This window comes from Pseudoselenomonas ruminantium (assembly GCF_900104055.1).
GTDB lineage: Bacteria > Bacillota > Negativicutes > Selenomonadales > Selenomonadaceae > Selenomonas_A > Selenomonas_A ruminantium_C.
Window position 1 is genome coordinate 1 of sequence record NZ_FNJQ01000011.1, and the last position, 57,165, is coordinate 57,165.

Genomic DNA, 57,165 nt, shown 5'->3' on the forward strand with positions numbered 1-57,165 from the left:
CGTTGCTGGAAACTGAGCTGAACATACGCGCCGCCGGCCTGCCCGGCGCAGGTAACTAAAATAACGCGTACTACTGCTGGCGGGTCATTTAGTGAAGTGGCGAAGAAGTATCCCCACCTCCGCCTCACAAATCTGTAACCAATTGCATTTAATCTCGCACCAACAAACTGCAATTTATATATGTTACAACATTCCTGCGAACCCCAAGAAAGCTAACGACAGCATGCCTGCTAAGATAAAAGCAATGCCAATCCCCTGCAAAGGTTTGGGTACGTTGGCGTAGACCAGCTTTTCCCGCAGGGAGGCCATGAGAATGATGGCGACGGCAAAGCCCAGGCCGGAGCCGATGGCAAAGACAATGCTCTTCAGGAGGCTGTAATTATTCTCTACGTTCAGAAGCGGCACAGCCAGCACGATACAGTTGGTGGCAATCAGCAGCAGGTAGATGCCCCACATATTGTATAGGGCCGGGGCCTGCTTCTTGATAACCAGTTCCAGCAGCTGCACAAAGCTGGCCGTGAGCACGACGAAGACGATGGTGGTCAGGAATGTCAGCCCCAAAGGTTCCAGCACGAAGAAATAGACAATCCAGGCCAGGATGGAACTCATGGTCATGACGGAAGTCACCGCCATGCCCATGCCCACGGATGCACTGAGGTTCTTGGAAATACCGAAGAAAATGCAGAGGCCTAAGAATTTCGTCAGCACGAAGTTATTGACCACGACAGCGCCGATAAATAATGTTAAATACTCTCCCATGAGTTAGGCCTCCTTTCCAGCTTTTAATTCCGCAATGCGGGCTTTTTCTTCCTGCTTGGCATTCCATGTCTTGCAAGCCGCCACGAGATAACCGATCAGGATAAAGGCGCCCGGCGGCAGGATCATCATCAGCATGGGATCGTACCCTTCGCCGAAGACCGGCATGCCTAAGATGGTGCCTGCGCCAATCAGCTCGCGGATAACCGCAATGGTCAGCATGGCCAGCGTAAAGCCGCACCCCATGCCGAAGCCGTCGAGGAAGGACTTGAAGACGCCATTCTTTGACGCGAACACCTCAGCTCTGGCCAGGATGATGGCGAACACGACCACCAGCGCCAGATAGATGCCCATGGCTTTATAGAGCACGGGGAAATAGGCCTGCAATACCAGTTGCGCGACAGTTACGATGGTCGCAATCGATGTGATATACACCGGCACACGCACCTTGGGATTCACCCATTTGCGCACGATGGAAACCACTACATTATTGGTGGTGATAACAAAGGTCACCGTAAGCCCCATGGTCAGGCCATTGATGACAGTGGTCGTTACGGCCAGCGCCGGGCACAGGGACAGGGCCAGAATGAAAATCGGATTTTCGGCAATCAAACCTTTACTGAATATCTGCCAATGTTCCTTCATCACTTAGCACCTCCCTCAGCCTGATAGGCGGCTACCGCCTCCACGGCCTCCCGCACGCCCTTGGTCACAGCGCGCGAGGAAATCGTAGCGCCCGTCATAGCCTGAATGTTTTCCCTGTTGCCCGGATCTTTGGTGACCTCCAGCTTATCGGCACCTTTGCCCGCAAACATCTGCCGAAAGGCAGGTTTCTGGGCGTTATCCCCGAGCCCCGGGGTTTCGTTATGCTCCAAGATGGAAAAATCGATTACCTTGGCATCGGCCGTCACGGCCACGAGCATCTTGATCTTGCCACCATAGCCCTTGCTCTCGCCAGGCACGATATAGGCGATGGCTTTGCCGTCCTTTTCAGCCGCAAACCAGCCCTCATGACCGGCCACTTCCGTGAAGTGTTCCGCTTCGGGCACCAGGGATTTCATGGACTCCTGCTTCATTTCCTCGGCTTTCTGTGCTGCCACAGGCGCCGTCACAAAATACACGGAGCCGATGACGATGCCGGAGATAAAGCAGGCCGCCGCCAGATTGAAGGCAATCTTGAACGTGGAATGTTCGTTATTCGCCATTATTTCGCACCTCCTGCCCCAAAGATCCGCGGTTTGCAGAACCGGTCGATCAGCGGCGTCACCGCATTCATCAGCAGCAGGGAATAGCAAACCCCTTCGGGATAGCCGCCCACCAGACGAATCAGCACGGTTAAGGCACCTGCGCCCACTGCAAAAATCAGCTGGCCCTTAATGGTCATGGGAATGGTCACCATATCCGTTGCCATGAAGAAGGCCCCGAGCATCAGACCGCCAGCCATCACATGGAACATGGGATCGCCGGTAAAGAGACCAGACGGCCCGAAAATCCAGGTCAGCACCGCCACCGTCGCAATCATGGTCACGGGCACCTGCCAGTTCACATAGCCCTTCCAAATCAGGTACAGGCCACCGAGCAACAACAGCAGCGTGCTGGTTTCACCCAGTGAACCGTTTCTTGTGCCAATAAATAAGTTCCAGTACAAGTCCGACTGGCTGCCAAAAGTCGCCACGAGGGCATCATAGCCCTGCATCTTGAGGATATTGAGCGGCGTTGCGCTGGTCATGGCATCCACGCCACCAGCAGCATCCCGCATCTTCGTCCAGGTAGTCATGGCCACCGGCCAGGACACCATCAGCGCCGCGCGCCCAATATGCGCGGGGTTGAAGATATTGAAGCCCAGCCCCCCCATGGACTGCTTGGCCACGATGATTGCGAGTAAAGAGCCAATGGCCACCATATAGGGTGGCAGCAGCGGTGACATGGACATAGCCAGAAGCAAACCTGTGATGCAGGCACTGCCATCAAAAGCCGTAATCGGCTGATGCATGCCCTTCTGCCAGAGGAATTCACCTAAAACTGCAAAGACCACACCGACAAGCATATTGATAAGTGCAGGGATACCAAACCACCAGATGGCAAAGACCGCGGCCGGCAAAAGCGCCGCATTGACCTGCCACATGATATGGCTGATGGTTTCATCGTCACGGATATGAGGCGATACAGACACCGTAAAGAGTTCCGGTTCCTTCTTCATTACTTCCTCACTCATTTGACCGCCTCCTTTTTCGCTTCCGCAGCTTCCTGAGCTTTCTTCTGCGCCTCAGCCGCCGCTTTGGCCTTCATCTGTTCGGCCCGGATCACGCCCTTGGCATTCTTGATATACTGCACGATATTGCGCTTGGCCGGGCACACAAAGGTGCAGCAACCGCATTCTACGCAATTCATCAGGCCGTAATCATCCCGGCAGGCCTCATAAGCCTGACGCTCCGACAAGATGGAAAGCATGCTGGGCACCAGTCCCATCGGACAGGCCTTGACGCATTTGCCGCAACGGATGCAGTTCATCTCCGGACCATGATCCACCTGTTTGGCAGTCAAAGCCAGGATTCCCGAGGAGCCTTTCATCACCGGGACTTCAGCTGTGGCCTGGGCCATGCCCATCATGGGACCACCGGCAATTAATTTCTTCGGCTGCTCCTTAAAGCCACCGCAGTAGTCGATTGCCGCCTGATAGGGCGTGCCAATGCGGATGCGCAGATTTTTCGGCTCGGCTATGGCATCGCCGGTTACCGTCGTAATGCGCTCCGTCAGCGGCAGCCCATGTTCCACAGCATCGGCAATCGCCGCCACCGTGCCCACATTCTGCACCACCGCGCCCACATCCATGGGCAGACCGCCCATGGGTACTTCCCGGCCGGAAATCACTTTGATCAGCATCTTTTCCGCGCCCTGCGGGTACTTGGTCTTGAGCGCCGCCACTTCAATATCCGTTCCCTGCGCAGCCTTCTGCATGGCCTTGACGGCTTCAGGCTTATTGTCCTCGATGCCGATTACCGTACGTTTGACGCCCAAAAGTTTTTGCAGGATTTGGGTGCCTGTGATGATTTTTTCACCCTCTTCGAGCATCAAACGATAGTCGGCCGTCAGATACGGCTCGCATTCGGCGCCGTTCAGAATCAGGATATCCACGGGCTTGGCAGGCTTCAATTTGATATGGGCGGGGAAGGTTGCACCGCCCATGCCCACGATACCAGCAGATTGGATTGCCGCGAGAATCTCCGCATTCTCCATGGTCTGCCAGTTGCGCGTAAGCGGCAGGCCATCGGCCCATTCATCCTTGCCATCGCTGGCGATGACCACGCTCAGGCAGCTGCCCATACCCGAATGGGGCCTGGGCTCGATCTTCACGACCTTGCCGGACACCGGCGCATGGATATCTGCATGCATGAAGGCAGGACTTGTACCAATCAGCTGCCCGCGCTTGACCTCATCGCCGACCTTGACCGTCGGCGCACAGGGGGCGCCGATATGCTGGCCCATAGGAACGACTAATTCCTGGGGCACCGGCATATTTTCAATCGGCTTGTCCTTAGCCAGTTCCTTGCCGTCCTTGGGATGAATACCGCCCAGAAAACTTCCGAACATACAATCACCTCTTGTAACTCTCCTAAAATACCATATGTATCAAGACTGATGCTTGTCCAAAATCTCGACAATCACCGGTTTTAATGCCTGATTTTTCGCCGCCCGCCGGTCAAACTTCTTGATGACCATCAACGCGATAAGGAAGAAAATCAATGCGCCCAAAACATAAGGCAGGCTGCCACTCGCGTCCAATAAGGGTGCTGCAAAATGACCAATCGCTGCCCCCACCGCGCCGAAAATCAGCGGCAGGATAAAGACCACGAAGGCCCCGGTCAGCACATTCTCCTCCCGGAACTCGAAAAGCACCTTGTCTCCGGCCCTGGCTTCCACAGGATTGACTGCTTCCACCACTACCCGCTGAGCACCGCCGCAGGCCCCGCAAGAGCCGCATTCCTCATGGCGGGCAATGCGGACTTTTGCCATGCCATCAACGGTTTCCAAGACAATACCTTGTTCCTGCTTCATTTATATCACCTCCACAAGGTACACAATACATACTATTCGATTTCATACAGTCAAAGTCCTGTTTTTTATTTTTATTATTTTTTTATTATTAAAGTCAATTTTTTATTCAGAACATTAAAAAGCTGCCCTCCCTGAGGGAGAACAGCTACAATTTTATACTTTTTTCAACGCTCTAACGCATCTTCTACGGTCAATTTCTTGATGTCTTCTATATGGTTGATAATCTTTTCATTGACTTCTGCCTTCTTTGCCAGGGTTCCCTCCTGCGTTAAGTTGCCTTGCATTTCCAACGCAGAATCCCTGCCTTTATCCACCAATCTGCCGGTTTCATCCTCGGCTTTCTCAGCTCTGGCCTTGCCCTCTTCTACGGCTTCCTGCACCACATCCGCCGCAGTCGGCTGGCGTTTGCCGTTCTCATCTGCCTGTTTCTGTATCTGCTCGACAGCACGGGTAGTCATGGATGCCTCACTGTCCCGCAGTTCCAATTCCCCATTGCGAATTTTGGCTTTATTCGCAGCAATACCCAAATCCGCCCGCTCTTTCAAAGCCTGCTGTGTCAGGAAATCCTTCAGCTTCCCATCGCGGGTTATATCTGCGGCAGCATTGTAGATTTTCCGATTCAGCTGGTCAATCTGCTTTTGCAGACCGGCAATATCCGCCGCCATATACTTGCCATCATTTTCCTCAATGTTCTTCTCAATACCACGCTTCTTGTCATAAAGGGCATAGAGCTTGTCATCCAAAGTCATGCCCTTATCCTTGAGTTCATCCGCCTGCGCCTGCAAATCTTCCCGTTCCTTGTCCGTCAAGCTGGAATCTTTAGCCAGCCGCTCTTCAATCTCTGCTGCCTGCTTCCTATACTCTGCCTTGTCCCGTTCCTCCTGACTGAGTTTATACAGCTGCTTTTCTGCATCCGTCATAAAATCCGTCTGCGACAGCCGCTTCAAAGGGTCAAGTGCGTCCTCGCTAAGCTTGCGCCCTTCTTTGCTGATATAGACCTCCGCCGCCTTGCCGATAACCGTATCTTCCTTCTCCTTATGCGGGGAAGTATCCTTCTGCATCTTCTGCCAGACGGATTCTATCTGCAATAAACTCTGCTTATCCTCTGCCACATGGGCAATCATTGCCATTTCTTCTCCCTCCCTTGACTAGACACTCTCTAATCATACTATCGGCGAAAGGGTAAAATTCTTAATGGTAACTTGATTATGAACCAACCTTATTTCTGGAACAGCTCCCGTATCTCCTCATCCGTAAGCCGCGACAGGAAGTTTTCTCCGGGCTGGATCATCTGGTCGATCAGGGATTTTTTCTTCTGCTGCAGCTCGTAGATCTTTTCCTCCACCGTGCCCTTGGCCAACAGGCGGATGACCTGCACGTTGTTCTTCTGCCCCAAACGGTAAGCACGATCAGTGGCCTGATCTTCCACTGCGGGATTCCACCAGGGATCGAAGTGGATGACCATATCGGCCCCGGTAAGGTTCAGCCCTGTGCCGCCCGCCTTGAGAGAAATCAGGAACACTGGCGTCATGCCCTCATTGAAAGCCTTGACCAGACGGATGCGCTCTAAAGACGGTGTCGAACCATCCAAATAGTAATAGGAAATCCCCAGCTGCTTGAGCCGCTCGCCGATATGCGCCAGCATAGTCGTGAACTGCGAGAAGATCAGGATGCGGTGGCCCCCCTCGACAGCTTCGCCCACGACTTCTTCGAGCTGGTCGAGCTTGCCCGAACCGCCGGTATAACCTTCCAGGAACATCGCCGGATCACAGGCAATCTGCCGCAGGCGCGTGAGGATGGCCAGTATCTTGATGCGGCTGTCCTCGCCGGAAGCCAGCTGCTGGGCAAATTCCTTCTGACTCTTGAGGAACCAGCCCTGATAGACCTTCTCCTGCTTCGGCGTCATAGAACTGACCATCTTGCGCTCCACCTTATCGGGCAGTTCCGTGAGTACATCCTTTTTCATGCGCCGCAGGATAAATGGCATCACATGGCGCTTCAGATCCTTCAGGCTGCGCTCGTCCTGCTCCCGCACGATTGGCGTTTCATAGCGGTCCTTGAATTTCTTGTGGCTCAGCAGATAGCCCGGCATCAGGAAATCAAAGATGGACCATAATTCTGTCAATGTATTTTCAATCGGTGTACCCGTCAGCGCAAAATAGCCACTGGTCTTGAGCCGCTTGACGGCCCTTGCATTCTGCGTGGTGGGATTCTTGATATGCTGGGCTTCATCCAAGAATGCATAGCGGAAACGCCGCTTTTCGTACATATCGATATCCCGCTTGAGCATATTATAGGTCGTAATCAGAACATCGAAGCTGGCATCAGCCTCTGCCAGCAGCTTTTCCCGCTCCGCCTTTGTTCCGGCTACAGCACAGGCCTTGAGCTCCGGTGCAAAGCGCTCGATTTCATCGAGCCAGTTATACATCAGCGAGGTCGGTGCTACTACCAAAGATGGCGGCTGCTGGTAATCCTGCTTGGCGAGCAGGAAAGTGATGACCTGCAGGGTTTTCCCTAGCCCCATATCATCGGCCAGGATGCCGCCCAGATGGTAATCAGCCAACGAGGATAGCCAGCTGTACCCCGTGACCTGATAGTCGCGCAGTATGCCCTTGAGGCTCTCCGGCACTTCTGCTGTATTATCCTCAGGATGGCGGATATCCCGCACGATAGCTCGGAACTCACGGCTGCGCTCCAAGCGCAAGGATTCATCCGCCCGGGCCAGCTCATCTAAGTACATGGCCTGCGAGATTGGCAGCTCCACCTTCATACCATCCGCTTTCGCCTTGCCAATGCCCGTGTTGTCCACAAAATCGGCAATAGCCTGCATCTGCTGCTCGCCCAGCGTGATAAATGTCTTATCCTTCAGTCGGTGATATTTGCGCTTTTGCCGATAGGAATCGAGGATTTCCATGAGTTCATTGAAATCCAGGTCCTTGGCATTGAAGGTAACTTCCAAAAGATCCGTATCGTTGACACTGACACCGGCCGTGACCTTCGGCATTGGCCGCACGGGCCGGTTGGCAAAGGCATCGGAATAGAACACCTCTACCCAATCCGGCAGGTTCGGTAATTCTTCCACCAGGAAGTCATAGCTTCTTTCCTCATCTTTCTGTACCAGCTGGTCCCGCTTTTTCTGGAAGCCATAGTGTGTAAGCCGCAGCAGGAGCTCCTCCTCACTGCGTTCATCCCGTACGAGCTTGCGCCCGTCCCGCAGGGGCGGTTCCTTTTCCACCAAAGGATTGAAGCTGGCATCTCCATAGGCAAATTTCGGCCGTACGGCAATGCCGTCCCCTTCATAGTCGATATAAAGCTCTGCGGCCAGCGGCTGTACCACATACTGTTCCTGAAACTTCGGTGCGATTTCCACCTCAGCAGCCAGTTCCATCTGCGGCAGGACCTGACCAAAGAAAGCCGCCAGATCCGCCGTATTGATGTCAATGGCAGTGCTGCTGTCAAAAGTGCGCTTCAATGGCCTGAACCCTCGGGCAAATTTGGCATCCGTCTGGTAGATCACGCCCTCTTTGTAAACGATCTGCCCATCCTCACTCAGGCACAGCACCTCACCATCCTTGATGCGCAGCTGTCCATGGCCTTTGTTTTCCCGCAGCTCCATCACCAGCCGGGGATTGCCCTGGCGCGTGGTGACCGTTTCCCAATCCCCGTTTTCAATGCGCATATCAAAGGATGTATCGCCCATGATTGCCAAGAATTCCCTGAGCGACTCATCCGTCAGATTAAACTGCTTCTGATCAAAGAGATAGGAGTGAGTGCCCATATAATAGTAACGATTGGCTGAACCCGCCGCAAACATGCCCTGCTCCAGACGGCTGTACTTTTGGATCAAGGCGTAGATTTTGGCCGATATTTCATCGCCCCAACGCACATTCCCGAGATTGACCTGATTCTTCGTGCCCAGCTGCCAATCATCACCACGTTCCATCGCCTGAAGAAAATTACCGATATTCTTCACCACATAGAGCTTATCCAACCCAAAACGAAATTCCAGCCACAAGCGGTTATTGCCATAATAGGAATCAAAGCCCAACCGGGGCACTAGATGCCCAAACTCTGCCTGAGTCCCGTGCCTCCTCGCCCGATCCTCGTCAGCAGCTTCCCGGAAGGCTTCAAACATCCGCTGCACCGCCATGGACTGCTTCCCGTTTGCTGACCATGCCTCCTTTTTCTCCAGCATGCTGCGCGCGGTTTCAATCCCCATTTCTTCCATCACACCGCGCAATATCTCCTTGGCCGACTGAGACCTTGCAAACCGTGGTGTGATATCCGCCTGCGACTCCTGCTCTTCCTGTATCGCCTTCAGCACCGCCACCACATGCTTGCAGGCCCCCAGATACTGCTCTGCTGCCGGACAATCGCATTCATAGCGTTCCACATTGTCCCCTTTTTGACTCAGCTTTACATGAACATGATAATCCTCTGAGCCATAAACCGTAGCCGCCCACTCCGTAGCCGCAGGGTTCAAAGCCTCCACATCATCTACCCGGTAATCATTATAATAATCAACCCCGCGCCGATACACCGTCTCACTGCTGGCCAGAGATTTTATCGTGATATCTTTTAACATCGCCCGTTCCCTTTCTCTTGGACATTTTCCCCTTGCTGTGCTAAGATAAATCTATTCCTTAATTGTACTATGAACGAAAGGTAAAACCAACCTCTATGGAAAATAAACACAGGAGTCAAATCCTTATCCTGCGCCTCTCTGCCATCGGTGATGTACTCCACGCCACCCCTGTAGCCCGGGAGCTCAAGAAACTGCAGCCCAACGCACATATCACCTGGATGGTCAGCCCGCCGGCAGACAAACTCTTAGCAGAAAATCCCGATATCGACGAAGTACTGGTCTGGGACCGAAGGCCTCTGGACAAAGCCTTTGCCAGTTTTGACCTGCCCACCGCATACCGGGAACTAAAAAAAGCCCGCGCCCTGTTAAAGGCACGGAACTTTGATCTGGTTCTCGATATTCAGGGATTATTCCTGACCGGCCTGCTGGCCAGGCTGTCGGGCGCAAAACGCCGCATTGGCATCCACGAGCGCCACGAAGGCAATCCCTTCTTCATGAGCGAGATGGCGCCCAATATCGAAAGCCCGCATAAGGTGCTGCGCTACCTGAGCGCCCTGATGCCCTTAGGCTTTGACCTGAAGAACTTTACACCGGGACTGACGCTGAACCTGCCGGAAAGCCTCAAAGGCTTTGCCGAAAATTTTTGGCAGGAACATGGCATCGATCCCCAGCGCCCCATCCTGATGGTCACCATCCGCACCACCTGGCCGGACAAGAACTGGGAACCGGAAAACTTCGGCAAGGCTTTGAAAGACCTGCCGGAACATGTGCAGATTGTCTTCTGCGGTGCACCCAGCGATGAAGTCTTCATCAAGGAAGCCCAGTCCCAGATGGACCGCACCAGCATCTCCATTGCCGGGCAGACCAGCCTGCTGGAACTTGCAGCCCTGCTGCAGTCCGCCACGCTGCTGCTCTCCTGCGACACCGGCCCCCTGCATATCGCCGATGCCATCGGCTGCCGGACGCTCTCCCTCTGGGGCCCCACCCAGCCGGATGTATACGGGCCGCTGACCAAAGGCCACGAATTCATCCTCACGCCCCACGAATGCAAACGCTGTCTCAAGACAAAATGCAAGTACAAGACCAACGCCTGCATGAAGGCTATCACGCCGGAGATGACCGCAGAGAAACTCAAAAATATTTTTGACATTAAATAAAACAAAGCCCGGGGACTCATTACCAGTCCCCGGGCGTCTTTTCATATCGATGTAAACCTAATTATTTTGCTTCTTCTGCCGCTTCCCGCATCACGATGGCATTTTCCACCGCTGTGAGATTCGGATCGAAGGCTTTGATGGCTGCGGCCTGCTGCTGTTTGCTTTTGCAGAGCACCAGCTCGATGCGCTCGCCTAAGAGACGCTTCACCTGCCGGAAGGCCTGCCAGAAATCGCGATTCCAGGCCACCATCACATAGGCATAGGCCAAATCGCTATGGGCAGCATTGACCAGCTCTGCCACCGACGGGCTTTCCGCCTCGCTGCCCGTTACCAATATCTGCACCCCCTGCTCCTGTAATTCCTTGGCCTGCACTTTGTTTTCTGCTACGGCCAAAAGAGCTACCTTCATCACGGCATCATGGGCAGATAAGCTATGCGGCTCGCTCATATTCGTGACATGGATACCCTTGAGCGGTCCCCAGCCAATAGCCTGCTCGATGACCTTGCCAGGGTGGTCGGTATGCAGGTGCACATCCACACCAGTTGCCGCCCGCTCTACCAGCGCAAAGGACGAAAATTCCTTGAGATGCGCCTCCAATTCCTTCATATCCACCTGCACGTTCTTCACGGAAAAACGCACACAATACGGACGGACCACATCAAAGCGGGGATCTGGGAGTCCCGCCTGCTGCGCTTCAAGTCCCAGAGAAAGACTTACTGCTGGCGAAACGAAATTGCCATCCAGCCCCTTCAGGCATCCTTGCAGGAAGGCAAACATGATCCGCGCCCCTGCATCTTCTTCCCCAATCTTTGCCAAAGCCCTTTCACCAGCGGCAATAGCCGTCTCCAATATCTCGGAGATGGGCTTGTTAGCCCGCACGGCATGATAAGCACCCTTAGCCACTTCCTTGGCCAGCGTGATGATGGGACGCTCCGGCTGTTCCGGAATCACACGCTGAGCGTAGAGAATACCATACTGGAAGGCCTTGCCAAACTCTGTGGACGTAGCATTGTGCTTGCCCAAGAGTCCCTTGCCCAAACCACGGAACATCTGCGCCAGCACCACGCCGGCACTGCCCCGGGCACCGAAGAGCGCCCCAGAAGCCACCCGGCGAGCCAGACCGCCGATGCTGTCATCTTTGGCATCCTTGAGCGGCATGATGGCCGCCCCCATGGTCCGCAGCACATGCGTGCCGGGCATGCTGCCCGCGCCCTGCATGCGGTTGATCTCCTCATACTCCAGCAAGAATTCACTGTAGGCCCCGGAGACCATGCGCTTAAAATCACTGCCCGTAATAACTTCTCGATTTCCTGTCATAGTATCACACTCGTTTCTATAACTGTTTTCATAAGATTTTCGGCAAAAAACAGGATTATAATGTATATTTCGCGAAATAATAAAAATAACCTTTTAAAATTACGCAAAGTGAGGAGTTTTTTTATGCCAACAATCAAGAAAAACACCACTGATATACAAACTGCAGAAAAAGCCTCTGCGCCAAAAAAAACCACGGCCCGCTCGGCCAAAAAAGCCAAACCGGTGGAAAGTCCCACGGAAGAGCTGCGGCCGGAAGTTGTCGAGGCTATCAATGTTATTAAAACACCGCCTCCCAAAGCTGTCAAGGAGCATGAGCGGATTTTTGCCCTGGACATCGGCACACGCAGCGTCATCGGCATTGTCGCCGAAGAAGGCGATGACGAAAATCTCCATGTCATCGCTACAGACCGATTGGAGCATAAGACCAGGGCCATGCTGGACGGCCAGATTCATGACGTCCCGCAGGTAGCCGCCGTGATTGAAAAGGTCAAGAACTCCCTGATTGAGAAAACCGGCCCCATCAAGACCGCGGCTGTAGCTGCCGCTGGCCGTGCCCTCTACACCATGACCGCCGAAGCGGAGATGGAAGTCAATGGCCTCATAACCGCCGAGCAGCAGCGCAACCTCGATTTTGCCGGTGTGCAGGCCGCACAGGCCGCCCTCGCGGAAAGCCACACGGTGGACGATCCCACCCGCTATTACTGCGTGGGCTACAGCACCATCCGCTATGTGCTGGACGATATCCAGCTCAAGATGCTGATTGGGCAGCGTGGCAAGAAGGCCAAGGCCGTGGTTATCGCCACCTTCCTGCCCCGGCAAGTCATCGACTCCATGCAGTCAGCCCTGCACGCCACGAACCTTGAGATGCGCGCCCTAACCTTGGAGCCAATCGCAGCCATCAACGTGCTGATTCCGCCCACCATGCGCCATCTGAATCTCGTGCTTGTAGATATCGGCGCAGGTACCTCCGACGTGGCCATCACCAAAAACGGCTCGGTCATCGCCTATGGCATGGTGCCGCTGGCCGGTGATGAAGTCACCGAGGCCATCAGTCAGCGTTTCCTATTGGACTTCAATATCGCTGAACGCATCAAACGGCAGGCTTCCGTGGGCGAAGATGTACATTTTACCGATATCCTGGGCGTGGAATACAATCTTTCCGCCGCCGATATCCTCGATCCGGTAATGCCCAATATCGAAAACCTGGCCAACGCCATTGCCAAACAGATCTTCGAACTCAACGGCGATACCCCGCAGGCCGTGATGCTGGTAGGCGGCGGTTCGCTTACGCCAGGACTGTCCCACTTCGTGGCCGATGCGCTGGGCATGCCGGAAAACCGCGTGGCCGTACGCAAACCAGATGCCGTCAACGGTATCGTGGATATTCCCGAGGAACTGCACTATCCGGATGCAGTAACCCCCTTGGGCATCCTGAAGATTGCCTCCCTGAACACCCTGCACTTCCTGTCCGTCTATGTCAACGACGAGGAATACAGCCTGTTCAATTTCCGGGAACTCACGGTGTCCGACGCCCTGCTGAATGCCGGCATCAACATGCGCAAGTACAATGGTCACCCAGGACTCGGCCTGATGGTCAACATCGGTACCGAGAAAAAATTCTTCCCGGGCACTTTGGGCACCTTTGCCAGGATCACGCTGAATGACGAAGAAGCTGACCTCGATACCGTGATTCGCGACGGCGCCCGCATCACGGTTATCCCCGGCGAGAACGGCACAACGCCGACCGTACGGTTAGGCGACCTCGTGACCGCCGGACAGGAATACACCATCTACATCAATGGCCGGGAAAAACATATCCGTCAGAAAGTCACCGTCAACGGCAAGGAAGCGGAAGCCGACCAGCTTTTGGCCGACGGCGATGTGATTGAGAGCCGGGAGTTCAAAAGCCTCGGCGAAGCCTTGCTAGCCGCCGGCTATCCGCCCACTGGGCGCAAGATCCACTACACCCTGAACGGCAAGGAAACCACCTATAGCTGCACACCGGAAATCCTCCTGAACGATATCCCCGCCAGCATCTCCATGCCCATCCACGAGGGTGACCATGTGGAATACATGGCTGATGAAGATCCGAAACTCGGTGACATCCTGAATATCAAGAACTCCGATACCTCCGTGATGATCTATTACGAGGGCAAGGAATTTGCCATTCCCTCCGCCAATGTGGAGCTGATGGTCAACGGCCGTACCGCCAGCCCCGGCACCATCATCGATGACGGCTGCGAGGTGACCTACCACACATCTGAACGCATGACGACTACCGTCAGCGATGCCCTGCTGGCTGTCAACTTCCAGCCTCCCGCTGCTACCAGCCGCGTGAACTTCACCATTCTCGTCAATGGCCAGCCCGTGGACTTCATCGATCCGGTGAAGAACGGCGATACCTTGGAAGTAAAACTGACCAGCCGGGATGTGCCCATTACGCCATCCCTGTCGGCCACAGCAGCCGGAGCCGCCGTACCACCGGAGACCAGCGCTGCTTCCGTCCCCATAACACCGGCACCTGCTTCCATCCGCGGCGTCCCCACCCTTTCCACCATCAATGCTGCCGATGCTGCGCCCATGCGTCACGCCGAACCCAGCAAACATATTCCGGGACTGGCTGAAGCCATTGGCCAGACCAATGCTGCACCAGCTGAAAAACCCGTACGCCGCTCCATCGCCGATTTTATCCGTCGCGACTAAATGACAGCATAACAAAAGCTCTCGCAGGATTCAACTCCTGCGAGAGTTTTTCTATTTCAGCATCAACCAATCATCTTTTTGATATCTTCTTCCACCGTGGAAATGGTGCCGATACCGAAGTTTTCCACCAGTACTTTTGCCACATTCGAAGAGAGGAACGCCGGCAGCGTCGGCCCCAGATGGATGTTCTTCACACCGAGGTGCAGCAGAGCCAGCAGCACGATCACGGCCTTCTGCTCATACCAGGCGATATTGTAGGCAATGGGCAGTTCATTCACATCAGCCAGGCCGAATACTTCCTTGAGCTTCAGCGCAATCAGGGCCAGGCTATAGGAGTCATTGCACTGGCCGGCATCCAGCACGCGGGGGATGCCGCCGATATCGCCCAGATCCAGTTTGATGTACTTGTACTTAGCGCAGCCTGCCGTAAGGATAACCGTATCCTGCGGCAGGGCTTTGGCAAACTCTGCATAGTAATCACGGCTCTTCATGCGGCCATCGCAGCCAGCCATCACCACGAACTTCTTGATGGCACCGCTCTTTACCGCCTCGACTACCTTATCCGCCACAGCGAAGACCTGCTCATGGGCAAAACCACCCACGATCTGTCCCTGCTCGAGTTCCGTCGGTGCTGCGCACTTCTTCGCCAGTTCAATGATGGCCGAAAAATCCTTCGTGCCATCAGCCTTGGCCTCGATATGCTGGCAGCCCGGCACGCCCGTAGCCCCCGTGGTGAACAGGCGTTCCTGGTAGCTGGCCTTCGGCGGTACCACGCAGTTGGTAGTCATGAGAATCGGGCCGTTGAAAGCCTCGAACTCTTCCTTCTGCTTCCACCAGGCATTGCCGTAGTTGCCCACGAAATTCGCATACTTCTTGAACTTCGGATAATAGTGGGCCGGCAGCATTTCACCATGCGTGTAAACATCCACGCCCGTGCCCTGCGTCTGTTCCAGCAGCATTTCCAGGTCCTTGAGATCATGACCGGAAATCAGGATGCCCGGATTATTGCGCACGCCCAAGTCCACCTTAGTGAGCTCCGGATTGCCATAGGTTTCCGTGTTGGCCTTGTCCAGCAGAGCCATGCCATCCACACCCCACTTGCCTGTCTCCAGCGTCAGTGCCGTCAGCTCATCGGCCGTCAGGCTGTCATCCAGCAGTTTTCCGAGTGCCGACTGCAGGAAGGCATCAATGGCCTCATTCTCATACCCCAGGACATTGGCATGCTTCTGATAAGCAGCCAGACCTTTCAGCCCATAGGTAATCAGTTCACGCAGGCTGCGGATATCTTCATTCTCCGTGGCCAGCACGCCAACCTTGGCAGCCTTGGCTGCAAATCCATCTTCCGTATCATGCCACAGAGCTGCATCCGGCAGATTTTCCCGGTCAGCCAGCTGCGCCAGAAGTTCCTGCTTCGTCTGCAAAGTCTGAGCCACGCGGGCAGCAATGGCCTCCTGATCGAAATTGGCATTGGTGATGGTGATGAACAGGTTGATGGTAATCAGGTAATTCACCTCAGGGCTGACCTTTTTCCCTTCTGCCCGCAGACGGGTGGTAACTGCTGACAAGCCCTTGGTCACATAGATCAGCAGATCCTGCATGGCTGCCACTTCCGGCTTCTTGCCGCAGACACCCACCTGGGTGCAGCCTTTGCAGCCAGCAGTTTCCTGACACTGATAGCAAAACATTTTCATTTCCATAATACACTCTCCTCGCATACACGCTTTCGTCATTCACTGACTTCATTATAGCGATAGCGAGGCCTGCCGACTGTAACGCTTGTTACACCTTGCCTCAATAAATAAAAAGGCCGCAAACCGAAGTCTGCGGCAAAATAAACCTGTCTTAAGCAGCGATGTCAACCTTCCCCCCTGGGGCTGGTTTGGGCTTGTAATTGCTGATCTGGGCATTCGCCTGTTGGAAACGGCTATGCCCGAGGTTCGTCTCCGTACCGAACTGAGACACACGCGTCACATCGAGGGCTGCTTTCATGCTGTGCGCCGTGTTTTCCTCACCTTGTTTAGCAACTGCCTTGGCCTGCTGCTGGAACTTACTGGAACCTAATTTGGTTTCATTACCAAAATTCGACACCTCATAGTAGGACTTCGCCTTATCCATGATCTGCGAGGTATTCTTCATACCCACATTATTGGTCTTCTGGTTGTCACGCTGGAAGGCACTCGTGCCGATTTTGGTATTGTTACCAAGGTTGGACGCCTTATAGATAGCCGCTGTTTCCTTTGCAATCTGCGAGGTCTCCCGCTCACCGATGCTGATGACGGTATCGTTATTGCGCTGGAACGGACTGGAACCTATCTTGGTTTCATTGCCGAACTGCGATACTTTGCTATAAGACGCTGCCTGGTCGCTACGCTCTTTAGTCGCTTGCATTCCCACAGAATGAACCTCGCGATTGATTTGCGGGAAACTCGAAAGCGTCGTAGCCCCTACACCCGAGATACCCATAATCGATCCCTCACTTTCCCTGAGACATTCCTTAATCCTTTATATATAGGTATACAGCCCTAATATAATTATAAACAGTTTTTGTCTATGTTGCAAGTGGTTGAACGATATTTATTATTGTTTATTAGTGTACTCGTAGCAGCCGGAATTAAAATAACGCCTGAATCAGGCCTAATGTCCCAAAAAGAATGAACAGACCTGCCGAAATCTTCTGCATGGTGGCCGTAGAGACTTTTTTCTGCAGATAATTACCTGCCACCAGGCCCATGCCATCGGCCAGGATCATGCCCGCGACAACCCCGGCAAAAACCATCAGCCAGCTGCCATAGTCAGCCGCCAAGGCCACTGCCGCGAGCTGTGTCTTATCCCCCATCTCGCCGATAATGAAGGTCAGCGCCACTGTCACCACCGGGCCAAAACGGCTGGTCTGGCATTCTTCTTCCTCATCGCCATCCTCACCCTTCAGCGACCAAAGGCCGAAGCAGATAAAGAGAATCGAGGCTGCAATGGCCATTTTTTCCGCGGGCAGGAAGCTGCCGATAGTTGCACCTAGCAGCACCGCCAAGGCATGTACCACGATGATTCCCAAAGTCATGCCAACAAACACCCGGCGGCTGTCATACCGACCAGCCAGCGCCATCACGAGGAACTGCGTCTTATCCCCCATCTCGGCAAAAAAAATCAACAAAAACGCCGCCCAAAAGGCTTCCATGAAATCCACTCCTAAATTTTTACACAAATGATAGCTCTCATTATAACGCTATTGTTGAGATTTTGTCGATAGGATTTTACAGCATCAATATGCAAAACAGCCTGTATGCGCACAGACTACAAAATACACAGCACAAACACCAATATCCATATTATATCGAGTGTGCTACAATTGAGACAACAATTCTGGCAGTCATCCGGCTGCTTATCTAAACGTGTCACAGGAGGTCTTAATTCATGTATGAACTAATCGGCAGCATTTGTGCTGTCTTCCAGAATCTTGCCGATCTGGTCTGGGGATTCCCCACGAATCTGGAATGGTATGCCCGGCTCCCCATCATCGGAGAATTGCCATTGGTCATCATTCTCTTAGTGGGAACTGGCATTTATTTCACCCTGCAGTTGGGTTTTGTGCAGGTCAAATATTTCCGCTATGGTCTGAACACCCTGATACATAGCCAAAAGACGGAGCAGGGCATCAGCCCTTTGGCCTCATTCCTTCTCTCTACAGCCATGCGCGTAGGCCCCGGAAATATCCTGGGCGTGACGGGCGCAGTTTCCACGGGTGGTCCCGGCGCCTTGTTCTGGATGTGGTTCTCCGCCTTCTTCGGCATGGCCACGGCTTTTGTCGAATCTACGCTCTCGCAGATTTACAAGGATAAGCAAGGGGATGAATATGTCGGCGGCCTGCCCTGCTATGGACGGAAACTTTTGGGTGGTGCTGCCATCATCGGCGGGACTTTGAGTCTGCTGTATATCGTCTATGCCTTGCTCTGCATTCCAGCTCAGGGTTTTAATACCATATCGGCCATGACGGCCATCACGCAGAATATAACAGGCGTGGAGCTGGCCGCTGACAGCACGCTTGTCTGGATTTTCTTCCTGCTGCTGATGGGCGTAACCACGTTCTCCATCTTCGGTGGACTGCGCCGCATTACCAAAATCACCGATGTACTCGTCCCCATCATGGCCGTTATCTATGTGGCCGCCGTTGTGATTATGGTCGCTCTGAACCTTGACCGTCTGCCCTGGTTCTTCTATGTGGTTGTAACCGAAGCCTTCCATCCCGAGCCAATTTTCGACGGTGCTTTGGGTATTGCCCTCTCACAGGGTATCAAACGCGGCCTCATGAGCAACGAGGCCGGACAGGGCACGCTGTCCATGCCCGCTGCAGTCTCCCATGCCAAACATCCCTGCGACCAAGGCATCATTCAGGCCATCGGCGTCTTCCTTGACACCATGGTCATCTGCACGCTGACAGGCTTCGTCCTCATCATGGGACAAGCATGGCTCGGCAATGGCGCTGCGGCTTGGATGGAAATGGGCCGTCTGGAAAAATTCCTGTTCTCCTGTGCACAGCTCTTAGGCGGTGGTGTTGGTTATGGGCTGGCTACGCTGGTTATCAGCATCTGCTTTGGCATCTTCGCCTTTACCTGCCTGCTGGGTTTCCTGTCCTTCTCGGAAATCTGCGCCCGGCAGATTTCCCATAACAAGATGTTCATTGCCTCCGTCCGTCTGGTGAATTTGACGGTACTGGCCTTCGGCATGGTCACCAACATTGCCGGCTTTGACCTCAGCGCACTCTGGAACCTCAGCGACTTTGCCAATATCGTCATGGTCTGCTGCAACCTGCCGTTGCTCTATCTAGGTTTCGGCAAAGTGCAAAAAGCCTTCGCCAATTTCGAAGACCAGAAGGAAGAATTCAATTCTGAAACATTTGGTACGCCCGTGCCAGTTTGGGACGAATGCAGCACAGCATCAACTTTGCACATGATAAAGGATGCCCAGAGTTAATAACGTCATCAAGGTAAGACTCCACCCCACCAACCGAAAAATCATAATCAAGCGATCATAGTTCCCAATGTTGGCATAAAAATTGCTTGGATTACCCGGTTCATAGTACAAGACGGTCTCAGCATATAATTCGCCTTGTTCCGATAAACCGACAGATGATTTCTCCTCATAGTGCTTTCCCTGTACGTCATAAGCATATACCGGAAACCAAAAGTAATCCGTTGCACTACCATAATCATGCGCGACTCTTTCATGCGACCAGCGAACCACCGTCCCCTTTGTCTCTGCCGTACAAACCGCTAATTTCTTTTTTATCTTCCATTTTATACCGACGGCTACCAATATGAATATAACGCCTACGAGCATAATAAACGCTGGCGCTAATAACCACTCAGACATATTTAATCTCCTCACATATGATATACATGGAAACGGCTTGCAGATTTCTCTGCAAGCCGTCTTTTATTGCTTATTTCAGATTCTCTATTTCCGTTCCCGTTGCTCTGAGGCGGGCGATGGCACGCCGCAGGGCCAGCTGAGCACGTTCGATATCGATGTTTCTGGCTTCGTCGCCTCCCTGATGGAAAGCAGCGATACGCTCTTTGGCGCGGTCCATGGCACGCTGAGCACGATTGATGTCGATATCAATGGGCTGTTCAGCGGCGGTGGCCAGCACCGTGATCTTTTCCGGCGTGACTTCCATGAAGCCGCCGGACACAGCGATAAGCTGTTCGTCCCTGTCGGAACCATTGAGGCGCACGCGCATGGCATGGGGCAGAAGGCCCGTCACCAAGGGAGCGTGCTTGGGCAGGATACCGAGCTCGCCGCCCGTGGAACGGACGATCAGCATGCCGATATCTGCAGCATAAACCACTTTATCCGGGGAGACAATCTCTAGCTGAATCGTAGCCATAGATTATCCCTCCTTTTCCAAGGTCTTTGCTTTCTCCACAGCCTCGTCGATGTTGCCTACCATATAGAAGGCAGCTTCCGGCAGGTCATCGTATTTACCTTCGAGAATTTCCTTGAAGCCGCGCACCGTTTCTTTGAGCGGTACGTATTTCCCCGGGGAACCCGTGAATACTTCTGCTACGAAGAACGGCTGGGACAGGAAACGCTGAATCTTACGCGCACGGGATACGGTGAGCTTATCTTCGTCAGACAGTTCTTCCATACCCAGGATGGCGATGATATCCTGCAGTTCCTTGTACTTCTGCAGTACAGCCTGCACGCCGCGGGCCACCTGATAGTGTTCCTCGCCGAGAACTTCGGCGTTGAGGATACGGCTGGTGGAATCCAGCGGGTCAACGGCGGGGTAAATACCCAGCTCGGCAATCTGACGAGAAAGTACCGTCGTTGCATCGAGGTGGGTAAAGGTACCAGCCGGAGCCGGGTCAGTGAGGTCATCGGCGGGCACGTATACGGCCTGTACGGAGGTGATGGAACCTTCCTTGGTGGACGTGATACGTTCCTGCAGTGCACCGATATCGGTGGTCAGCGTCGGCTGATAACCTACGGCCGACGGCATACGGCCGAGCAGTGCGGACACCTCGGAACCTGCCTGGATGAAACGGAAGATGTTATCGATGAAGAGCAGCACGTCCTGATGCTGGACATCACGGAAGTATTCTGCCATGGTGAGGCCCGTCAGACCTACACGCATACGAGCTCCGGGGGGTTCGTTCATCTGACCGTATACGAGAGCGGTCTTGCCGATAACCCCGGATTCCTTCATTTCGCCCCAAAGGTCATTACCTTCACGGGTACGTTCACCTACGCCGGCGAATACGGAGTAACCGCCGTGCTCGGTAGCGATGTTATGGATAAGCTCCATGATCAGTACTGTCTTACCTACGCCGGCACCGCCGAAGAGGCCGATTTTACCGCCGCGGGCGTACGGTGCGATAAGGTCAACGACCTTAATACCCGTTTCGAGTACCTGTGCACTGGTTTCCTGATCTTCAAATTCCGGAGCAGGACGATGAATCGGCCAATACTCAGCGGCCTTGACCGGAGTTGGATCCTTATCCACAGTCTGGCCCAGTACGTTGAAGATACGGCCCAGCGTGCCTTCACCAACGGGAACACTGATCGGAGCGCCGGTATCTTCGGCGTCCATCCCGCGGGTGAGACCATCGGTGGAGCTCATGGCGATGCAGCGGGTTACGCTGTCGCCCAGGTGCTGCATGACTTCGACCACGAGGTCAATGTCTACTTCACCAGCTTTGCCCTTGATGGTGATTGCGTTCAATATTTCCGGCAGTTCGCCCGCCGGGAATTCAATATCTACGACAGGTCCGATAACCTGTACGACTTTACCTTTTGCCAATGGTAAACCTCCTTACGATGCCCTTATTTCAGAGCTTCGGCACCGCCAACGATCTCGGTGATTTCGTTGGTGATACCTGCCTGACGTACCTTGTTGTAGTAGAGGTCCAGTTTGCTGATAAGCTCTTCTGCGTTGTCCGTTGCATTGCTCATGGCGTTCATGCGGGAGCTGAGTTCGCTAGCCGCAGACTGCAGGAGCGCTGCATAGATCGTGGTGTAGAGATACTGCGGCAGCAGGCTCCCCAACACCGTAGCTGCATCCGGTTCATAGATGTACTCGGTATGCGGCCCTTCCGCCTCAGACTCTGCCTCAAAAGGCAGGAGCTTTAAGACCTGGGGTTCACAGTTGATGGCCGAGATGAACTTCGTATAAACCATCTGCACTTCGCGGATCTCGCCGGTCTTGAAACGTTCCACCAGATCATCGGCCAGTTTCTTGGCCAGATCGAAGTTGGGGCGCTCGCTGACGCCGATAACGCTCTTTACTACATCGTAACCACGATTCTTGAAGTAGCTGGCACCCTTGCGGCCGACGATGACCATCGGGGTGTTTGCCTTATCCTCTACCAGTGCTTCCGCTGCCTTGCAGGCGTTGGATGAATAAGCACCGGCAAGGCCCTTGTCACTGGTGACAAGCAAAATGAGCTTTTTGCCGTCCTCATGCTTAGTCAGCAGGGGATGGGAAAAATCATTTCCCGCGGTAGCAGCAATCTGCTGTACCACCTGCACGACCTTTTCTGCATAAGGTTTGTTGGCAAGTGCTGCCTCTTTGGCATGACGGAGACGCGAAGTCGCCACCATGTTCATGGCACTGGTTATCTGCTTGGTACTCTTTACGCTCTTAATGCGATGGCGGATGTCCTGTAAACTAGCCAAAAAGAATCACCTCGCTAACCTTATGCCATTTTGTATGTTACAGTTTCCTTGAATTCTTCGATAGCTTTCTTGAGGTCAGCCTCAATCGCATCATCAAGTTTCTTCTGCTCGGCAATCTTGTCCCCGATATCCGGATGCTGAGCGCGCATGAACTTCAGGAAGTCATTGTGGAACTCAACAACACGTTCTACCGGAATGTCTGCGAGGAAACCGCGGACAGCGGTGAAAATCACCATAACCTGTTCCTGTACGAGGAGCGGGCTATACTGTGCCTGTTTCAGGGTTTCAACCATGCGGGCACCGCGGTCGAGCTGTGCCTTCGTGGCCTTATCGAGGTCAGATGCAAACTGAGCAAATGCTGCCAGTTCGCGATACTGAGCCAGGTCAAGACGCATGGTACCAGCAACCTGCTTCATGGCTTTGATCTGTGCCGAGCCGCCTACGCGGGATACGGACAGACCTACGTTGATAGCCGGACGGATACCGGAGTAGAAGGCATCGGATTCCAGCATGATCTGACCATCGGTAATGGAGATTACGTTGGTCGGAATGTAAGCGGAAACGTCGCCGGCCTGGGTTTCGATGATCGGCAGGGCCGTGATGGAACCACCGCCCAGTTCGTCACTGAGCTTCGCTGCACGTTCGAGCAGACGGGAATGTAAGTAGAATACATCACCAGGATATGCTTCACGTCCGGGCGGTCTGCGGAGCAGCAGGGACATAGCGCGGTACGCAGCTGCATGCTTCGTCAGGTCATCGTATACGCAAAGGCAGGCTTTGCCCTGGTACATGAAGTGTTCGGCCATCGCAACACCGGCATAAGGAGCCAGATACTGCAGCGGCGCACTGTCAGCAGCCGTAGCAGCTACGACGATGGTGTACTTCATGGCACCGGCTTCTTCCAAGGTCTTAACCACACGGGCTACCGTGGAAGCCTTCTGACCGATGGCTACATAAACGCAGATACAATCCTGGCCCTTCTGGTTGAGGATGGTATCAACGGCGATAGCCGTCTTACCGATACCACGGTCACCGATGATGAGTTCGCGCTGGCCGCGGCCGATAGGTACGAGGGCATCGATAGCCTTCAAACCGGTCTGCAGCGGTTCATGTACGGACTTGCGGTCCGCAATGCCCGGTGCGCGGTACTCAACGGGACGGAAGGTGTCGGCTTTGATGTCGCCCTTGCCATCGATCGGACGGCCGATAGCGTCAACAACGCGGCCGATCATGGCTTCGCCTACCGGCACCTGCATGATCTTGCCCGTGCGCTTAACCTGCGCACCTTCTTTGATCTGGGTTTCGCCGCCTAAGATAACGGCACCCACGTTGTCCTGTTCAAGGTTCAGGACCAAACCATATATATCATTACCAAAATCCAACAGCTCACCAGCCATGGCTTTTTCGAGACCATGGATATGGGCGATACCATCACCGATTTCGATAACCGTACCAACTTCATCGACGTTCAAGTCTACTTCGTAGTTCTTGATTTGGTCTTTGATGATGGCCGTTATTTCTTCCGGATTCATTTTCATAACTTCGCTGTCACCCCAGTTTCATCACTTGCTCGTCAGTAATTCTTTTTGCAGCGCCTGGAGGCGTCCGGCCACACTGCCGTCGATACGGCGGTCGCCGATCTTGACTACCACGCCGCCCAAAAGGGCCGGATTCTCGTGGAGTCTGAGTTCCACCTTTTTCCCGGTAACCTGCTGCAGTTTCTGAGCGATCTTTTCCTGCTGTGCCTTGGTTGCGGGCTGAGCCGTCGTCACATCGGCAATCACGATGCCGCGGGCGGCATTGGCCATTTCCCGATACTGTTCGGCAATCACGGGCAGCAAGGCAAAGCGGCGTTTATCCACCAAAAGGAACAGGAAATTGTAGATGTTCGGAGAAAGCTCCCCTTCATACATCTTCCTCACCAGTTCTTTTTTCGCCTTGCGCTCCACCTGCGGATTGGCAAAGAAAGCCTTGGCTTCCGGAACAGCTTCGAGGTCGTTCTTGACTTCGAGCAGCTCCTCGCCATATTTTTCCAATTTGCCTTCTTCTTCAGCCAGTTCAAAGATCGCACGGGAATATTTATGTGCAAGCTGTAAGTTTAGCATGGCAGATCACCAATCTTATCCTTGTCCAGCTTATCCACAAATTCCGTGATAAGCGCTTCGTTGTCAGCTGCATCCAGATTCTTGGCAATGATCTTGCCAGCAGCTGCCATGGAAAGTGCCACCATTTCGGTGCGCAGTTTCTCAACAGCCTTAGCACGGTCACGCTCGATATCTGCCTGAGCGGATTTCTTCATCTGCTCAATATCAGCTTTCACCTTCTGCTCCTCTGCCTCACGGAACTCAGCAGCACGCTTCTCCGCATTCTTCTGAATCTCTTCAGCTTTCTTGGTAGCGGCAGCAAGTTTTGCCTTGTATTCGGCCAGCAGCTTGTCTGCCTCTGCCGCATCGGCATCGGCTTTATCAAGGCTTTCCTGAATCTTATCCTGACGGGCTTTGAGCATATTCACTACGGGCTTATACGCAAATGCACGGAGCAGAACAACCAGGATCAGGAAGTTGATGATCTGTGCAAAAAACGTCCCATTTAATTCGATCAATTCCTATGCCCCCTTTTTTATCAACTACATCAAAAATGATTATTTGATGAGCGGGTTAGCATAGAGCATGATGAGGGCAACAACCGTTGCAATGATAGCCATGGACTCGATCAGACCAACGGAGATCAGGGTGTTGGTGAAGAGCGTGCTCTTGGCTTCCGGCTGGCGGGTGATACCTTCGATGAAGCGGCTCGTTACAAGACCATCACCGATACCAGCGCCGATTGCGGCAAGACCCATCGTAATACCTGCGCCAACCAGAGCAGCGGCTACCATAATTGCGTTTTCCATGAAAAAATCCTCCTTAATACCTTTAACTTCAAAATTCCCAGTTTGGTTTTAGCCTTCCTCTTCGCTCTTCACTGCATTGGCCAGATATGCCATGGACAGCATGGTGAAGATGAAAGCCTGTACTCCGCCGATGAAGATACTGAACGCCAGCCAGATTACTGACGGGATCGGCATCCAAATTGGCATGAGCTGCAGCAGGATGATGATAAGGATTTCACCTGCCAGGATGTTGCCGAATAGACGGAAGGCCAGCGTAATGGGCTTGGCGACTTCCTCTATGGCGTTGATGATCACAAAGACCGGCGTGGGCTGGAAGAAATGAGCGATGTAATGACCGCCCTTCATATAAAGCCCCAGTCCGTGTACCATCACGATGACCAAGAGTGCAAGGCCTAAAGTGGTGTTCAAGTCATTTGTCGGGGATGCCATCTTTGGGATAAGCCCCAGCCAGTTGGAAACCAGCAGGAACATAAAGAGCGACACGACAAAGGGCGCCAGGAAGCGTCCGTTCTTGCCCATGGTCGCATCAATCTGTTCATGCAGCCAGACCACGATTGCTTCCACCACATTCTGCCAGCCGGTTGGTACCAGTTGCAGATTGCGGGTTGCCAATACTGCGATCAGCAGTACGATAGCCATCGTAATCCAAGTCATGACCAGAGTTTCCCAATTGAAGGTAAAGCCGGCAAACTGCACTACTTCGCGAACACCGATTTCATGCATATACCTCAACCTCCTCCCAGGAATTCCTGAGTTACTATTTGGCGCTATTCATGCGGATCATAAGAACCATAGCCCAGGCATAACAGAGGACGAAGCCCAGCGCTGTCATGCTGAACACCTGCGTAGAAATCTGGACTGCTGCGAACAGGACGATAAATAATACCAGTAGTCGCAAAACCAGCCCCCAAAGCATCTGCCGCTTCGCATTGCCAGCTGATAGCTGCGCGGCTCTCCACAGCCGCATGGACATGTTTCCTAAAAATACCAGGCCCGTAATGAAGCCAATGATAAGCGCCCCGATAAGCTCTGCCGTGCCATTTGCCACGAGCATGCTGCCTATCGCAAGGGTAATTACCCCCAACCCCATTATAAACCTTTTCATGAATATCGACAAAACTTCTTTCATATTCCTCCCTCGGCAAAAAAATTGCCTTTCAGTTGAATAATGAATATTAGGCTATTGCCCATCTTATACAATTCAACATAAAGATAAAAAACCCTTTTTTTAAAAAGAATTTTTATAAGTTTTTTTGCATTTTTTTCCATTGCCATAAAGGAATATTTATGGGATTTTTTTATGGAATTATTGATATTTATATTACGATAAATCAATTTTCCAACTTTGTCCCATTTGGTCGCAATGACTATTATAGGCAAATTATTGTTAAAAGGCAAGAAATAATTAAAAATATGATTAAATTTATTTATTCTAATAATTTATATTTATTATTGCATAAAAAACCACAAAAAAACCTTCCCCTAAAGGGGAAGGTTAAGAAGAAAAGCTTATTCTTTTACCGGATATTGATTGTTGTCGAATGCTGTACTTCTGCGGCCTTCGGCATCTTTACCATCAATACGCCATCCTTGAATTCTGCATCGATCCTGCTTTCATCGATATTGTCGATGTAGAAGGAACGGCTGACCGAACCCATGCGGCGCTCCCGGCGGATGTAATTGCCCTTATCATCCTTGTCGCCGGACTCACTCTGCTGCTGGGCGGAAATGGTCAGATAACCATTCTGATAACTCAGGTTCACATCCTCTTTCTTCATGCCCGGCAGGTCTGCGGTGAGTTCATAATGATCGCCATTATCCTTGACATCCACCCGCATACCGCCGCCGGCACTGAAATCCGACATCGTGGGGAAGAAATCATCATGGAAGAACGGCTCATTGAACACATCCCAGATACTACGCGGAGCATTACCTGCTGCCAAATCCTTGCGACCGCCAAATGGAACCAGACCAAACATAATCAGCAACCCCTTTCTCATATATACCGGCCAAGGGAGCTTGCTGTGCCTCTCTTGACTATTTGTAACATTTCCAACCAGGTGGCTTTCGCATTGCCTCTTTCCTGATTACAAGTATATAATAACACAAATAGTCAAAAAGTCAATAGGTCAAAAAGAAAAGTTTTTTAAGGAAGGCTTTTTATTCCACGAGCATTTGAATCCTTTCCCAATTCTCTTCCTTCGCTGCGGCCTGTAACTCCAGCAGCACAGTGGCCTTCGCTTCCGGCAGGGTATAGCCTTCCAGGGTTTCCAGCATATAGTCCAGGCTGTCTTTGTCCTTTGCTTCGGCAATCTCACGCAGGGCTTCGATGGTTTCCAGCAGTTCCTCATCGCTGATGGGCGGCTTGTCTTCCTTTTCCGCCACAGGAACAGCCTTTTCACTCTTGACCGGCACCCAGTTCAGCACCCGCTGGTTGATCGTAAAGGAACATTCCGTCCCCTTGCCCAGTTCCGATTTCATCTGCAATTCACTGCCAAAGAGTTTCAGCAGCCTTTGGGTGACATTGAGCCCCAGTCCTGTTTCATTGAGCATATTGAGCGGCCTGTCCTCATCCAGGGAAAGCATTTTCCGGACAGACGCCAAATCATCTTCGGTAATGCCTACACCAGTATCCTTGACCTTCAGCTGGAGCTTCACATCTGCAGGACCAATCTTCACCATCGTGAATGCCAGCTGGATCGTGCCTGCCACGGTATATTTCACGGAATTGCTCAGGATATTCAGGAGTATCTGCCGCAGGCGCAATTCATCGCCATAGAGTACACTGGGCATATCCGCAGGCATGTCCACCACGAAATCGAGTCCCTTGGCCTCGATTTCCTCCATCAGCTCATTTTTCAGATGGCGGATAAGGTCAGTGACCTTGTATTCCCCCTCATTGATGGCAAAATCCCCAGCTTCCATCTGCAAATAGTCAAAGATACGATGGATGATGCCATAGACCTTTTCGCCGGCGATATAGCATTCTTTGGCATATCCTTGAATCTTTTCCTCCGTAGCCTCCTTGCGGATTTTCCGCTCCAGCGCAATCACATCGCGCAGTGGCTGAGCAATATCCCGGCTGACACTGGCCAGAAATTTATATTTGGCAATGCTGTTTTCCTCATTCTTTCTGGCAAACTCTGCCAGTTCCCGGTTGCTCTCGGCCAGTTCCCGGGTGATAGCATCCAGGAAGGCCGCCATGCGCGTGGAGAGCAGCATCTTGGTGTTCTCCGGTTCCTCTGCCGGCTCGTCGAAGATATTGAGCGCGGATTTGTTGCGCCCTTCCCGGAAGCCTACAGCCACAAGCGCGCAATTGAGCAGTCCGCCATGCCCCTGATAGCAGTATATTTCACCGGTACCGCTGGAGCAGAACAGCTGATTGGCAATGCGCTGATAATAGCGGATCTCTTCGCTTTCCTTCATCTGCAAGAACAGGCTGCGGGTGCCGCAGGCACTGATATACATACCTTCCGGGGCAAACTGGCTCATCTTCTCGCTGGCCAGCTCTGTTTCATGCAGAAAGTCCTCACGCTCTCCATAGGTCAGACGTACGCGCTCGCCTATTTTCACGTCCCCATTGAAGAAAATACGCCCCTCTTCATCAAATCCCGGCGGCACACGGGCGATCAGGCATTCATCCCGATCAATGGTCAGCGGGAACTCGGCGATATTATAGACGAAATTCTCGTCAGGTTTCACCTTCAGATAGTGGCGATAGATATCCACGGCTGGCATATTATCCAACTTGCTGATCACGTTAGGCCCCATGGTTTCCGTAATGACCATTTCCTTGCCAATCGGCTTCCATCCCAGCACATAATCGGCCCGCACACTGAGATTTTCCCCGCAGAACACGGCCACAACCACGCCCTGCTCCACGATCTCACTGCCCAGCAGGAAATACTTCTGTTCACCGCGATGCAGCAGAGCACTGCCGGCAATAGATACTTCCTCGCCAAGATGTTTGACCGAGCCCGTCATGCTGCCAAAGACCACCACATTTTCATTGCCGCAGACAAAAGCATCCAAAAAACGGCCAAAGTCCGCATCCATCGTGCCCAGCACCAAAGCCGCCCGCACATCCTGCATGGCTGCAACCTTCTGCCCCAGCTCCAGGCCTGACTTCCCATAATCATCCAGCATGCCATTTTTCTCCATCAACCGGATCTTGGCATTCTGGAAGAAGCTGCAGTTGATCCGCATATAGCCGCCAGGATCGCCGAAAAACAGGGTTTCCGTCATGCCCACGACCACAGCCCGGGGCAGGAAGGAACGAATCCTTTCCCGCACTCTCACCGCTTCATCCATGGGCATCTTATAGAACGACAGCTGCATGAAAATCGCATTGGCCTGCTTGCTGGCCGGCCTCATCGAAAGAGTCTGCAGCACCTTGTCCAATTTATCCCAGAATCCCTGATCGCCCGCACTCCAATTGAGCGTGTAATCATACTGAATCATCGCCCACCCTCCTTATGGCAAAAAATCCCTTACGGGGAAACGCAAGGGATTCTACATCATAACGACCATTATTTGTTTGTACTATTCGCCACGGAGAAAAAATTTTCCTTTATATAAGCGGGAATTACGCAAGAAATTTCCGCAGGACCGCGGCATCCTTCCCACAGGCCAGCACCACCTGCAATAAGAGCCGTGCCTTGCGGGGATTCAGCAAACCGCTGGCGATAAAACCTGCCTGCTCGTAAGAAGCCTCCGCTTTCGTCACCATACCGGCTGCACTGCTGCTGGCGCGGATGACGATAAGGCCAGCCTGAACGGCAGCCGCCAGTTCCTTTTCTACTCGTTCAGGGATACTGCCATTGCCCATACCAGCATAGACAATCCCTTTAGCTCCCTGTTCCATCACCATGCGCACCAAACGTCCATCATCATCACTATGTCCATAGAGAACGGGCACATAGGGCAAACTATCCCGCTTGGTCAATTGTTCGCTGACGCTCAGGGCATTGGACAGATGACAGCTGTCCGGACTATGATAGAACACCACCTGTCCGTCATTTACCGCGCCGAGTGCCCCACCGTTGGGCGACTGGAAGGTTTCCACTGCCATGGTAGAGAGTTTCGTCACCAGCCGGGCACTATGGATCTCATTGTTGAGCACCACGAGCACGCCCCGGTCGCGGGCACTGTCACTGGCAGCCACCCGCACAGTATCCAACAGGTTCAGCGGCCCATCGGCGCTCAGTGCCGTCGCCGGGCGCATGGCACCGGTAAGCACGACAGGCTTGTCCGCAAAATGCACCAGATTCAGCAGATAGGCACTTTCCTCCAATGTATCCGTACCATGGGTGATGACAACGCCATCCACGCTGCTATCCAAAAGCAGTTCCCTCACCCTGGCCACCAGTTTCAGCTGCAAACCTGCCGTGATGTCCTTGCTGTCAATGGCCGCCAGCTGCTCACCGGTGACTTCGGCGACCTGCTGTATCTGCGGCACAGCAGCCAGAAGGTCTGCCACGCCTACTGCCCCGGCCTGATAGCCGGTCGTCGCGGCACTGTCTCCGGCACTGCCCGCAATGGTTCCGCCCATCGCCAGTATATGAATTCTTTTCTGCATAAAAAAGCCCCCTGTCCTTCGCACATTGCTTCTAAGCAACATTATACGAAGAACAGAGGCTTTTCTCAACCGTTCCTGTCTATATCTTATTTTGCCATGGGCTGATGCTTGATGGCCAGCTTATCCAAAAGCTTGTCCATCGCACCTGTCAGTCCGTCTTCCACAGCATTGGTGAGCAGTCCCGTGGGAGTCGTTTCGTTCTTGAAATCAACCCCGCCAAAAATACTTGCCTGCGGCAGGCCACGCAGTATGCTCAGGACCGAACCGCTATTGCTTTCCGATGAGCCATCCGCTGTGACCATACTGACCACGCTTCCGGTCTTCACATCGATCAGGTGCAGGGATATCTTGGCTACCGCTTTCGTGGTTTCCCTATCAAAGATTGGATTGTTTTCATCGCTGTAATTGATGCCCATACCTACGATATTGCCACAAATCACATAATCAGCGTGCTGCAGTTTGCCAATCTTCAACGCGTCACTGTCCGCTATACTGCCAGATAATGCCAGCCCCTGCTCCTGCAGGATCTTCCCCCTGTCAGCAACCTCTGTGATATTCAGGCTGGTACTACGCGACAGATAAAACGCCGCGCTCTGGGTGGCCAGATCCGTCAGATTCTCCCTGATTTCACGATTGCTGCCATCTTCGCCCATATACCCGATTCCCACGATGCTGACAGATGCATCCGCGGGAATCCGTGGAAAAGCCAGCGTAACCTGTGTCGCCAGCATAAGCATACAGCAGGCCAGCAGCAAGATACGATACGATCTCATCCTGACACTCCCTTACAAGAACAGTTTGTGTTCATCCAGATCCTTAACCATGCCCTTCACGACTTCCTGTGCTGCCTTGTCCAGGGCCTTCACATAATCCGTTTCATTCAAAGCTGCACTGTTTTTGGAATAGAGAGGCACATTGAGATTCTTTGTCTTCTTCACGCGTACCTGGCTGCGCTGATTCCAGACCACCTCGCCGTCAGCCGCACGAATCACGCGCATATCGACGATGACACCAAAGCCTGTATCCACCTTATTGGCATTTCGCAGCAAACCACCGCCAATGCTGCCAAACAAGCCAAGTCCCGGTATATTCTGCAATACGGTAGCCGCAAGCGACGTGCCACTCTTGAAGTCCGTATCTTCCCAGGTACCCTTGCCCAGATTTACGATCGTACCATGAATCAGATATTCCGCGTTGCTTTCCTTGCCAATACGGGAAGTCACAGCTGAAGCTACGATCTGTCCCTTGTCCGCCGTAGACAGCGTATTGGCCATCTCATCCTTGAAGGCCTGTCCTTCAAAGACCGCACTGAGGTCACCGGACTCAATGGCCCGTTTTGCATCCACGAATTCCTGACGACGCTCATTGTAGAGCATTTCTTCCATATCCTTGCCAATTGGCTTCTGCGTCTGCAGCTTGAAACGGCCGCTGTCCATCAATTTTTCCATGACCAGTTCTGCGAAGCGTTCATCCGATTCCAGTCCCTTGTAACGGGTATCATCGGAGAATTTCATGACCACGCAGTTGGGGCTTTGGCTTGCCGTTGCAGCAGGCTCAGCGGCCGCAGCTTCCGTATCCGTGCCGGGAAATATCAGGGCAGCCCCCAAAGCCATGACTGCCGCACATTTTAACATGTTCTTCATCCTAAGTCCTCTCATTCCTTACTTCTGCAGACTCTTAGCCTTCAAACCAGCAGGCATGCTCAGTTTGCTGCTGTCCGGCGTACCGGAAAAATCCATGATTTTCAGGATGCACTTGCGTCCCACCAGCTGACCTGCCCCATTGCGGCTGTAAGAAGCAGACGCAATGCGCACGAGCTTCGTGCCATCAAAGTAATAGCGCACAGCTTCCAAACCAGCCGCACTGCTGGCCTTATAATCCTCATAGCTCTGGCCATTCGGCAGATTGCCGGCCCCCACATAGTTATAAACCGGCTGGCCTGCAGGAATACGGTCTTTAGGCAGCATCACGCCCAAAAGCCGGGAAACATCACTGGTGCCGAAGGACTCGCCATAGAGCAGTTCCTTTTCCGGCTGGAACTCGCTGGCCACCACTGTGGCTTTGCCATCGAAAGATTTCCAGGTTTCCTTGCCCTTCTTGACTTCACGCTTGAAGTCATAGACATCGCTGCCCTTTTTCAGCTGGCATTTGCTGTAATCGCCATAATTGGTCTCCACATAACGGTCTTCTCCCTGCATGACCACCATGCCCTTGTAGCCCTTATGGGTATAGAGGGGCGGAGTAGACATCCGGCCAAAGGTGGCGGAAAGGTTGCTGCTGTCCCGATTGTGTTCCCGCTCAGCCGGGGTAATATTCTCATAGCTGATGGTACAATTCCGCTGAGCCAGCATGTTGCGGTAGGCATCCAGCTTACCGGCAGATGCCATATTAAAAGGCAGGCACAGGGTAAATGCTCCCAGTACAGCCGCTGCCATCCATTTATTTCTGCGCATTCAATGCACCTCCCATAGTACCTTCCTCTACCGGATTATCCAGCAGATCGTTGATATCGCCCAATTCCGCCTTGTACACCTTGACATCATTCAGCTTGGAGATGGCGCCCTCGTCCACGCCAGCCTTGAACTCCATGATATCCAGAGTAGACAGGAGCTGCTGTTTGCCCTTGTAGAGCAGATACTTCTGGGCCTTCACCAGCTTGCCGTCCTTGTAAAGCAGGTTGTAAGCCAACTGGCCGGATACGCCGCCAGCCTGATTGCGAATATCACAGATGTACTGGTCGCAATCGTATTCATCGCTGCCCACCTGACGCTTGGAACTACCGCTGAACGCCGGCGCTCCCAGGCTCTGGGGATGGCTGGTCCACTTATCCTGCCAAGCGAGAACCGCTAATTCCTCCGGCAGTGCCAGACGATCTTTCTTCTCCGTCCACTTCTCATCCGGAGAAAGCTTATCGCTGCCAAGCATATTTAGTGGCAGGACCTTAGCCTTCGTAACTTTTTCGATATAAAACTGATAGATTTTATCGTTGGTTCCCAGCACTTTGGGATACCATAAATTTTCCTGCAGGATTGCCGTCATCCGCTTACCTGCATCACCGGTAATACGGACCTTTTCCGTTTTTCCTTCATATCCATATGACAGGACAAAATCCTGCTGCAGCATGTTCTGATATTCAGCGGCTGCAGGCTGCTGAGCTGAAACTGTTCCCATCATCAGTCCACAGGCAAAAACACCTGCAACTATTTTCTTCCAATTCATCGTTTTCTCCAATCTATCCGAAATACGGCTTCTCACTTGCTCTTGCCATCCAGCTGGGACAAGATCCCCTCCTTGCCATGAATGGCTTCCTTGACAGCCTTCTCTATCGCATTCTCACACTGCTCATCGCTGACATTGACGGAACCCAGCATGAAAATGTTTCCCTTTGCAGCTACAGCTCCGGCAGAGCTGTCTGACTTCCCCTTGCCTCGTCCATAAAGAACGATTCGACCGGTTTCCACATCGACAACCCTGATGAGTACAGTTGCGGCAACCTTGTTCTTATGAAGGCCAGCAGCGCTATCGATTCTTCCGCTGTGCATAATGGCGCCGCTGCTCTTGGCTGTCAGACTGGCCACACTGCCCAGCACCAGATAATCTGCGCCGGAAAGCCTGCCTATTTCTGCTGCCGTAGCACGATCCACCATGCCCGTCATATTCAGGCTGTGTTCATCCATAAGCTTTTGCAAAGCTTCCCGCTCAATGCATTCAAACCGCATCGTTCGGTTCAGTTCAAAAGCCAGATTATCCGTGGCACTACCTGCATAATCGCCAAAATCATGCCAGTTTTCTGCCGCCTTGTTCTGCAATGGCAAAACCGCGACTCGAGGATAATCATCAATTCCCTTGACTTTTGCCAGCGCCATACTCGGTATCATCACCAGGACCAGCACCAGCAAGAGCAGCCATTTCCCTCTGTTCAAAAGCCTTTTCCTCCTTCAATCTGTCCATACCTTACACGATCAGGCACCTTTTTGCAGAGAATCAGCGGTGCCGGGAAAAATGCCTGTTATCCGCTGCACTTTTCCAAGGACTATTTTCCCTCTCATTCGATATCTTGTCAATGATTTTTTCATATTTCTTTAATATTTTCCTAAGGTATCCTTAATGTGTTCTTAAGATAGCCTTAAGAACAAAAGAGAGGCCTGATTACCAGGCCTCTCCCAGACGGCATCAATGCAGGGACAGCTTCAATTCACTGTTACTGATTGCCAATATATAGATATTTAGTCCTACTTCTTTTAACATTCTCGCCAACACATGCGGCTTCTGCACGGATTCCACATCGATGATGGCAGTTCCCCCATCCATGCTCCGCAGGATAACCTTCTGCACACCGGCCATATTACCCATCTTCTGCGTCAGTTCCTCCACCTTTTCCAGGCTGTCGGCCTTTACGGTCAACGTTATGCCCTGATGGATCTTCATGGCCGTTTTCTTGAACTTAGCTTCCAATTCTTTGGCCGCCTGAGCTGCGGCCTCCTTGCGAGCACGATTCCCTGCCAGTGCGGCACTGTTGTCAATCCCCCGGCCTGTGGTCTGGAAAGTGGCTACGATACTGCCCGTAGCATAATCCACCACACGTACGGTAAGTTCTGCGGCTGCGGATTGCAGCGGCGTCGTATTATAACCACCCTGCCCATCCGGAACCTTTATCGCATAGGCATGAACCTCACTGGTGCCCAGTACCCGGTAATCCACCGGACGACTGTCAGACACCACATGATTGAAGCCCACTACCAGCAACTGTTCGTTCAGCGCCTGTTCCGTCAACAGATCATGGCTGCTGCCATTTCCCAGCTCTTTATCCAGGATCTCCACATGAATGCGGGGATCATTGAGCAGGGCCACCGTATTCAGGCGGCTGAGCAGCTTGGAATCCGCACTGGTATCCACATCTACCTGCGCCCGGATATGCCATACCTGCCCTTCCTGCCCGCTGGACATAACTTCCATACCAGTTACAAAGCCCTGCGCCTGCGCATAGATCTCATCGAGCTGCGTAACATAGTTCTCCACCAGCGTCTTCGAGGCAATATAAGTTCCTGCCACCTGTTCCACAGCCTGCCGGGCTGCGTCCCGACGAGCTGCATTCTCATCCACACCATATCCATCCACTGTCACCGTCTGTGCTGCTGCCGTCTGCACCAGCATCAGCCATACAGCCAAAAGGACAAGCAATCTTTTCATCAACAATTCCTCCAACATAAGGTATTGATTCTCTGCCCGTCCATCATAGCACAAGTCATTTATGCGGGGCAACCGCTTTTCTGCCGGCCAGCGCTTCTTTTTTTCGCAGCCCATGGCGGGTGCGCCACTCTATCAGCATATGCCGCAGAGCCATCAGGGGATGATGCAGGAGCATCCGCGGCCCGCCATAACGCATCATCTCCCGGATCTTTGCCCCTTCCGCCTTGCCATAGCAATGAATAGGACAAACACTGCAAAAACTCTTGATATCCATCCGGGGACATTTCGCCAGCTTCCCCAACGCATAGTCAGCCATCGCCCGGCATTCCGGACAGAGGTCCTCCCCTGCCGCCCGCAGATGCTTGTGCCCCCGGCAATAAATCCTGATGATTTCTCCTACCGTCAACAATTCCTCCTGCCGCCGCTTATCCACATCAACCATTGTCAAAATCCCCCGCTTCTCATGATTTTTTCTCCATTCTATCATGAAAAACGGGGGATTTCTGCTACAAATGTTACTAACTCTGTGGATAAATGTGGATAACTTATCATTTTCGCCACAGGTTATCCACAGAATTCACAGGTTTATACACAAGCTATCTGTGGATAACCGTGTCAAGTCATAATTTTCCCTTTGCACTGCTTTCTTCCATAAAAAAGCGGCCGCTATTTCCACACAGCGGCCGCTTCAGAATCTCATTCATCCATTTTAGCGGTTTGTTTCACGCCCATCTCTTCATACAACTTGTTGAAGCGATTGGTGATCTCATCATGGGTATCCTTGGTGATCTGAGGCATGTCATCCTGTCCCATCTCATCCTTCCAAACGATACCAGCCTGTTTGAACCCTTCTTCTACTGCGGCCTGCATCTGCTGCAGTTTTTCCGGATCGCCGCCGGCAATGGCCGTTGCCATGTCCATGATGCGGGATGCAACGCTATCCACAGAATAAGCGCCGCCTTCGCCAATGGCCTCCGCTGCTTCTTCCGGCGTGGTCCCTACTGGCGGCAAGGCAAATTTGTCCGTGCCGAACAGGATACCGTCAAAGTTCAGCTTGCCGATACCTTCATCAAGATACCCTTGCAGCTTGGCATTCTGCTCGGTAAGCGTCTTGATCATCAACTGATAGCTCTTGTTAATGCCATCCTGCAATGCATCGACCTGCTCACTGGTGAGTTTGTCCAATGCCGTGGAAGCTTTCTTGGCTTCAGCAGAGATATCCACCGAAAAAGCCTCGTTAGTAGTAGTTGTGGTTTCCTTCGTCGCTTCATTCGTGGTAGTGGTGGTGCTCTTCGTATAGCTGGCCTTCACCGCTGCAGTCTGTTGCGACAAAGAAGAAATCGTATTGACATCCATGTTCATCTTCCTCCTTTATCCATGAACCAAAAATGCAGATAAGGTTCCTATTTACATTATCGGTGAAAACCACGGAAAAAGCAAGCATTATTTAAAGATTTGCGCGACTTTTTTCATTTGTTCAACCATATTCTTTTTTACAGCGTATGCCGTACGATCCGCAAGGCCTGACAGGCCACATAAAGCCGGCATAATAGATCCGCCCGGTTAAGGCTCACCCCCATCACCGTTTCCACTTTCTTCAGCCGGTTGCGCATGGTGTTGGCATGGATAAACAGTTTTTCCGCCGCCTGGCTCAGGGACTCACCTTCCTGAAAGTAAATCTCCAGCGTATGCAAAAGCTCTGTGCCGTTCTGGCTGTCATACGCCATCAGCGTCCCCAGGGTTTCCTGCGCAAAGTCATCCAATTCCTCCGTACGGATATGGGATAAGAGCTTCAAGACACCCAAATCTTCATAGCAGGTGATGCCATTTTCCGGCTGGCGGAAACGCCCCAGGCTGAGGGCCTGCCGGGCCTCCTGAAAGCTGCGGCAGATTTCCGCCACCGAATAATGCAGCCGGCCAATGCCCACAGAAAATGGCGGGATTGCAGGAAATGCCTGCTTGATCTGTGCCATAGCACCAGTCATGATCTCTGCCAGCTCACTCTGGCTGCGAGGCGGCGTACGGGATTCCTCAAAGAGAATGACCAACTGCATCCGCAGGAGCATCAGGATTGGCTGGACAAACCGGGCCGAAAGCACCCGTGTCCATTCCTTGTCCAGTTCGGCCAGCAGAATTTCCTGCTTATCCCCCTGCAATGGCCGGTCAAACTCCACGACCACCACATGATGCGGCCTGTCCAGGCGCATATTCCAGTTTTTCCCCATCTCGATGACTTCATCTGAGGAAGCAAAATTATGATAAAGGACATCATAGAGGAACTGCTCCCGATGCCTGCGCACCATGGCATTGATCTCCCCCTCATGCCAAAGCAGGAAGGTCAGCTGCAAGCTCAGCTCCAGAAACAGACAGTACGCATTTTCCGTCATATCCGCCTGCGGGCAGTCTGCCGCCAGCCAACCCCAAAGCTGCTTATTCTGCACCAGCGGCCGCACCGTAAGCCCCGTAAATGGCGCAAAATCCTGCTGCTGCAAAGCCTGCCGCTTGCGCCGCAGCAGGGACAGGCTCTCCTCACGAACCCCGGGAGTTGCTCCCCGCAAGTCCCCCAACCTGTCCAGCAGCACCATTTCCAGCCCTGTATAGCCATGAACTACCCTCAGCTTGCCTGCAATATCTTCTGCCTGCCAAAGTTCTTCCTTATCTTTTTCCATCTCGATCCTCCCGCCAAAAACAAAGCGGCTGCCGGGCCTTGATAAACTTCAAGGACGGCTGCGTATAACGCACCAGCGGATAATCCTGCCACCCGATGCCCTCTCCTTCGATATTGCAAAGGCGCAGTGCCTCCACGGGACAAGCCTCCACGCATTGCGGCTGCCTGCCCGCTGCCAATCGCTCCTGACACATATCACACTTAGCTGCCTTCCCCGTATGCGGGAGAAGCCGCGGCGCATGGAACGGACAGGCACCGACACAGCGCCCGCAGCCGATACACTTGGCACTGTTATGCAGAACGATGCCATCACGGCGCTTTTCATAACAGCCCATAGGACACACCCGCATACACTCCGGCGAAGTACAATGATTGCAGGACATGGATAAAAAACCCTGTTCCCGCCGGTCACCATCCCACTCATCCACATGACGGAACGCCCGCGGCAAATCCGGATGCTTATGCTGGCAGGCCTTCTCACAAGCCCGGCAGCCCACACACCGGGACAAGTCAACCTGAAACCCCAGCTGCTGCGGCTCCATAAAAAAATCCCCCTTTGCGCACCTACTTTACTATATGATACCACAAGGAAGAATTTTTTCACCTGCTAATTTTAGCGGATAACAAAGGATTTCCCCCATCCCCCTTCCATTCTATGATTAATAGCTACAAGAGCCCCAGCATGCTATAATATGGTCTGCCAAAATACAAAAAAGGGTTCCAGCTAAACGCTGAAACCCTTGAATTTACTGGTGCGTCAGGAGGGATTCGAACCCCCGACCCACGGCTTAGAAGGCCGTTGCTCTATCCAACTGAGCTACTGACGCGATTTGAGATGGTCGGGATGACAGGATTCGAACCTGCGACATCCTGCTCCCAAAGCAGGCGCGCTACCAAACTGCGCTACATCCCGCAAATCACTTGTCTATTATAGCGAAAAAACATATCCCTGTCAAATAATTTTTCTTTAACGCAGACAATTCACCATGCGCTGCTGACAGAAGGTCACGGGCATCAGGCCAATGCTTTCCGCAAAATCGCAGGCCAGCTGCATATGTGCTCCGATGGCATCAGCACCATGGGCATCGGAACCGAGGGTGACAAAGTGACCGCCCATTTCCTTGTAGCGGCGATAGACAGGCTCCAGCTTTTCCAGTGCTTCCCTATCTCCCAGACGGCGGGTGTTTAACTCCATGACCGTATCCGTCACGATGGCTGTCCTGAGTACCGCATCGATTTCATCGGCGAAATCCTCATAAACGATATCCGGATCTTCATAGGGCGCATAGCGGCAGATATAGTCGATATGTCCCAGAGTATTAGCAAAGCTATGGGCTTTGAGATTCTCCGCCATCTGTACGAAGTAGCGGTGATAAGCTTCCTGTTTGTCCTTGCCTTCATAATAATCCGGATAGTAGATATCGATATCGTCCACCAGATGCTGAGAGCAGATGATCATATCGAAGGGCACCCGCCGGGAAAATTCCTCGCTGAAATCACGGGTGCTGGCGCGCATGCCGATTTCCACGCCCAAGCGCAGGTTATCCCCCCGCAGGCGGCTGTAAGCCTGCCAATAGGCATGGGGTGCAAAGGAGAAGGCCTTGCCATCCTTGGCCGTGAAATTGGCATCCAGATGTTCGGTGAAAACCAGGCCGATTCCCTGTTTCTCTGCCACGGCCAGAGCCTCTGCCGCCTTCATTTCCGAGTCGGCCGAAAACTCCGTATGAATATGACTGTCAAATAACATAGATTCACTCTTTCCAAATCACTCAGGGATAAACTCAGCCAGCCTGCTGCGCCTCGTAAGCTTCCCGCAGGGCAATGGCCAGCTGATCCGGGCAGGACGTAGGACGCGGGCCGCAGGTATTGCCTGCGAAACGTTCAATCACATGGTCAATATCCATGCCCACGACGAGTTTGGCAATGCCGGACAGATTGCCGGCACAACCGCCTTCGAACTTCACGGACTTGATAATCTTGCCATCCAGCTCCACTGTGATTTTCCGGCTGCAGGTTCCCTGGGTTTTGTATTCGTATATGCTCATTATGCTCTCCTGAATCTTATTTTATTTCTTGGGTGCAGGCTTTGCCTTATCCTGTGGTTTCTGAGGGGCCTGCTGTTTCTGCTTGATTGGCTGCAGGGCAAAGTTCAGCATATTGCCCTTCTGGTCAAAGATGAATACGCAGCGCACAATCGGTTCTTTTTCAAAGGACATGAGGTACATCATCTGGCATTGGTCAAGGACTGTCCAGCTGACAAAGCGTGCTCCCTTGAATTTGCCCAGATTCTTGGCCATCTCCTTGCTCACGTCCGTAATCTTTTTCGCCGTGATTTCCTTCTGTGCTTCGCTGCTCATCAGCTTCAGGGCATCGGTCGGTTTGTTTTTCACCAGCATGACATCCGTCCAGGCTGCCACTTTGGCCTGCTGGGCCGACATCATCTCGGCCTCTGGCGTAGCGGCCATCGCCATCGCGGAAAAACTCATCATCGCACCTAAGACCAGTGCCACAACTTTCTTCTTCATCGTCATCACCTCATCAAGATTACAGGACGACGTCTATTACCACGCCATCCTTCGTATAAACATAAATGCTCTTGCCGTTATGGTTGAATACGTACTGCTTGAGATTCTGGCCTTCGCCCTGGGTGACATTCACCCGGACGGGTTCCCCCATAGCGGCTGTTATATTATCTTCGCTGTCACCGGGGTGAATTCCTCCATATTTTCCCTGACTTAATTTTTCCGCATGCTTCTTGGCGTTTTCCTTGTCCAGTTTCGCCTCTTTGGCCGCTTCCTCATTCATGGAGATGATCAGGCGCTGGAACGGCACGATCTTGTCGGCCAATTTGCCCTTATACCCCTGCGGCATGTCCTGGACGATGGACAAGAGCTTGCGGTCCCCCGCCACATCCTTGTTGGTCATATGCCCCCGATAGGTGGCCACCTGGTTCATGGCTTCAGCATAGGCCAAAAGTACCGGCGCGTCCGGACAGGCCCCGTCCAGAGAAGCCACGACCTGTTCATCGTCAAAGTCCCGCAGCAGCTTCACCGCCTCTTCCGTCTTTTCCCGGTCCGGATGGGCAAAATTCAGCTGATTGAGGATATTCACGGCCTGTTCATAGCGGCGCGTCATGTTCTCTTTCTGATCCCGGTCAAAATTGGAAACCGTGCTCTCCTTCGCGCGGCCGTCCATTTCCTGATAGCCCCGGATGCCGCCGATCGCCCCCACGGCCACCGCCAGGCAGACAAACAATATGGTCATCTTTATTCTCCGGTGCCGGAAGCTGCTGAAAGCCAACAGCAATAACAGCACAGGACAGACTAACAACAAACAGAGTGAGTATACTGACATGAAATTCCCCCTAAATATCTTGCAATAACTTCCTTATAAATTATAACAAAGCCTTCCCCTGGGGGGAAGGCTTTATTTATCCTTGTACCTTATATTCCCGGAAAGAGGTGATGGTCCCGTTGGTGATGCCGACGATCAGCTCCCTGATGATCTGCGGATCGGAATAATCCAGCGGCAGGAAGCAATGGTCAGCCAGATTATAATAGCTGCGCACTTCATTCTCCACCCCGCGGATATCGGCCTCCAGCTGAGCCTTGCGCCGCTCATAGGCCTTGCCGGCCTGGATATAGCCGATGCTCGTCACTCCGAGCCACACCGCAAAGAAAAAGGTCCAGGGCACGGACGGGAAAAAGCCCGTGAGGATCAGGTAGAAGAACAACGTCGCCAGACAGCCGCCCAACGTATAATTGGCCAGCCTCGGCTCATCGTTCTGGGATTGCATCAGCCAGAGATCGCCCAAGGTGGCATATTTCCCCCGGATATGCGAAAAATATCCCTGCAGGCGGTTCAGCTCTCCAATCAGCCGTTCCTTATCGCCCGGCACTTCCGCCAGCTCATGCAGCCCGACCAGCGTCGGTATATTTGCCCGGATGTCTTCCGCCGTGCTGTCTCCAGCAAAGGTGTTCAGCAGGTCATCACTGCTGAGCTCTGCCGGCTCACCGCAAAAGGTACAAACCTTCGCTCCCGTTTCGACTATACAGCCGCATTTCTTACAAATCATTGTTCTTCCTCCTTTCTCACCACATATCAATCCTTTTGATATATATCGGCGAATTTAACCAATGATTCAGCGTTCAGATAAAATTTTTTTGATACTAGTATTCATTCGTGACAAAAAGAAAAATCCCTGCCGCAACAGAGATTTTCCTGCACATTTGTTACACTTTTAATGTAGTTTTAATCTAAATCACGAAATTTCTGTTATGTTTACACCCGAATCAGCTTGATATGTCCCCGGCAGTAACGATAGAGGATGCCGATAAAGATGCCCGTGATCAGCCAGCTCACCGGATAGCAGGCCATCAGCGTGCCATAGGTGGGACTGGCGGGGAACAGCGTATAGAGCCAGGTGATGCGCACGCCGCAGATGCCCACCAGCGCGAGCAGTGCCGGCGGCAGCGAAAAGCCATAGCCGCGCAGTGCCCCGGACAGCACATCGATGAATACCTGCAGGAACTGCGGTGCCACAATGTACCAGAAGCGGATGATGCCCAGCTCCACCACGGTCTCGTCCGCATTGAAGATCGCAAAAAACTCCCGCGCAAACACGATGACAATCGTGGCCATGCAAAGCGTACACGCAATATCCAGCAGCAAGCCTACCTTGGTAATCGCAAAGCAGCGCGGCAGATTGCCCGCCCCATAATTCTGGCTCACGAAGGTCGTCGTCGCCTGCGCAAAGGCATTCAGGAAGCAGTAGACATTGACCTCGATGGCAAAGGCCGCCGCTGAAGCCGCCATAGCATCCGGCCCCAGACTGTTCACCGCCGCCTGGATGAGGATGTTGGAAAAGGAAAAGACCATGCCCTGAATCCCGGCGGGCAGGCCGATGGCTGCAATCTCCCGCAGCATTTTCCGGTCAAAGGCAAAATCCTTGAACTGCAGACGCAGGATATCCTGCGAATGCGTGAGGGACCAAAAGAGGATAAAGGAACTTACCCCCATGGCGATGATCGTGCCCAAGGCCACGCCCATAACGCCCCAGCCCCAGCTCACGAAGAGCAGGTCCAGCGCGATATTGACCACACTGGCTGCTGCCAGCGCCACGAGCGGCGTGCGGGTATCGCCCCTGGCCCTCAGGATGGCCGCTTCAAAGTTATAGATACCGATAAAGGGCAAGCCGAGCAGATACACCCGCAGATAGGTTTCCGCCATTCCCTCCACTTCCGCCGGCACTTCCAACCAGTCAATGATGGGGGCAGCGAGGATTTCTCCTACTGCCAGCAGCAGGAAACCTGTGAGTATAGCCAGCGCAAAGGAAGTCTGCACCGCTGCGCCCACCTTTTCCGGCTTTTTCGCCCCGATAAAACGGGCGATGATCACATTTGCCCCCAGCGACAGCCCCATGAACAGATTGACCAATATCCCAATCACCGAAATATTATTGCCCACCGCGGCCATGGCGTTCTTACCCACGAACTGCCCGAGCACCGCCACATCTGCCGCATTGAACAGCTGCTGCAGTACGCCCGTCAGGGCCAATGGTATGGCAAAGATGATCAGCTTATCCCAAAATGAGCCATGAAGCATGTCCATGTCCCGTGTGTTTAACATGTATTTCACCTCATAAACCTTACCTAAATCGTAAACACGTCGAGGAATTATTATAACGCTAATGGTCGGATTTTACCATAGGAAATATAGCAAAATCTAATTCTCCTGATGTATAATAGAAGATATTGTGAACACACAAGGGAGGAATTACTTTGCCGAATACAGACTGGATGAGCTGGATTGACTGGACTCATCTCCTAGAAATGCTGATTGTGCCCTTTTGTATCCTGATTGCCGCCCTGACCGCCGGCATCACCCTGAACCGCATGATCAAGAAACGGGTGCTGAACCGGCTGGCCAGCGACGAAACCAACTGGCAGAACATCTTCATCAACGCCCTGCAGGGCGTGCCCATCTCCTTCTGTCTCGTGGTGGGACTCTACTGGATCGTCAATACCATCGACATCATCGAACCGTTGGTCAAGATCTTTTCCTATATATTATTCACGGTGATCATCCTGACCATCACCCGGGTTATCGCCCGCACGATCAGCGGCGTCATCGATATGCAGATTGAGCGTTCCCAGCAGAAGATGCCCAAGACCACGCTCTTGAATGCCATCGTCAACGGCATCATCTATGCCATGGGCATCCTCGTCGTGCTGCAATACTACGGCATCTCCATCGCCCCGATTCTCACCGCTTTGGGTGTTGGTGGTATGGCCGTGGCGCTGGCCCTGCAGGAAACCCTGGCCAATATCTTCTCCGGCCTGCATCTGATTCTCTCCAAACAGCTGCGGCTCGGCGATTACGTCCATCTGAGCTCCGGTGAGGAAGGCCGCGTCACGGACATCACCTGGCGTTTCACCACCATCGTCCCCGTAGGCGAGGGCAATATGGTCGTCATCCCGAATCAGAAGATTGCCTCCTCCATCATCACTAACTACAGCATGCCCCGCCACGACATCCTGATCAAGATTCCCGTGGGCGTGGCCTATAACAGCGATTTGGAAAAGGTCGAGGAAGTAACTCTTGACGTTGCCCGGCAGGTGCTGACACAGCTCAACGAGCGCCTGGACAAAGACCGCCAGCCCGCCGTGCGCTTCTACAACTTCGGCGACAGCAGCATCGACTTCAACGTCCTGCTGCACTCCGCCCGCTTCGACAACCAATTCCTGCTCAAGCACGAATTCATCAAGGCCCTGACCGCCCGCTACCGCGAAGAAGGAATCGAAATCCCCTTCCCGATCCGGACCATTGTACAGCAATAAGAAAAGTACAGGTAGAACCTTCCAATTATCCACAAATTGCCAAGCCGGTAATTTGTGGATAACTTTTTTTCGGCCCATTTTACAAGGTTTGCCGCCCCTTTCCTTTGTGGATAACCCCGTGCATAAACAACTACATCTAGTATTTCTATTGACTAACAGCCATACATATTGTATAATTTCCTTACATTCACCACCAATGGTGGTTCAAACGGACGCCCCCCTGACGGGTACAATAAATAAAAGGATAGGTGATTATCATGATGGTAAATGATGTAGCAGTAACTGTCGATGGTCTCAGTGATGTAACGGAGGCAGAGATTGCCCAGTACATTGGCTATGTGGAAGAGCAGACCAACGAAAAACTGAATGAGCTGACGCTGACTCCGGCTGCTGACGGCCAGATTCATCTGGACTATGTACTGCAGCCCCAGAAATTCGAGCGCATCCGCCGCATCACCGGTTACCTGGTCGGTACCATCGACCGTTGGAATGATGCCAAGCGCGCCGAAGAACATGATCGCGTAAAGCATACCGTCATGCACTGATATGAGGATTCGCATTGCAGGTATCGTGGATGAATCCATCGTCGATGGCGATGGCCTGCGGCTCACAGTCTTCACACAGGGCTGCCCGCACCATTGCCCCGGCTGCCATAATCCCGCCACACACCCTGCCACCGGCGGCAGGGATGCCGATACCGATGAGATTCTCTCCCTCATCGACGCCAATCCCCTGCTCGACGGCATCACCTTCAGCGGCGGCGAGCCCTTCCTGCAGCCTGCTCCCCTGACAAAACTAGCCCGCCAGGCCCATGCCCGCGGGCTTGATGTATGGAGCTACACCGGCTTCACGCTGGAAGACCTGCTATCCAGGAACAATCCCGCCATCGATGCTTTATTGAAGGAAATCGATGTGCTGGTAGATGGCCGTTACGAGGAGAAACTGCGGGATCTGACACTGAACTTCCGTGGCTCTGCCAATCAAAGAGTCATCGATATGAACGCCTATCGCAAAACCGGCATCATAAAAACCCTATACTAAAAAAGCCGACCAGACTTTTGAGCTGGTCGGCTTTTTGCTGTTCATTTCACAACCAGAACAGGGCATTTTGCCTGTTCCACGATATACTGGCTGACACTGCCCAGCAGTACGCCCTTCACGATTCCCAGGCCACGACTGCCCATGATGATCAGGTCAATATCATTCGAGGCTGCAAAATCCAGGATCACTACGGCCGGCGAGCCGGTTTCGGAATAAGCTTCCTTCTCGATTCCGGAGGGTACCATTTCCATGGCCCGGTCCAAGATCACATTGCCAGCCTTCGTGACTGCTTCGAGAATGGCATCAGACAGGCAGGCATTGATGGCCAGCTGATTGATATTGGCCACATAGAGGAAGTTCAGCTTTGCCTCGCAGATCTCTGCCATGGCAATGGCCTCTGCTACCGCACGGTCCGAACCTTCCGAACCATCTACCGGCACAAGAATATTTTTCATCATCAAGATTACCCCCTCAAAATCATTTAACCACCATTACAGCCGTTTGGGCCCGCTCCACCAATTCCTGACTGACACTGCCGGCAAAGAAGCCTTCCACGACGCCTAAGCCCCGGCCGCCGGTCACGATGAGATCCGGCAGGCTTTCCTCAGCAAATTGCAGGATTTCCTCCACCGGCATCCCCGTACGACAGTGGTATTCATACTTGAAATTCTCCGGCATACACCGCTTGATCATGGCCTGCGTCGCCACCTCATCGCTGCGCACATCCCCGACGACATCATCCGGCAGCCAGGTATCCTCCTGTGCATCCGTTTCGCTGGTGAAATACGTCACATGCAGGACATCCAACCTGGCCTCCATCTCCTCAGCCAGATTGATGGCGAACTTCAGCGCCCGGCTGGAAGTATCCGACGCGTCCACCGGCACCAAAATACGGGATAACTTCATCTAAACATACCTCCCCGTAATACGATATACTTAATATTTCGCGCCTGCCCCAATAAAATCCTGCCCTAGCCGCATAAAATACATTGACATTTCTCAGCGGATAGTGATACACTAAATAGAACACTTTATTAGAAATAAATGCCTAAAAATCAAATATGTGTAAACAGAGAGTATCAAAGGAGGCCCACCCATGTCCAAAGAAAAAGCCAGCCGCCCCAATAATGCCGAGATCGTCGCCCAAACCACCATCGCCGGAGTCTATCAAGCCGCCCGCAACTTAGAAGGCGTAGCGAAAAAGACACGCCTGATCGAAAGCGACTTCTTCTCAGAACTGTCCGGCAACCAGGTCTTCTTGAAACCCGAAAACCTCCAGCATACGGGCGCCTTCAAGCTGCGCGGTGCTTACAATAAAATCAGCCAGCTCACGCCCGAAGAACGCGCCAAGGGCGTCATCACCTCGTCCGCCGGCAACCATGCCCAGGGCGTGGCCTTTGCGGCGCAGAAGCTCGGCGTCAAGGCCGTGATCTGCATGCCCGCCACCACGCCAATCCTCAAAGTCGAAGGCACGAAAGCCTTGGGCGCAGAAGTCGTGCTGCATGGTGACGGCTTTGACGACGCCTATGCCTACAGCCTCGAACTGCAGAAACAGCATGGCTATGTCTACATCCATCCCTTCAACGACCTGCAGGTGCTCTTAGGCCAGGGCACCACGGCTCTGGAAATCATCGATGCCTGCAAGGATATCGATGCCATCCTCGTGCCCATCGGCGGCGGCGGCTTCGCTTCCGGCGTGGCGCTGGCCACCAAGCTCGTCAATCCCGATATCAAGGTCATCGGCGTGGAACCAGAAAATGCCGCCTGCATGAAGGCCGCCCTTGCCAAGGGAAAAGTCACGACGCTCAAATCCGCCGACACCGTAGCCGATGGCTGCGCCGTCAAGACCGCCGGCACGCTGACCTACGAATTCTGCAAGAAATACCTCGACGACATCATCACCGTTTCCGAAATGGAAATCATGGGCGCCCTGCTGTCGCTTATCGAAAAGCACAAGCTCATTGCCGAAGGCGCTGGCGTCCTGTCGCTGGCCGCCCTTTCCAAGCTCCCGTTCAAGGGCAAGAAAGTAGCCGCCATCGTGAGCGGCGGCAATATCGATATTTCCACGATTTCTGCCCTGATTGAGAAGGCCAAGATTGCCCGTGGCCGCGTCTTCTGCTTCGGCGTCCTGCTGCCGGACAAACCCGGCCAGCTTTTAAACGTTTCCCGCATCCTCGCCGAAGAGAACGCCAACGTCATCGAACTCAACCACAACCAGTCCAAGGTCACCAACAGCTTCAAGAAAGTAGTCCTCGAAGTCACCTGCGAGACCAATAACGAAGAACACATCCAGCGCATTGTCAAGGCACTGCACGATAACGGATATGAACTAGAACGGATTTACTGATTGAGATTCTTCCCTTGACCTTCTACCACTGTATTGCTATAATCAAAGTATAGAGAACTGGCAACACAGAGTGTCAGTATGGGCTAGGACTCCAAGAAGCGTGTCAGGAAGCGGGACTTGGATAGCTCCATGAAGGGTTTGGCCGTGTAACCTCAACCTGACTAGATGCACCTCGTTGTGCAGACAGAAAAACGGCCAAATTGCAGAAAAAGCTCTCGGCTTCTCACCAAGAGCTTTTTTTGTTTGCATTAAGAAATCAAGGAATAACCATTGCTATGAGTACCGATATTTTAAGAGATGCTGCTTCTACCTTCCTTCACCTGACCAACTACGAATATCACATTATATTGGGCAGAAAAATGAAGCAAACGCATTTAACCATCAGATTCCTGCCAGATAATTTTTACCATTTAGCAGGTCTGCAAAAACTAAAATCTGCCTATCCATTCCAGAACCTAGCTCATGATAAGGTATTTCGACAAATACTTTCACAGAAAATAACTGCTAATGATATTTCCAAGGACAAAGCCTTCCCACTCATAAGTGACCGCTTAAAAGTATTAGCACACCTTGATACTATACTGGATAGCAATTTTTCCAACTTTTTTCGCTATGACAAGAATAAAATCCCTTTTTATTCCGCACTTTCTGCAGATTATATCGTGAAGGGAACCACACCACAAAGCATCATTACTTTTGCCACCTTCGTAAATAACAATAATGTATTTTATGGAAACTCCATATTTCCATTAAGCAATTTTGATTATTCAAAAGGACAGATGCAATATACTGTCCTGCTAAAGGAAAAACTTAATCTAAAGACCAATGAAGTAACAACATTGTTCCATCATAAAAAATACCATCTTGATGAAATACCAAACGCCGAAACCATCAAAGCTATGAAGGAAGTAAACACGTGCACAGACCTTGTTGGCCCATTTCATGCTATCGATGATTTAATGGATGAACTCTGATACATCCTCAAACTGACAACTATAGCAATCAATTCTAAAAATAAGAGCACTGCAGCCAGCAGTGCTCTTTATTTTCTCTCACAGCTAGCACCTATTGCAACAGTCTCAATACTGCTCCCCTGTTTTGATTAGCCTGTGCCAGCATGGCTTGGGATGTTTGCGTTAGGATATTGTCCTTAACATAATTCATCATGGATTGAGCCATATCGGCATCGCGGATAACGCTCTCCGCACTGGTGACATTTTCTTCGGCTGTCGTGTTGTTGTCTATGGTATATTGCAGTTTCTTTTGGTATGCCCCCATACGGGTTATTTCATTCAAGGCATAGTCCAAAGCTTCATCCAGCTTGCCCATAGCTTCCCGTGCTTTTTCCATGGGATCAATAACCACATCGTTCAGCCCCATAGCCTTGGTGTGCATATTGTTGATATACACCCGCAAATGCTGATTTTGCTTTGGCCCATAATGGATAATCAAAGGATTCCCCTCAACGCGCCGCCCCTTATGCCCCTGCTCGTTATCGTCGGGATTATGTGGGGCAGGTTCTGGTGGGTCAGGTTCCGGCGGGTCGGGTTCTGGCGGGTCAGGTTCTGGTGGGTCGGGTTCCGGCGGATCGGGTTCTGGCGGGTCAGGTTCTGGTGGGTCGGGTTCCGGCGGATCGGGTTCTGGCGGGTCAGGTTCTGGTGGGTCAGGTTCTGGTGGGTCGGGTTCCGGCGGATCGGGTTGTATTTGTGCTTCTTCTTCCCCTCCACCACTAAGACTCCCTATTCCACCATTATATACTATCATAGGCAGATCTATTTTTAAGAAACTATAGTTACCAGTATTTTCATCCTTAAAAAAAGTCACACCATGATATTCTGCTAACATTAAATTTTTATCAGATTCATTTCTAATACCATTTGCAGCATTAGCTGCCTTTATCCCTTTAAATATATTTTCTAAAACCTCCTCCTGCGTACAAGGTTCCGAACCTATACCCACAACATAAACTTGTGCACCTCTATAAAGTCCTTGATATGATGGATCTGACCTATAGAGTACCCCCGTTCCAGCTTCTCTGCCAGTTTCTAATTTTATCCCCACATACTGAAGACAACCCGGACACAAAATCGTTACACTTTGATTATTCAAATCAGACGGGTAATTTAATGCACGCCCTTCTTTAGTAGCTCTGCTAAAATCTAAATCAGCTTTATAATATGACGCCCCCTGTGAGATATCTACATTATTTTGTGATATTATCATCTGGTCAGAACCGTTTGTATAAAAATAACATGGAGTATATGTATATGTGCCTGTTTTCAAATAAACTGTTTGACCATTTTGTGGCATATTTCTAACTGTATATTCTGATGTCCCGCTTGCTGTTCTTTTATATAATGGTGGCTTAAAAGTACCATTTGAAGTTATTACCATTCTTGTATTCGACCCCAACGAAAAATAATCCAAAGCTTGCTCAGGACTATAACCTGTTATCCCCCAAGCAGATGTCCCCAAAGGCGATGTCGGAAACAAATTCTGAATACTGTTTTCAACTACTGGTGTATTGGGTTCCAATTTAGGCACATCACTAGCACTATTAAGTAATATCTTCGTTTTTGTCAACTGTGGCTTTCCCCAAACAGAATTAAAACTAGCCGACTGATTTTTGTCAAGTTTGAACGATGTCATTAATGTATTGGTTTGCGTGTCCCAATTTTCAGCGGTTATACCATCATACTCCTTGTACCAATACCGTCCATCCATCAAAATTTTACCATTGTAATTGGTAGTCGCCGCAATATTATCAATCCCTGCCATACGCGAAGCAAACTCTTTTTGCAGTATTGCCCGATCTGCATCACTATTATGCTCGTTGGCTGAATCAATGGCCATAGCCTTCATATCTCTTAGTTGGTCAACTATGTTTTGCATTCCTTCTTCGGCAATCTTTACAAGATCTATCCCTTTCTTGGCATTTTCAATATCCTGTCCCAAGGAGCGAATCATCACCCTCATCTTCTCAGAGACAGCATACTCCGCCGCACCATCCCCAGCACCATTTATCTTCATCCCACTGGATACTTTTTGTAAATCTTTCGATAATTTATTGGAATTTTTGTCATTTTCATGGAGCGCCTGCATAGCCGCTCCATTATTCATGATGACCATAGACATGATGACGCTCCACCTTCCCGTGATCCCCTACATATCGGTATATGGTTTGTAACTCCACATATTCTTTTCCAATCCCGTAAATGTTGTCAGCAATGACGGATCGATTTCCAAGCCCTCGGCAATGTCCAACAGCATGGCGATTGATATATTTTCTCCGTACTTGCCCCGTTCGATACGACTCAGGGTGCTTTGACTGATATGTATCTTATCCGCCAGTTGGCTCTGCTCCATGCCGTACAGTGTGCGATAATATGCGATTTTTGCTCCGATCTGCCGATAGAAAATATCCCGACGAATCCCCAAAACCTTCACCTCTTTAACTTTTGCCTACTATTATTATCGCATTTAATAACCGGTTAGTTTGGCATATAGTCGCCGTATTGTGTCAAATATATTCATCTTTACCAAATAGTGATTTGAGTTATTATTAAATTATATTATAGTGTTTTTCACTGAGCATTGCAAGATATTTACTTTTTAATTATTGATTTTCACTATATAATTTTCTATACTTTTATCTAGGAGGGATTATATGAGCATCGGCTATCGCTTAAAGACAATCCGCAAGGCACTCGACCTGAACCAAACAGATTTCGGCGCCCGCATCAATCTAAGCCAGACAACCATCGGCCAATACGAAAAAGAGACACGTCCCATTACAGAACGTGTCATTTCCCAGCTTGTCGCTGAATATAATATCAATGAAGAATACCTGCGCCATGGCACAGGGGAGATGTTTGTAAGCCACCGTGCCGACCTGGTATCGGAACTGGCCCAAAAACTGCAGCTCTCCGAACGGGAACAGCAGCTTCTGCTTGCCTATTCCACCTTTCCTGCTGAACAGCGCGCGATGGTACTCGATTTTGCCCGTGATTTATTCAAGAAAATGCAGGAGAGTTAAGTTAAGAAAAAGAAGTTGGAAGGAGCAAACGATGAAAAAAATACTTTTTTTATGTCATGGCAATATCTGCCGTTCGACAATGGCCGAGTTTGTCATGAAGGAACTCGTGCGTCAGGCCGGAAAGGAAACGGAAATCCTCGTGGATTCCAAAGCATGCCGCACCGATGAGATTGGCAGTGACACGCACCCGGGCACGAAAGCCGCCCTCACCGCCCATAACATCCCCTTCACCAAGCGAAAAGCCCGCCAGATCCAGCGGGCTGATTACGATGTTTATGATTACCTTGTCGCCATGGATGACGAAAACATGCGCGACCTGATGCGCATGACCGGTAATGATCCGCAAGGCAAATGCCACCTGCTTCTCTCCTATGCCGGTGAATCCCGCGAAGTTGCCGATCCTTGGTACACAGGCAACTTCGAAGTGACCTATCAGGATGTGGACAAAGGCTGCCGGGCATTGTTGCAGCAACTTACAGACGGCGAGCGGCAATAACTTCACGCATCTTCTGCAAGTTGGCATGGTACTGCTCCGGCATTTTCATGGCCAGGCAGGTGTAGAGGATATCGCCGATGGCCATATGCACCAGACGGGAGGCCGCCGCTTCCGATCGGTAATGGACTTCCCGCCCCATGCCCACGAGGGCAATATCTGCACTGCGCGCTAATTCCGATTGGGCATAACTCGTAATGGCGATGACCTTCGCCCCATTCTGGCGGGCTATGCGCAAAGATTCCAGAATATCCTTGTTAGCGCCCGTATGAGAAACAGCAATCACCACATCGCAGGCATCCAGCAGTGCGGCTGAGGTCACCTGCATATGCACATCGCTGAAGGCCTGCACAGCCATGCCAAAGCGCAGCAGGCGCGTTTCCATGTCCTGGCAGACCGTGGCGGAATTGCCAAAGCCATAAATGGCCACCCGGCGGGCCGACTTCAATAAATCCACGGCTGCTGCAATCAGGGAAAAATCCAGGATCTTCAGGGTATCCTGCAGACCGTCGGTGATGTTGCGGAAAATCTTGCCCGCCACAGCTGCCTCATCATCATTCTTATGAATGTCCTGATAGGTCTGCTCCCCTGCCGCTGACAATTCCGAGGCCAAAGCAATCTTCAGCCCCTGCAGGCCGCTGAACCCCAGCTTCTTGCAAAAGCGGGAAATGGTGATTTCCGAGTTGGCGGTGTTTTTGGCGATTTCCGCCACCGTCTGCCCCATGATTTCATCCTTATGGCCGGTGATATAATCGGCTATTTTTTTTTCCGACTTGGTCAGATCTTCATAAGCGCTGCGCAAAATCGGTAATACCTGTTCCTTCATATCATTCCTCTTTTCTAACATCCTTCATGGATATTATACATGATTTTTTCCTATGTAAAAAGCCTTCCAGCAACGGAAGGCTTTTTACATCAGGATGTCAGATGATTGCTTCGAGAACCAGGACGCCGGCCAGGCCCATCACGGAAATGATGGTTTCCAACACGCACCAGGTGCGCACGGTCTGCTTGACGGTCAGGCCAAAGAATTCTTTGAAGAGCCAGAAGCCGGGATCATTCGGGGGACTGAAAATCAGGCTGCCAGCACCTGTAGCCAGCACCATGAGTTCAGGATTCACGCCGGTCACGGCCACCACAGGTGCGGCGATACCGCCGGCTGTCAGGGCGGCTACGGTTGCACTGCCGCAGGCCGTACGGATCACTGCTGCCACCGTCCACGCCAGCAGCAGGGGGGATAACTGGGACTTGGCGGCAATCTCACCGATGTAATTGCCAACGCCGCTGTCGATGAGAATCTGCTTCAGGGCACCACCGCCGCCCACGATCAGGAGAATCATGGCGATGGTCAGCACGGCGCTTTCGCAGATCTTCATGATTTCCGGAATGGATTTGCCCTGCCGCAGGCCAAAGGTGTAGATGGCCGTAGCCACAGCGATGGTCAAAGCCATATCCGGCGTGCCCAGAAAAGTCAGCCACTGATAGAGGGATGATGCGGGAGCCAACGTCAACTTGGCGATGGCCGAAGCGGCCATCAATACGACCGGGACCATAGCGGTGAACACGGAGATGCCAAAACCGGGCATCTCGTTATCCGCAAAAACCTTGCTGCTCTGCATGCCCTCGGGCACTTCCGGCTGGATATGCTTCGTGGTATTGGCAAAGACGGGACCGGCCACGATGGCCGTGGGGATGGCAATGATCGCACCATAAAGCAGGGTCAGTCCGATATCGGCATTATAGATGATGGAAATCGCCGTAGGGCCGGGATGTGGCGGCAGGAAACCATGGGTCACGGATAACGCCGCCGCCATGGGGATGCCTACTTCAAGCAGGGGAATCTTTGCCGCCGTGGCTATGGTGAAGACCAGGGGAATCAGCAGTACGAAGCCGATTTCATAGAACAGGGCAATGCCGACGATGAAGCCGGTCAAGGCCACAGCCCATTTGACCCAGCGGCGGCCAAATACGTCAATCAGCGTGGTGGCAATGCGCTGAGCACCGCCACTTTCTGCCATGAGCTTGCCCAGCATAGCGCCGAAGGACACGACGATGGCCAGGCCCCCCAGGGTTCCGCCCAGGCCTTTTTCAATCACGGGAATGATCTGGCCCTCAGGCAGCCCTTCGGCATAGCCCACCAGACCGGCAACCAGCAGCAAGGCCAAAAAGCTGTTGAGCCGTACCTTCACAATCAGGAAAAACAAAAAGAGAATACCAACTGCCAAAATGATAAGCGGCATAATCATAGACCTCCCTTGTCAGATATGAATGCGAATTTTAGAAATTTTTCTTCCATTCATGGTGGAATGAACCTTCCGCATCGATACGCTTGAACGTATGCGCCCCGAAATAATCCCGCTGGGCCTGAATCAGGTTCGCCCCCAAATGCGTGCCACGCAGGGCATCGATGTATTCCACTGCACAGGCCAGCGCCGGCACGGGGATCCCCCGCTGTACGGCACTTGCCACCGTCTGCCGCAGTGCTGTGAGATTGTCATTGACCTTCCCGGCGAAAAAGTCATCCTGCAGCAGATTGTCCAGCTGTGGCCGAGCCGTAAAGGCCGCCGTGATCCGACTCAGGAAATCTGCCTGAATGATGCACCCTGCCCGGAAGATGGCCGCAATCTGCCCCAAGTCCAACTGCCAGCCATAATGATCTGCCGCCGAACGATAGAGAGCAAAGCCCTGAGCATAAGCGGCAATCTTGCCCAAATACAGGCTCTGACGTACCATTTCCACGAAGTCACCGTCCGCCTTTTTATCCACACAGGCAGACTGGATGATGCTGCCCAGAGCCTGCCGTTCGGCCAGCAGATTGGACATTACCCGGGCATTGCAGGCCGCCGTGATCAGGGAAGTATTCACGCCCTGCCGCAGGGCCTCGATACTGGTCCAACGCCCAGTTCCCTTCTGTCCGGCACTGTCCACAATCTTATCCAACAGCTGCCCGCCCGCCTCATCATCTTCAGCGAAGATATCGGCGGTGATGCCAATCAGGAAGCTTTTGAGTTCCCCTTGGTTCCACTGATGGAAAATCTCAGCAATCTCCTTATTGCTGCAGCCCCCGGCGTATTTCAGCAACAGGTAGGCTTCCGCAATCAGCTGCATATCGGCATATTCGATACCGTTATGCACCATCTTCACATAATGTCCGGCACCATCCGTGCCGATATAACTGCAGCAGGGCTGACCATCCGCCTGAGCCGCCACTGCCTCATAGATGGGGCGCACATATTCGTAAGCAGCTTTATCGCCCCCCGGCATGATGCATGGGCCTCTGCGGGCACCATTTTCCCCGCCGGAAATCCCGACCCCGAAATAATGGATGCCGGA

58 protein-coding genes and 2 tRNA genes (1 of these 60 only partly in view) are annotated in these 57,165 nt (G+C 52.3%); 10 read left to right on the forward strand and 50 right to left on the reverse strand.

From position 1 onward, the window contains the following. Positions 1-183 precede the first annotated feature (183 nt). The 8 genes from BLQ59_RS06185 to BLQ59_RS06220 form a co-directional block, all read right to left on the reverse strand. Positions 184-759 carry an electron transport complex protein RnfA gene (locus BLQ59_RS06185; RefSeq protein WP_014423536.1) on the reverse strand — a complete coding sequence of 192 codons (576 nt, stop codon included), beginning with the start codon at positions 757-759 and terminating at the stop codon, positions 184-186. Positions 760-762: 3 nt separating this feature from the next. Next, positions 763-1,401, reverse strand: a complete 639-nt coding sequence (gene rsxE / locus BLQ59_RS06190) for an electron transport complex subunit RsxE (RefSeq protein WP_074572026.1) — start codon at positions 1,399-1,401, stop codon at positions 763-765. Then, the gene (locus BLQ59_RS06195) at positions 1,401-1,961 is read right to left on the reverse strand and encodes an RnfABCDGE type electron transport complex subunit G (protein WP_074572027.1); all 561 of its coding nucleotides are present in this window, start codon (positions 1,959-1,961) and stop codon (positions 1,401-1,403) included. The genes rsxE and BLQ59_RS06195 overlap by 1 nt, the downstream gene beginning before the upstream one ends. Further along, the gene (locus BLQ59_RS06200) at positions 1,961-2,971 is read right to left on the reverse strand and encodes an RnfABCDGE type electron transport complex subunit D (protein ID WP_074572028.1); all 1,011 of its coding nucleotides are present in this window, start codon (positions 2,969-2,971) and stop codon (positions 1,961-1,963) included. Before BLQ59_RS06200 ends, BLQ59_RS06195 begins: the two co-directional genes overlap by 1 nt. Further along, the gene (gene rsxC, locus BLQ59_RS06205) at positions 2,968-4,347 is read right to left on the reverse strand and encodes an electron transport complex subunit RsxC (RefSeq protein WP_074572029.1); all 1,380 of its coding nucleotides are present in this window, start codon (positions 4,345-4,347) and stop codon (positions 2,968-2,970) included. The genes BLQ59_RS06200 and rsxC overlap by 4 nt, the downstream gene beginning before the upstream one ends. 39 nt (positions 4,348-4,386) lie before the next feature. Next, entirely contained in the window at positions 4,387-4,812 is a 426-nt protein-coding gene (locus tag BLQ59_RS06210; protein ID WP_074572030.1) for a SoxR reducing system RseC family protein, read from the reverse strand. Between the two features lie 164 nt (positions 4,813-4,976). Beyond that, the gene (locus BLQ59_RS06215) at positions 4,977-5,942 is read right to left on the reverse strand and encodes a coiled-coil domain-containing protein (RefSeq protein ID WP_074572031.1); all 966 of its coding nucleotides are present in this window, start codon (positions 5,940-5,942) and stop codon (positions 4,977-4,979) included. Positions 5,943-6,031: 89 nt separating this feature from the next. Next, positions 6,032-9,397 (reverse strand): DEAD/DEAH box helicase, encoded by a 3,366-nt coding sequence (locus tag BLQ59_RS06220; RefSeq protein WP_074572032.1) that lies wholly within the window; start codon positions 9,395-9,397, stop codon positions 6,032-6,034. Positions 9,398-9,492: 95 nt separating this feature from the next. Here BLQ59_RS06220 and BLQ59_RS06225 point away from each other — a divergent pair, with 95 nt between their 5' ends. Then, complete coding sequence (locus BLQ59_RS06225) at positions 9,493-10,554, forward strand: glycosyltransferase family 9 protein (protein WP_074572033.1); 1,062 nt, start codon at positions 9,493-9,495, stop codon at positions 10,552-10,554. A gap of 61 nt (positions 10,555-10,615) precedes the next feature. On the opposite strand, the gene BLQ59_RS06230 is transcribed toward BLQ59_RS06225, so the two are convergent. Further along, a complete protein-coding gene (locus BLQ59_RS06230; protein WP_074572034.1) occupies positions 10,616-11,872 on the reverse strand; it encodes a DAK2 domain-containing protein in 1,257 nt (418 codons plus the stop codon). A gap of 123 nt (positions 11,873-11,995) precedes the next feature. Here BLQ59_RS06230 and BLQ59_RS06235 point away from each other — a divergent pair, with 123 nt between their 5' ends. Continuing rightward, a complete protein-coding gene (locus BLQ59_RS06235; RefSeq protein WP_074572035.1) occupies positions 11,996-14,575 on the forward strand; it encodes a cell division FtsA domain-containing protein in 2,580 nt (859 codons plus the stop codon). A gap of 62 nt (positions 14,576-14,637) precedes the next feature. Here the strand turns inward: BLQ59_RS06235 and hcp are convergent, their stop codons facing one another. The 3 genes from hcp to BLQ59_RS06250 form a co-directional block, all read right to left on the reverse strand. After that, positions 14,638-16,272, reverse strand: coding sequence for a hydroxylamine reductase (gene hcp / locus BLQ59_RS06240; protein WP_074572036.1), 1,635 nt, complete (start codon positions 16,270-16,272; stop codon positions 14,638-14,640). Positions 16,273-16,417: 145 nt separating this feature from the next. Beyond that, positions 16,418-17,038, reverse strand: coding sequence for a hypothetical protein (locus tag BLQ59_RS06245; RefSeq protein WP_074572037.1), 621 nt, complete (start codon positions 17,036-17,038; stop codon positions 16,418-16,420). A 148-nt stretch (positions 17,039-17,186) separates the two neighbouring features. Beyond that, complete coding sequence (locus BLQ59_RS06250; protein ID WP_074572038.1) at positions 17,187-17,750, reverse strand: TMEM165/GDT1 family protein; 564 nt, start codon at positions 17,748-17,750, stop codon at positions 17,187-17,189. A 236-nt stretch (positions 17,751-17,986) separates the two neighbouring features. Here BLQ59_RS06250 and BLQ59_RS06255 point away from each other — a divergent pair, with 236 nt between their 5' ends. Then, positions 17,987-19,543 carry an alanine/glycine:cation symporter family protein gene (locus tag BLQ59_RS06255; RefSeq protein WP_074572039.1) on the forward strand — a complete coding sequence of 519 codons (1,557 nt, stop codon included), beginning with the start codon at positions 17,987-17,989 and terminating at the stop codon, positions 19,541-19,543. Here the strand turns inward: BLQ59_RS06255 and BLQ59_RS06260 are convergent. The 31 genes from BLQ59_RS06260 to BLQ59_RS06415 all read right to left on the reverse strand — a co-directional run bounded on the left by BLQ59_RS06260 (position 19,508) and on the right by BLQ59_RS06415 (position 44,704). Then, a complete protein-coding gene (locus tag BLQ59_RS06260) occupies positions 19,508-19,942 on the reverse strand; it encodes a DUF3592 domain-containing protein (protein WP_041914228.1) in 435 nt (144 codons plus the stop codon). The two genes, BLQ59_RS06255 and BLQ59_RS06260, sit on opposite strands and share 36 nt — an antisense overlap. A gap of 70 nt (positions 19,943-20,012) precedes the next feature. Further along, entirely contained in the window at positions 20,013-20,456 is a 444-nt protein-coding gene (locus BLQ59_RS06265) for a F0F1 ATP synthase subunit epsilon (protein ID WP_074572040.1), read from the reverse strand. Positions 20,457-20,459: 3 nt separating this feature from the next. Next, positions 20,460-21,872, reverse strand: coding sequence for a F0F1 ATP synthase subunit beta (atpD, locus tag BLQ59_RS06270; RefSeq protein WP_026765218.1), 1,413 nt, complete (start codon positions 21,870-21,872; stop codon positions 20,460-20,462). A gap of 23 nt (positions 21,873-21,895) precedes the next feature. Continuing rightward, on the reverse strand, positions 21,896-22,747 hold the full coding sequence (gene atpG, locus BLQ59_RS06275; protein WP_074572041.1) for an ATP synthase F1 subunit gamma: 852 nt from the start codon (positions 22,745-22,747) through the stop codon (positions 21,896-21,898). 20 nt (positions 22,748-22,767) lie between these two features. Beyond that, on the reverse strand, positions 22,768-24,285 hold the full coding sequence (gene atpA, locus BLQ59_RS06280; protein ID WP_074572042.1) for a F0F1 ATP synthase subunit alpha: 1,518 nt from the start codon (positions 24,283-24,285) through the stop codon (positions 22,768-22,770). Positions 24,286-24,309: 24 nt separating this feature from the next. Further along, a complete protein-coding gene (gene atpH, locus BLQ59_RS06285; protein WP_074572043.1) occupies positions 24,310-24,852 on the reverse strand; it encodes an ATP synthase F1 subunit delta in 543 nt (180 codons plus the stop codon). Beyond that, on the reverse strand, positions 24,846-25,349 hold the full coding sequence (gene atpF / locus BLQ59_RS06290; RefSeq protein ID WP_074572044.1) for a F0F1 ATP synthase subunit B: 504 nt from the start codon (positions 25,347-25,349) through the stop codon (positions 24,846-24,848). Before atpF ends, atpH begins: the two co-directional genes overlap by 7 nt. A 39-nt stretch (positions 25,350-25,388) precedes the next feature. After that, positions 25,389-25,640: a F0F1 ATP synthase subunit C gene (atpE, locus tag BLQ59_RS06295; RefSeq protein ID WP_014423513.1), complete on the reverse strand. Its 252-nt coding sequence runs from the start codon at positions 25,638-25,640 to the stop codon at positions 25,389-25,391. A gap of 48 nt (positions 25,641-25,688) precedes the next feature. Further along, on the reverse strand, positions 25,689-26,363 hold the full coding sequence (gene atpB, locus BLQ59_RS06300) for a F0F1 ATP synthase subunit A (protein WP_073088950.1): 675 nt from the start codon (positions 26,361-26,363) through the stop codon (positions 25,689-25,691). Between the two features lie 34 nt (positions 26,364-26,397). Beyond that, positions 26,398-26,745, reverse strand: a complete 348-nt coding sequence (locus tag BLQ59_RS06305) for a hypothetical protein (RefSeq protein ID WP_256324620.1) — start codon at positions 26,743-26,745, stop codon at positions 26,398-26,400. A 412-nt stretch (positions 26,746-27,157) separates the two neighbouring features. After that, entirely contained in the window at positions 27,158-27,619 is a 462-nt protein-coding gene (locus BLQ59_RS06315) for an Hsp20/alpha crystallin family protein (protein ID WP_074572047.1), read from the reverse strand. Between the two features lie 181 nt (positions 27,620-27,800). Next, positions 27,801-30,101: an ATP-binding protein gene (locus BLQ59_RS06320; protein WP_074572048.1), complete on the reverse strand. Its 2,301-nt coding sequence runs from the start codon at positions 30,099-30,101 to the stop codon at positions 27,801-27,803. Between the two features lie 124 nt (positions 30,102-30,225). Next, the gene (locus BLQ59_RS06325) at positions 30,226-31,218 is read right to left on the reverse strand and encodes an asparaginase (RefSeq protein WP_074572049.1); all 993 of its coding nucleotides are present in this window, start codon (positions 31,216-31,218) and stop codon (positions 30,226-30,228) included. A gap of 86 nt (positions 31,219-31,304) precedes the next feature. Beyond that, positions 31,305-31,991, reverse strand: a complete 687-nt coding sequence (locus BLQ59_RS06330; protein ID WP_074572050.1) for a CsgG/HfaB family protein — start codon at positions 31,989-31,991, stop codon at positions 31,305-31,307. Positions 31,992-32,003: 12 nt separating this feature from the next. Next, positions 32,004-32,861, reverse strand: coding sequence for a hypothetical protein (locus tag BLQ59_RS06335; protein ID WP_074572051.1), 858 nt, complete (start codon positions 32,859-32,861; stop codon positions 32,004-32,006). A gap of 18 nt (positions 32,862-32,879) precedes the next feature. Further along, positions 32,880-33,671, reverse strand: a complete 792-nt coding sequence (locus tag BLQ59_RS06340; RefSeq protein WP_074572052.1) for a hypothetical protein — start codon at positions 33,669-33,671, stop codon at positions 32,880-32,882. Beyond that, a complete protein-coding gene (locus BLQ59_RS06345) occupies positions 33,658-34,392 on the reverse strand; it encodes a hypothetical protein (protein ID WP_218122872.1) in 735 nt (244 codons plus the stop codon). Before BLQ59_RS06345 ends, BLQ59_RS06340 begins: the two co-directional genes overlap by 14 nt. 77 nt (positions 34,393-34,469) lie before the next feature. Further along, complete coding sequence (locus tag BLQ59_RS06350) at positions 34,470-35,141, reverse strand: CsgG/HfaB family protein (RefSeq protein WP_081342476.1); 672 nt, start codon at positions 35,139-35,141, stop codon at positions 34,470-34,472. A gap of 250 nt (positions 35,142-35,391) precedes the next feature. Further along, the gene (locus tag BLQ59_RS06355; RefSeq protein WP_074572054.1) at positions 35,392-36,408 is read right to left on the reverse strand and encodes a hypothetical protein; all 1,017 of its coding nucleotides are present in this window, start codon (positions 36,406-36,408) and stop codon (positions 35,392-35,394) included. A gap of 55 nt (positions 36,409-36,463) precedes the next feature. After that, the gene (locus BLQ59_RS06360) at positions 36,464-36,850 is read right to left on the reverse strand and encodes a nitrous oxide-stimulated promoter family protein (RefSeq protein WP_074572055.1); all 387 of its coding nucleotides are present in this window, start codon (positions 36,848-36,850) and stop codon (positions 36,464-36,466) included. 254 nt (positions 36,851-37,104) lie between these two features. After that, complete coding sequence (locus tag BLQ59_RS06365) at positions 37,105-37,764, reverse strand: hypothetical protein (RefSeq protein WP_074572056.1); 660 nt, start codon at positions 37,762-37,764, stop codon at positions 37,105-37,107. A 137-nt stretch (positions 37,765-37,901) separates the two neighbouring features. Continuing rightward, positions 37,902-39,077, reverse strand: a complete 1,176-nt coding sequence (locus tag BLQ59_RS06370) for a PucR family transcriptional regulator (RefSeq protein ID WP_074572057.1) — start codon at positions 39,075-39,077, stop codon at positions 37,902-37,904. Beyond that, entirely contained in the window at positions 39,064-39,618 is a 555-nt protein-coding gene (locus BLQ59_RS06375; protein ID WP_074572058.1) for a 4Fe-4S dicluster domain-containing protein, read from the reverse strand. The genes BLQ59_RS06370 and BLQ59_RS06375 overlap by 14 nt, the downstream gene beginning before the upstream one ends. 208 nt (positions 39,619-39,826) lie before the next feature. Then, positions 39,827-39,903 (reverse strand) — tRNA-Arg (locus BLQ59_RS06380). A gap of 9 nt (positions 39,904-39,912) precedes the next feature. Then, positions 39,913-39,989, reverse strand: a tRNA-Pro gene (locus BLQ59_RS06385). A gap of 54 nt (positions 39,990-40,043) precedes the next feature. Further along, a complete protein-coding gene (locus tag BLQ59_RS06390) occupies positions 40,044-40,823 on the reverse strand; it encodes a histidinol-phosphatase HisJ family protein (protein ID WP_074572059.1) in 780 nt (259 codons plus the stop codon). 34 nt (positions 40,824-40,857) lie between these two features. Further along, positions 40,858-41,121, reverse strand: a complete 264-nt coding sequence (locus BLQ59_RS06395; protein ID WP_074572060.1) for a TIGR03905 family TSCPD domain-containing protein — start codon at positions 41,119-41,121, stop codon at positions 40,858-40,860. A 21-nt stretch (positions 41,122-41,142) separates the two neighbouring features. After that, positions 41,143-41,601, reverse strand: a complete 459-nt coding sequence (locus BLQ59_RS06400) for a hypothetical protein (protein WP_074572061.1) — start codon at positions 41,599-41,601, stop codon at positions 41,143-41,145. A gap of 19 nt (positions 41,602-41,620) precedes the next feature. Beyond that, positions 41,621-42,340: a hypothetical protein gene (locus tag BLQ59_RS06405; RefSeq protein ID WP_074572062.1), complete on the reverse strand. Its 720-nt coding sequence runs from the start codon at positions 42,338-42,340 to the stop codon at positions 41,621-41,623. A gap of 166 nt (positions 42,341-42,506) precedes the next feature. Continuing rightward, positions 42,507-43,151, reverse strand: coding sequence for a zinc ribbon domain-containing protein (locus tag BLQ59_RS06410; protein ID WP_074572063.1), 645 nt, complete (start codon positions 43,149-43,151; stop codon positions 42,507-42,509). Positions 43,152-43,357: 206 nt separating this feature from the next. Further along, complete coding sequence (locus tag BLQ59_RS06415) at positions 43,358-44,704, reverse strand: MATE family efflux transporter (protein ID WP_074572064.1); 1,347 nt, start codon at positions 44,702-44,704, stop codon at positions 43,358-43,360. Between the two features lie 170 nt (positions 44,705-44,874). On the opposite strand from BLQ59_RS06415, the gene BLQ59_RS06420 reads away from it, so the two are divergent. The 3 genes from BLQ59_RS06420 (at position 44,875) to nrdG (ending at position 46,956) form a co-directional block, all read left to right on the forward strand. After that, positions 44,875-45,915 carry a mechanosensitive ion channel family protein gene (locus tag BLQ59_RS06420; protein WP_074572092.1) on the forward strand — a complete coding sequence of 347 codons (1,041 nt, stop codon included), beginning with the start codon at positions 44,875-44,877 and terminating at the stop codon, positions 45,913-45,915. A gap of 257 nt (positions 45,916-46,172) precedes the next feature. Beyond that, the gene (nrdD, locus tag BLQ59_RS06425) at positions 46,173-46,460 is read left to right on the forward strand and encodes an anaerobic ribonucleoside-triphosphate reductase (RefSeq protein WP_074572065.1); all 288 of its coding nucleotides are present in this window, start codon (positions 46,173-46,175) and stop codon (positions 46,458-46,460) included. A 1-nt stretch (position 46,461) separates the two neighbouring features. After that, complete coding sequence (gene nrdG / locus BLQ59_RS06430; protein ID WP_074572066.1) at positions 46,462-46,956, forward strand: anaerobic ribonucleoside-triphosphate reductase activating protein; 495 nt, start codon at positions 46,462-46,464, stop codon at positions 46,954-46,956. 41 nt (positions 46,957-46,997) lie between these two features. On the opposite strand, the gene BLQ59_RS06435 is transcribed toward nrdG, so the two are convergent. Both BLQ59_RS06435 and BLQ59_RS06440 read right to left on the reverse strand, forming a co-directional pair. Then, on the reverse strand, positions 46,998-47,414 hold the full coding sequence (locus BLQ59_RS06435) for a universal stress protein (protein WP_014425619.1): 417 nt from the start codon (positions 47,412-47,414) through the stop codon (positions 46,998-47,000). Between the two features lie 19 nt (positions 47,415-47,433). Next, a complete protein-coding gene (locus tag BLQ59_RS06440) occupies positions 47,434-47,862 on the reverse strand; it encodes a universal stress protein (protein WP_074572067.1) in 429 nt (142 codons plus the stop codon). Positions 47,863-48,052: 190 nt separating this feature from the next. Here BLQ59_RS06440 and ilvA point away from each other — a divergent pair, with 190 nt between their 5' ends. Continuing rightward, positions 48,053-49,303, forward strand: coding sequence for a threonine ammonia-lyase (ilvA, locus tag BLQ59_RS06445; RefSeq protein ID WP_014425621.1), 1,251 nt, complete (start codon positions 48,053-48,055; stop codon positions 49,301-49,303). 200 nt (positions 49,304-49,503) lie between these two features. Continuing rightward, positions 49,504-50,277 carry a PBECR4 domain-containing protein gene (locus BLQ59_RS15980; RefSeq protein WP_074572068.1) on the forward strand — a complete coding sequence of 258 codons (774 nt, stop codon included), beginning with the start codon at positions 49,504-49,506 and terminating at the stop codon, positions 50,275-50,277. Positions 50,278-50,368: 91 nt separating this feature from the next. On the opposite strand, the gene BLQ59_RS15985 is transcribed toward BLQ59_RS15980, so the two are convergent. Both BLQ59_RS15985 and BLQ59_RS06470 read right to left on the reverse strand, forming a co-directional pair. After that, positions 50,369-52,438, reverse strand: a complete 2,070-nt coding sequence (locus BLQ59_RS15985) for a flagellin N-terminal helical domain-containing protein (RefSeq protein ID WP_081342477.1) — start codon at positions 52,436-52,438, stop codon at positions 50,369-50,371. A 27-nt stretch (positions 52,439-52,465) separates the two neighbouring features. After that, complete coding sequence (locus BLQ59_RS06470; RefSeq protein WP_074572069.1) at positions 52,466-52,741, reverse strand: helix-turn-helix domain-containing protein; 276 nt, start codon at positions 52,739-52,741, stop codon at positions 52,466-52,468. Between the two features lie 229 nt (positions 52,742-52,970). On the opposite strand from BLQ59_RS06470, the gene BLQ59_RS06475 reads away from it, so the two are divergent. Both BLQ59_RS06475 and BLQ59_RS06480 read left to right on the forward strand, forming a co-directional pair. Continuing rightward, positions 52,971-53,339: a helix-turn-helix domain-containing protein gene (locus tag BLQ59_RS06475; protein ID WP_074572070.1), complete on the forward strand. Its 369-nt coding sequence runs from the start codon at positions 52,971-52,973 to the stop codon at positions 53,337-53,339. A 31-nt stretch (positions 53,340-53,370) separates the two neighbouring features. Next, positions 53,371-53,835 carry a low molecular weight protein-tyrosine-phosphatase gene (locus tag BLQ59_RS06480; RefSeq protein WP_074572071.1) on the forward strand — a complete coding sequence of 155 codons (465 nt, stop codon included), beginning with the start codon at positions 53,371-53,373 and terminating at the stop codon, positions 53,833-53,835. Here BLQ59_RS06480 and BLQ59_RS06485 read toward each other — a convergent pair. The 3 genes from BLQ59_RS06485 to gnd form a co-directional block, all read right to left on the reverse strand. Further along, complete coding sequence (locus BLQ59_RS06485) at positions 53,813-54,658, reverse strand: MurR/RpiR family transcriptional regulator (RefSeq protein WP_074572072.1); 846 nt, start codon at positions 54,656-54,658, stop codon at positions 53,813-53,815. The genes BLQ59_RS06480 and BLQ59_RS06485 overlap by 23 nt on opposite strands. Before the next feature lie 97 nt (positions 54,659-54,755). After that, entirely contained in the window at positions 54,756-56,072 is a 1,317-nt protein-coding gene (locus tag BLQ59_RS06490) for a gluconate:H+ symporter (RefSeq protein ID WP_074572073.1), read from the reverse strand. A 37-nt stretch (positions 56,073-56,109) separates the two neighbouring features. Next, a protein-coding gene (gene gnd, locus BLQ59_RS06495; RefSeq protein WP_074572074.1) for a decarboxylating NADP(+)-dependent phosphogluconate dehydrogenase crosses the window boundary here: on the reverse strand, positions 56,110-57,165 show its 3' portion. It continues 357 nt past the right edge of the window; the window shows 1,056 of its 1,413 coding nt (coding positions 358-1,413); the start codon falls outside the window, past its right edge; the stop codon is at positions 56,110-56,112.

Coding starts and splice junctions, on each gene's coding strand:
- BLQ59_RS06475 (WP_074572070.1), top strand. CDS start 52,971: ATGAGCATCGGCTATCGCTTAAAGACAATCCGCAAGGCACTCGACCTG.
- atpE (WP_014423513.1), bottom strand. CDS start 25,640: ATGGAAAACGCAATTATGGTAGCCGCTGCTCTGGTTGGCGCAGGTATT.
- BLQ59_RS06320 (WP_074572048.1), bottom strand. CDS start 30,101: ATGATTCAGTATGATTACACGCTCAATTGGAGTGCGGGCGATCAGGGA.
- BLQ59_RS06185 (WP_014423536.1), bottom strand. CDS start 759: ATGGGAGAGTATTTAACATTATTTATCGGCGCTGTCGTGGTCAATAAC.
- BLQ59_RS06305 (WP_256324620.1), bottom strand. CDS start 26,745: ATGAAAAGGTTTATAATGGGGTTGGGGGTAATTACCCTTGCGATAGGC.
- BLQ59_RS06395 (WP_074572060.1), bottom strand. CDS start 41,121: ATGAGCATATACGAATACAAAACCCAGGGAACCTGCAGCCGGAAAATC.
- BLQ59_RS06255 (WP_074572039.1), top strand. CDS start 17,987: ATGTATGAACTAATCGGCAGCATTTGTGCTGTCTTCCAGAATCTTGCC.
- BLQ59_RS06490 (WP_074572073.1), bottom strand. CDS start 56,072: ATGCCGCTTATCATTTTGGCAGTTGGTATTCTCTTTTTGTTTTTCCTG.
- atpB (WP_073088950.1), bottom strand. CDS start 26,363: ATGCATGAAATCGGTGTTCGCGAAGTAGTGCAGTTTGCCGGCTTTACC.
- BLQ59_RS06195 (WP_074572027.1), bottom strand. CDS start 1,961: ATGGCGAATAACGAACATTCCACGTTCAAGATTGCCTTCAATCTGGCG.
- BLQ59_RS06335 (WP_074572051.1), bottom strand. CDS start 32,861: ATGAAGAACATGTTAAAATGTGCGGCAGTCATGGCTTTGGGGGCTGCC.
- BLQ59_RS06340 (WP_074572052.1), bottom strand. CDS start 33,671: ATGCGCAGAAATAAATGGATGGCAGCGGCTGTACTGGGAGCATTTACC.
- BLQ59_RS06265 (WP_074572040.1), bottom strand. CDS start 20,456: ATGGCTACGATTCAGCTAGAGATTGTCTCCCCGGATAAAGTGGTTTAT.
- BLQ59_RS06250 (WP_074572038.1), bottom strand. CDS start 17,750: ATGGAAGCCTTTTGGGCGGCGTTTTTGTTGATTTTTTTTGCCGAGATG.
- BLQ59_RS06325 (WP_074572049.1), bottom strand. CDS start 31,218: ATGCAGAAAAGAATTCATATACTGGCGATGGGCGGAACCATTGCGGGC.
- BLQ59_RS06360 (WP_074572055.1), bottom strand. CDS start 36,850: ATGGTTGATGTGGATAAGCGGCGGCAGGAGGAATTGTTGACGGTAGGA.
- BLQ59_RS06485 (WP_074572072.1), bottom strand. CDS start 54,658: ATGAAGGAACAGGTATTACCGATTTTGCGCAGCGCTTATGAAGATCTG.
- rsxE (WP_074572026.1), bottom strand. CDS start 1,401: ATGAAGGAACATTGGCAGATATTCAGTAAAGGTTTGATTGCCGAAAAT.
- BLQ59_RS06235 (WP_074572035.1), top strand. CDS start 11,996: ATGCCAACAATCAAGAAAAACACCACTGATATACAAACTGCAGAAAAA.
- BLQ59_RS06420 (WP_074572092.1), top strand. CDS start 44,875: ATGAGCTGGATTGACTGGACTCATCTCCTAGAAATGCTGATTGTGCCC.
- BLQ59_RS06365 (WP_074572056.1), bottom strand. CDS start 37,764: ATGGATGTCAATACGATTTCTTCTTTGTCGCAACAGACTGCAGCGGTG.
- nrdG (WP_074572066.1), top strand. CDS start 46,462: ATGAGGATTCGCATTGCAGGTATCGTGGATGAATCCATCGTCGATGGC.
- BLQ59_RS06220 (WP_074572032.1), bottom strand. CDS start 9,397: ATGTTAAAAGATATCACGATAAAATCTCTGGCCAGCAGTGAGACGGTG.
- atpA (WP_074572042.1), bottom strand. CDS start 24,285: ATGAAAATGAATCCGGAAGAAATAACGGCCATCATCAAAGACCAAATC.
- BLQ59_RS06480 (WP_074572071.1), top strand. CDS start 53,371: ATGAAAAAAATACTTTTTTTATGTCATGGCAATATCTGCCGTTCGACA.
- rsxC (WP_074572029.1), bottom strand. CDS start 4,347: ATGTTCGGAAGTTTTCTGGGCGGTATTCATCCCAAGGACGGCAAGGAA.
- BLQ59_RS06245 (WP_074572037.1), bottom strand. CDS start 17,038: ATGGGTATCTCGGGTGTAGGGGCTACGACGCTTTCGAGTTTCCCGCAA.
- ilvA (WP_014425621.1), top strand. CDS start 48,053: ATGTCCAAAGAAAAAGCCAGCCGCCCCAATAATGCCGAGATCGTCGCC.
- atpH (WP_074572043.1), bottom strand. CDS start 24,852: ATGCTAAACTTACAGCTTGCACATAAATATTCCCGTGCGATCTTTGAA.
- BLQ59_RS06440 (WP_074572067.1), bottom strand. CDS start 47,862: ATGAAGTTATCCCGTATTTTGGTGCCGGTGGACGCGTCGGATACTTCC.
- hcp (WP_074572036.1), bottom strand. CDS start 16,272: ATGGAAATGAAAATGTTTTGCTATCAGTGTCAGGAAACTGCTGGCTGC.
- BLQ59_RS06400 (WP_074572061.1), bottom strand. CDS start 41,601: ATGAAGAAGAAAGTTGTGGCACTGGTCTTAGGTGCGATGATGAGTTTT.
- BLQ59_RS06225 (WP_074572033.1), top strand. CDS start 9,493: ATGGAAAATAAACACAGGAGTCAAATCCTTATCCTGCGCCTCTCTGCC.
- BLQ59_RS06200 (WP_074572028.1), bottom strand. CDS start 2,971: ATGAGTGAGGAAGTAATGAAGAAGGAACCGGAACTCTTTACGGTGTCT.
- BLQ59_RS06330 (WP_074572050.1), bottom strand. CDS start 31,991: ATGAGATCGTATCGTATCTTGCTGCTGGCCTGCTGTATGCTTATGCTG.
- BLQ59_RS15985 (WP_081342477.1), bottom strand. CDS start 52,438: ATGTCTATGGTCATCATGAATAATGGAGCGGCTATGCAGGCGCTCCAT.
- BLQ59_RS06315 (WP_074572047.1), bottom strand. CDS start 27,619: ATGTTTGGTCTGGTTCCATTTGGCGGTCGCAAGGATTTGGCAGCAGGT.
- BLQ59_RS06375 (WP_074572058.1), bottom strand. CDS start 39,618: ATGGAGCCGCAGCAGCTGGGGTTTCAGGTTGACTTGTCCCGGTGTGTG.
- BLQ59_RS06405 (WP_074572062.1), bottom strand. CDS start 42,340: ATGACCATATTGTTTGTCTGCCTGGCGGTGGCCGTGGGGGCGATCGGC.
- BLQ59_RS06390 (WP_074572059.1), bottom strand. CDS start 40,823: ATGTTATTTGACAGTCATATTCATACGGAGTTTTCGGCCGACTCGGAA.
- BLQ59_RS06215 (WP_074572031.1), bottom strand. CDS start 5,942: ATGGCAATGATTGCCCATGTGGCAGAGGATAAGCAGAGTTTATTGCAG.
- BLQ59_RS06230 (WP_074572034.1), bottom strand. CDS start 11,872: ATGACAGGAAATCGAGAAGTTATTACGGGCAGTGATTTTAAGCGCATG.
- BLQ59_RS06260 (WP_041914228.1), bottom strand. CDS start 19,942: ATGTCTGAGTGGTTATTAGCGCCAGCGTTTATTATGCTCGTAGGCGTT.
- BLQ59_RS06370 (WP_074572057.1), bottom strand. CDS start 39,077: ATGGAAAAAGATAAGGAAGAACTTTGGCAGGCAGAAGATATTGCAGGC.
- BLQ59_RS06210 (WP_074572030.1), bottom strand. CDS start 4,812: ATGAAGCAGGAACAAGGTATTGTCTTGGAAACCGTTGATGGCATGGCA.
- BLQ59_RS06355 (WP_074572054.1), bottom strand. CDS start 36,408: ATGAAAAGATTGCTTGTCCTTTTGGCTGTATGGCTGATGCTGGTGCAG.
- BLQ59_RS06415 (WP_074572064.1), bottom strand. CDS start 44,704: ATGTTAAACACACGGGACATGGACATGCTTCATGGCTCATTTTGGGAT.
- BLQ59_RS06345 (WP_218122872.1), bottom strand. CDS start 34,392: ATGATGGGAACAGTTTCAGCTCAGCAGCCTGCAGCCGCTGAATATCAG.
- BLQ59_RS06435 (WP_014425619.1), bottom strand. CDS start 47,414: ATGATGAAAAATATTCTTGTGCCGGTAGATGGTTCGGAAGGTTCGGAC.
- nrdD (WP_074572065.1), top strand. CDS start 46,173: ATGATGGTAAATGATGTAGCAGTAACTGTCGATGGTCTCAGTGATGTA.
- BLQ59_RS06410 (WP_074572063.1), bottom strand. CDS start 43,151: ATGATTTGTAAGAAATGCGGCTGTATAGTCGAAACGGGAGCGAAGGTT.